Source organism: Alishewanella aestuarii B11, assembly GCF_000280055.1.
Classification (GTDB): domain Bacteria; phylum Pseudomonadota; class Gammaproteobacteria; order Enterobacterales; family Alteromonadaceae; genus Alishewanella; species Alishewanella aestuarii.
Genome location: NZ_ALAB01000001.1, coordinates 1 through 57671, shown reverse-complemented (window position 1 = coordinate 57671; position 57671 = coordinate 1). Strand labels below are relative to the sequence as shown.

At 49.4% G+C, this 57671-nt stretch carries 51 protein-coding genes and 1 pseudogene (1 of these 52 running past the window's edge); 27 read left to right on the top strand and 25 right to left on the bottom strand.

Going from position 1 to position 57671, the window contains the following annotated elements:
• The 3 genes from trxC to AEST_RS00255 form a co-directional block, all read left to right on the top strand.
• Positions 1 to 183: the final stretch of a thioredoxin TrxC gene (gene trxC / locus AEST_RS00265; RefSeq protein WP_008606204.1), read on the top strand. Its footprint begins 240 nt before the window's first position; only the last 183 of its 423 coding nucleotides appear in the window; the start codon falls outside the window, past its left edge; the stop codon is at positions 181 to 183.
• Between the two features lie 98 nt (positions 184 to 281).
• Complete coding sequence (locus tag AEST_RS00260; protein WP_008606203.1) at positions 282 to 773, top strand: YbhB/YbcL family Raf kinase inhibitor-like protein; 492 nt, start codon at positions 282 to 284, stop codon at positions 771 to 773.
• A 93-nt stretch (positions 774 to 866) separates the two neighbouring features.
• A complete protein-coding gene (locus tag AEST_RS00255) occupies positions 867 to 2042 on the top strand; it encodes a YbfB/YjiJ family MFS transporter (RefSeq protein ID WP_008606202.1) in 1176 nt (391 codons plus the stop codon).
• Positions 2043 to 2316: 274 nt separating this feature from the next.
• Here AEST_RS00255 and AEST_RS00250 read toward each other — a convergent pair whose 3' ends face one another.
• The 5 genes from AEST_RS00250 to AEST_RS00230 form a co-directional block, all read right to left on the bottom strand.
• A complete protein-coding gene (locus AEST_RS00250) occupies positions 2317 to 5019 on the bottom strand; it encodes an ATP-dependent DNA helicase (RefSeq protein WP_008606201.1) in 2703 nt (900 codons plus the stop codon).
• Between the two features lie 345 nt (positions 5020 to 5364).
• On the bottom strand, positions 5365 to 5694 hold the full coding sequence (locus AEST_RS00245; protein ID WP_008606200.1) for a helix-turn-helix transcriptional regulator: 330 nt from the start codon (positions 5692 to 5694) through the stop codon (positions 5365 to 5367).
• 52 nt (positions 5695 to 5746) lie between these two features.
• The gene (locus tag AEST_RS00240; protein ID WP_008606199.1) at positions 5747 to 7438 is read right to left on the bottom strand and encodes a DUF927 domain-containing protein; all 1692 of its coding nucleotides are present in this window, start codon (positions 7436 to 7438) and stop codon (positions 5747 to 5749) included.
• A gap of 214 nt (positions 7439 to 7652) precedes the next feature.
• Positions 7653 to 8030, bottom strand: coding sequence for a hypothetical protein (locus AEST_RS00235; RefSeq protein WP_008606198.1), 378 nt, complete (start codon positions 8028 to 8030; stop codon positions 7653 to 7655).
• A gap of 60 nt (positions 8031 to 8090) precedes the next feature.
• On the bottom strand, positions 8091 to 8297 hold the full coding sequence (locus AEST_RS00230) for a hypothetical protein (RefSeq protein WP_008606197.1): 207 nt from the start codon (positions 8295 to 8297) through the stop codon (positions 8091 to 8093).
• A gap of 216 nt (positions 8298 to 8513) precedes the next feature.
• On the opposite strand from AEST_RS00230, the gene AEST_RS17545 reads away from it, so the two are divergent.
• On the top strand, positions 8514 to 8687 hold the full coding sequence (locus tag AEST_RS17545; RefSeq protein ID WP_008606196.1) for a helix-turn-helix domain-containing protein: 174 nt from the start codon (positions 8514 to 8516) through the stop codon (positions 8685 to 8687).
• Between the two features lie 49 nt (positions 8688 to 8736).
• Here the strand turns inward: AEST_RS17545 and AEST_RS00220 are convergent, their stop codons facing one another.
• Positions 8737 to 9600: a phage integrase N-terminal domain-containing protein gene (locus tag AEST_RS00220; protein ID WP_008606195.1), complete on the bottom strand. Its 864-nt coding sequence runs from the start codon at positions 9598 to 9600 to the stop codon at positions 8737 to 8739.
• An 833-nt stretch (positions 9601 to 10433) separates the two neighbouring features.
• On the opposite strand from AEST_RS00220, the gene AEST_RS00205 reads away from it, so the two are divergent.
• Both AEST_RS00205 and AEST_RS00200 read left to right on the top strand, forming a co-directional pair.
• Positions 10434 to 11579: a DNA cytosine methyltransferase gene (locus AEST_RS00205; RefSeq protein WP_008606194.1), complete on the top strand. Its 1146-nt coding sequence runs from the start codon at positions 10434 to 10436 to the stop codon at positions 11577 to 11579.
• A gap of 4 nt (positions 11580 to 11583) precedes the next feature.
• Positions 11584 to 12513: a DUF4928 family protein gene (locus AEST_RS00200; RefSeq protein WP_008606193.1), complete on the top strand. Its 930-nt coding sequence runs from the start codon at positions 11584 to 11586 to the stop codon at positions 12511 to 12513.
• A gap of 571 nt (positions 12514 to 13084) precedes the next feature.
• Here the strand turns inward: AEST_RS00200 and AEST_RS00195 are convergent.
• From AEST_RS00195 to rpmH, 6 genes are all read right to left on the bottom strand, one after another.
• Positions 13085 to 14224: a tyrosine-type recombinase/integrase gene (locus tag AEST_RS00195; RefSeq protein ID WP_008606192.1), complete on the bottom strand. Its 1140-nt coding sequence runs from the start codon at positions 14222 to 14224 to the stop codon at positions 13085 to 13087.
• A 176-nt stretch (positions 14225 to 14400) separates the two neighbouring features.
• Positions 14401 to 15765: a tRNA uridine-5-carboxymethylaminomethyl(34) synthesis GTPase MnmE gene (mnmE, locus tag AEST_RS00190; protein WP_039924753.1), complete on the bottom strand. Its 1365-nt coding sequence runs from the start codon at positions 15763 to 15765 to the stop codon at positions 14401 to 14403.
• Positions 15766 to 15860: 95 nt separating this feature from the next.
• On the bottom strand, positions 15861 to 17498 hold the full coding sequence (yidC, locus tag AEST_RS00185) for a membrane protein insertase YidC (RefSeq protein ID WP_008606190.1): 1638 nt from the start codon (positions 17496 to 17498) through the stop codon (positions 15861 to 15863).
• Between the two features lie 3 nt (positions 17499 to 17501).
• Complete coding sequence (gene yidD / locus AEST_RS00180) at positions 17502 to 17765, bottom strand: membrane protein insertion efficiency factor YidD (protein ID WP_008606189.1); 264 nt, start codon at positions 17763 to 17765, stop codon at positions 17502 to 17504.
• A complete protein-coding gene (gene rnpA, locus AEST_RS00175; protein ID WP_008606188.1) occupies positions 17720 to 18088 on the bottom strand; it encodes a ribonuclease P protein component in 369 nt (122 codons plus the stop codon). Before rnpA ends, yidD begins: the two co-directional genes overlap by 46 nt.
• A 19-nt stretch (positions 18089 to 18107) precedes the next feature.
• Positions 18108 to 18245 (bottom strand): 50S ribosomal protein L34, encoded by a 138-nt coding sequence (gene rpmH, locus AEST_RS00170; protein WP_008222343.1) that lies wholly within the window; start codon positions 18243 to 18245, stop codon positions 18108 to 18110.
• 440 nt (positions 18246 to 18685) lie between these two features.
• Between rpmH and dnaA the strand changes: the two genes are divergently transcribed.
• From dnaA to cobA, 9 genes are all read left to right on the top strand, one after another.
• The gene (gene dnaA, locus AEST_RS00165) at positions 18686 to 20056 is read left to right on the top strand and encodes a chromosomal replication initiator protein DnaA (protein WP_008606186.1); all 1371 of its coding nucleotides are present in this window, start codon (positions 18686 to 18688) and stop codon (positions 20054 to 20056) included.
• Positions 20057 to 20068: 12 nt separating this feature from the next.
• The gene (gene dnaN / locus AEST_RS00160) at positions 20069 to 21172 is read left to right on the top strand and encodes a DNA polymerase III subunit beta (RefSeq protein WP_008606185.1); all 1104 of its coding nucleotides are present in this window, start codon (positions 20069 to 20071) and stop codon (positions 21170 to 21172) included.
• A 12-nt stretch (positions 21173 to 21184) separates the two neighbouring features.
• Positions 21185 to 22285, top strand: coding sequence for a DNA replication/repair protein RecF (gene recF, locus AEST_RS00155; RefSeq protein ID WP_008606184.1), 1101 nt, complete (start codon positions 21185 to 21187; stop codon positions 22283 to 22285).
• 2 nt (positions 22286 to 22287) lie between these two features.
• Positions 22288 to 24705 (top strand): DNA topoisomerase (ATP-hydrolyzing) subunit B, encoded by a 2418-nt coding sequence (gyrB, locus tag AEST_RS00150; protein WP_008606183.1) that lies wholly within the window; start codon positions 22288 to 22290, stop codon positions 24703 to 24705.
• 59 nt (positions 24706 to 24764) lie between these two features.
• Positions 24765 to 25691: a glycine--tRNA ligase subunit alpha gene (glyQ, locus tag AEST_RS00145; protein ID WP_008606182.1), complete on the top strand. Its 927-nt coding sequence runs from the start codon at positions 24765 to 24767 to the stop codon at positions 25689 to 25691.
• The gene (gene glyS, locus AEST_RS00140; protein ID WP_008606180.1) at positions 25691 to 27748 is read left to right on the top strand and encodes a glycine--tRNA ligase subunit beta; all 2058 of its coding nucleotides are present in this window, start codon (positions 25691 to 25693) and stop codon (positions 27746 to 27748) included. The genes glyQ and glyS overlap by 1 nt, the downstream gene beginning before the upstream one ends.
• 384 nt (positions 27749 to 28132) lie before the next feature.
• A complete protein-coding gene (gene nirB, locus AEST_RS00135) occupies positions 28133 to 30709 on the top strand; it encodes a nitrite reductase large subunit NirB (protein WP_008606178.1) in 2577 nt (858 codons plus the stop codon).
• Position 30710: 1 nt separating this feature from the next.
• Positions 30711 to 31070, top strand: a complete 360-nt coding sequence (nirD, locus tag AEST_RS00130; protein ID WP_008606173.1) for a nitrite reductase small subunit NirD — start codon at positions 30711 to 30713, stop codon at positions 31068 to 31070.
• Between the two features lie 67 nt (positions 31071 to 31137).
• Positions 31138 to 32007, top strand: a complete 870-nt coding sequence (gene cobA / locus AEST_RS00125) for a uroporphyrinogen-III C-methyltransferase (protein ID WP_039924724.1) — start codon at positions 31138 to 31140, stop codon at positions 32005 to 32007.
• On the opposite strand, the gene AEST_RS00120 is transcribed toward cobA, so the two are convergent.
• The gene (locus AEST_RS00120) at positions 32004 to 33701 is read right to left on the bottom strand and encodes a bifunctional protein-serine/threonine kinase/phosphatase (protein ID WP_008606170.1); all 1698 of its coding nucleotides are present in this window, start codon (positions 33699 to 33701) and stop codon (positions 32004 to 32006) included. The genes cobA and AEST_RS00120 overlap by 4 nt on opposite strands.
• Positions 33702 to 33703: 2 nt before the next feature.
• Positions 33704 to 34558, bottom strand: coding sequence for a formate/nitrite transporter family protein (locus AEST_RS00115; RefSeq protein WP_008606169.1), 855 nt, complete (start codon positions 34556 to 34558; stop codon positions 33704 to 33706).
• Positions 34559 to 34996: 438 nt separating this feature from the next.
• Between AEST_RS00115 and AEST_RS00110 the strand changes: the two genes are divergently transcribed.
• On the top strand, positions 34997 to 36274 hold the full coding sequence (locus tag AEST_RS00110) for a nitrate regulatory protein (protein ID WP_008606168.1): 1278 nt from the start codon (positions 34997 to 34999) through the stop codon (positions 36272 to 36274).
• A gap of 87 nt (positions 36275 to 36361) precedes the next feature.
• Here AEST_RS00110 and tusA read toward each other — a convergent pair whose 3' ends face one another.
• The 3 genes from tusA to fadB all read right to left on the bottom strand — a co-directional run bounded on the left by tusA (position 36362) and on the right by fadB (position 40053).
• Positions 36362 to 36610 carry a sulfurtransferase TusA gene (tusA, locus tag AEST_RS00105; RefSeq protein WP_008606167.1) on the bottom strand — a complete coding sequence of 83 codons (249 nt, stop codon included), beginning with the start codon at positions 36608 to 36610 and terminating at the stop codon, positions 36362 to 36364.
• Positions 36611 to 36717: 107 nt separating this feature from the next.
• Positions 36718 to 37881: an acetyl-CoA C-acyltransferase FadA gene (gene fadA, locus AEST_RS00100; RefSeq protein WP_008606165.1), complete on the bottom strand. Its 1164-nt coding sequence runs from the start codon at positions 37879 to 37881 to the stop codon at positions 36718 to 36720.
• A gap of 18 nt (positions 37882 to 37899) precedes the next feature.
• Entirely contained in the window at positions 37900 to 40053 is a 2154-nt protein-coding gene (fadB, locus tag AEST_RS00095) for a fatty acid oxidation complex subunit alpha FadB (protein ID WP_008606164.1), read from the bottom strand.
• Between the two features lie 199 nt (positions 40054 to 40252).
• Between fadB and AEST_RS00090 the strand changes: the two genes are divergently transcribed.
• The 3 genes from AEST_RS00090 to AEST_RS00080 are packed head-to-tail and all read left to right on the top strand — an operon-like array spanning position 40253 to position 45021.
• On the top strand, positions 40253 to 42172 hold the full coding sequence (locus AEST_RS00090) for a transglycosylase SLT domain-containing protein (RefSeq protein WP_008606162.1): 1920 nt from the start codon (positions 40253 to 40255) through the stop codon (positions 42170 to 42172).
• A 43-nt stretch (positions 42173 to 42215) separates the two neighbouring features.
• On the top strand, positions 42216 to 43541 hold the full coding sequence (pepQ, locus tag AEST_RS00085) for a Xaa-Pro dipeptidase (protein WP_039924751.1): 1326 nt from the start codon (positions 42216 to 42218) through the stop codon (positions 43539 to 43541).
• Between the two features lie 28 nt (positions 43542 to 43569).
• Positions 43570 to 45021: a TrkH family potassium uptake protein gene (locus AEST_RS00080; protein ID WP_008606160.1), complete on the top strand. Its 1452-nt coding sequence runs from the start codon at positions 43570 to 43572 to the stop codon at positions 45019 to 45021.
• Positions 45022 to 45033: 12 nt separating this feature from the next.
• On the opposite strand, the gene trkA is transcribed toward AEST_RS00080, so the two are convergent.
• From trkA to def, 4 genes are read right to left on the bottom strand one after another with little or no spacing between them, the layout of a single operon-like run.
• Positions 45034 to 46410, bottom strand: a complete 1377-nt coding sequence (trkA, locus tag AEST_RS00075) for a Trk system potassium transporter TrkA (RefSeq protein WP_008606159.1) — start codon at positions 46408 to 46410, stop codon at positions 45034 to 45036.
• 12 nt (positions 46411 to 46422) lie between these two features.
• Positions 46423 to 47715 (bottom strand): 16S rRNA (cytosine(967)-C(5))-methyltransferase RsmB, encoded by a 1293-nt coding sequence (gene rsmB / locus AEST_RS00070; RefSeq protein WP_008606158.1) that lies wholly within the window; start codon positions 47713 to 47715, stop codon positions 46423 to 46425.
• On the bottom strand, positions 47712 to 48653 hold the full coding sequence (fmt, locus tag AEST_RS00065) for a methionyl-tRNA formyltransferase (RefSeq protein ID WP_008606157.1): 942 nt from the start codon (positions 48651 to 48653) through the stop codon (positions 47712 to 47714). Before fmt ends, rsmB begins: the two co-directional genes overlap by 4 nt.
• Positions 48654 to 48665: 12 nt before the next feature.
• Positions 48666 to 49181: a peptide deformylase gene (def, locus tag AEST_RS00060; RefSeq protein ID WP_008606155.1), complete on the bottom strand. Its 516-nt coding sequence runs from the start codon at positions 49179 to 49181 to the stop codon at positions 48666 to 48668.
• A 123-nt stretch (positions 49182 to 49304) separates the two neighbouring features.
• On the opposite strand from def, the gene AEST_RS00055 reads away from it, so the two are divergent.
• The 5 genes and pseudogenes from AEST_RS00055 to AEST_RS17560 all read left to right on the top strand — a co-directional run bounded on the left by AEST_RS00055 (position 49305) and on the right by AEST_RS17560 (position 52583).
• The gene (locus AEST_RS00055; protein WP_008606154.1) at positions 49305 to 50414 is read left to right on the top strand and encodes a LysM peptidoglycan-binding domain-containing protein; all 1110 of its coding nucleotides are present in this window, start codon (positions 49305 to 49307) and stop codon (positions 50412 to 50414) included.
• 27 nt (positions 50415 to 50441) lie between these two features.
• Positions 50442 to 51524 (top strand): DNA-processing protein DprA, encoded by a 1083-nt coding sequence (gene dprA, locus AEST_RS00050; RefSeq protein WP_008606153.1) that lies wholly within the window; start codon positions 50442 to 50444, stop codon positions 51522 to 51524.
• Between the two features lie 2 nt (positions 51525 to 51526).
• A complete protein-coding gene (locus AEST_RS00045; protein ID WP_008606152.1) occupies positions 51527 to 52000 on the top strand; it encodes a DUF494 family protein in 474 nt (157 codons plus the stop codon).
• 43 nt (positions 52001 to 52043) lie between these two features.
• Positions 52044 to 52322 (top strand): annotated as a pseudogene (locus tag AEST_RS17565) (DNA topoisomerase family protein); the annotation flags it as partial.
• A 75-nt stretch (positions 52323 to 52397) separates the two neighbouring features.
• On the top strand, positions 52398 to 52583 hold the full coding sequence (locus tag AEST_RS17560; RefSeq protein ID WP_420794936.1) for a hypothetical protein: 186 nt from the start codon (positions 52398 to 52400) through the stop codon (positions 52581 to 52583).
• Positions 52584 to 52604: 21 nt separating this feature from the next.
• On the opposite strand, the gene AEST_RS00035 is transcribed toward AEST_RS17560, so the two are convergent.
• Both AEST_RS00035 and purE read right to left on the bottom strand, forming a co-directional pair.
• On the bottom strand, positions 52605 to 53735 hold the full coding sequence (locus tag AEST_RS00035) for a 5-(carboxyamino)imidazole ribonucleotide synthase (protein WP_008606150.1): 1131 nt from the start codon (positions 53733 to 53735) through the stop codon (positions 52605 to 52607).
• Positions 53732 to 54223 carry a 5-(carboxyamino)imidazole ribonucleotide mutase gene (gene purE, locus AEST_RS00030; protein ID WP_008606148.1) on the bottom strand — a complete coding sequence of 164 codons (492 nt, stop codon included), beginning with the start codon at positions 54221 to 54223 and terminating at the stop codon, positions 53732 to 53734. The genes AEST_RS00035 and purE overlap by 4 nt, the downstream gene beginning before the upstream one ends.
• A gap of 134 nt (positions 54224 to 54357) precedes the next feature.
• On the opposite strand from purE, the gene hemF reads away from it, so the two are divergent.
• Positions 54358 to 55287: an oxygen-dependent coproporphyrinogen oxidase gene (gene hemF, locus AEST_RS00025; protein ID WP_008606147.1), complete on the top strand. Its 930-nt coding sequence runs from the start codon at positions 54358 to 54360 to the stop codon at positions 55285 to 55287.
• Here hemF and AEST_RS00020 read toward each other — a convergent pair.
• Complete coding sequence (locus AEST_RS00020) at positions 55284 to 55709, bottom strand: group II truncated hemoglobin (protein ID WP_008606146.1); 426 nt, start codon at positions 55707 to 55709, stop codon at positions 55284 to 55286. The genes hemF and AEST_RS00020 overlap by 4 nt on opposite strands.
• A gap of 31 nt (positions 55710 to 55740) precedes the next feature.
• On the opposite strand from AEST_RS00020, the gene aroE reads away from it, so the two are divergent.
• Both aroE and AEST_RS00010 read left to right on the top strand, forming a co-directional pair.
• Positions 55741 to 56556, top strand: coding sequence for a shikimate dehydrogenase (gene aroE, locus AEST_RS00015; RefSeq protein WP_083840354.1), 816 nt, complete (start codon positions 55741 to 55743; stop codon positions 56554 to 56556).
• Complete coding sequence (locus AEST_RS00010; protein ID WP_008606144.1) at positions 56553 to 56801, top strand: DUF1488 family protein; 249 nt, start codon at positions 56553 to 56555, stop codon at positions 56799 to 56801. The genes aroE and AEST_RS00010 overlap by 4 nt, the downstream gene beginning before the upstream one ends.
• A 12-nt stretch (positions 56802 to 56813) precedes the next feature.
• Here AEST_RS00010 and AEST_RS00005 read toward each other — a convergent pair whose 3' ends face one another.
• The gene (locus tag AEST_RS00005; RefSeq protein WP_008606142.1) at positions 56814 to 57344 is read right to left on the bottom strand and encodes a gamma carbonic anhydrase family protein; all 531 of its coding nucleotides are present in this window, start codon (positions 57342 to 57344) and stop codon (positions 56814 to 56816) included.
• Between the last annotated feature and the right edge of the window lie 327 nt (positions 57345 to 57671).

The window sequence follows — 57671 nt, the reverse complement described above, 5'->3', positions numbered from 1 at the left end:
GAGTTGGAGCCGCGCTTTCGTTTCGGCAAGGTCGATACCGAACAACAGCAAAGTCTGGCGGCGCGCTTTGCTATTCGTTCGATCCCGACCATTATGCTGCTCCACCAGGGGAAGGTGCTGGCACAGCAAGCCGGTGCTTTACCTAAGGCGCAATTCTATCAATGGCTACAGCGTTATAGTTGAAAGTAAGCGGCCACTTACTACCGGCGTTGGCCCGATCACTTGATCTGCGTCTTGTCGCGGCGTAAGGTAAGGCCAGCCTCTAAACCTGGGAGAGAATAATGAGTAACACCCGTTTTAGTCTGAGTAGTCCGGATCTGCAAGAAGGCCATTTTATGGCAAAAGATCAGGAATTTGATGGTTTTGGTTGTAGCGGCGCCAATATTTCGCCGGCATTGAACTGGCAGAATGCACCTGCAGGTACCAAGAGTTTTGCGGTAACGGTGTTTGATCCGGATGCGCCGACCTGTTCGGGTTTTTGGCATTGGCTGGTTACCGATATTCCGGCGGCCGCTACCGGTTTGCCGCGTGGTGCCGGTAAAGGCAGCTTACCGCCGGGTAGCCGCAGTTTTACCAACGATTATGGTAGCAAAGACTTTGGTGGCGCCTGCCCACCGGAAGGTCATGGTATGCATCGCTATCAATTTACGGTCTGGGCCTTACCGGAAGAAACCTTACCCGCACCGGATGGCGCCAGTGCAGCGGTGGTCGGCTTTATGCTAAATGCGATGGCATTGGCGAAAGCGACCCTTACCGCGACTTATGCCCGTTAATTCGATTCCGCATTAAGACTATCGCCGCATAGCCAGCGGATCTTGGATCGCCTAAGCTAAGATCCTGTTTACCAGGATCTTAGCGACTTCCTCTTGCTGTCATTACGCCTGAAAGTTCTGCTGGCCGGCTTTTTCAGTCAGTTACTCTGTCTCGGAGTGGCGCGTTTCGCCTATACCCCTTTACTGCCATTGATGCAGCAACAAAGTATGCTGGATGATGCCAGTGGTGGTTATCTGGCCGCGGTAAATTACCTTGGTTATATGAGCGGTGCCTTACTGGCGGCTAGCTTGAACTCGCTGGCACTAAAAGACCGCCTGTATCGCTTTGGTTTGCTGTTAGCGATTATCAGCACCCTTGGTATGGCGCTGACCGAAAATATCTTGCTCTGGGCATTCTGGCGCTATCTGGCCGGGCTTAGCAGTGCCGGCTCGATGCTGATCGCTTCCGGGTTAATCCTGCACTGGTTACTGCAGCACAAGCTAAGGGCCGAGCTTGGGGTTCATTTTGCCGGGCTGGGGCTGGGGATTGCTCTTGCTGCACTGGCGGTTGAGCTGATGCTCAAGCTGGATTTTGACTGGCGGCAGCAGTGGTATTTATTCGCCTTACTCGGCGTTGCGCTGGCGGTACCGGCCTGGCGCTGGTTACCACTGCCGGTTATAACCAGTACCAGCCAGCAACAGACCGCTATGCAGCCTGAGCCGGGCAGTCGTTTTATCCGACTAATGTTATTCAGTTATTTTGGTGCCGGCTACGGCTATGTCGTCACTGCAACCTTTATTGTTACTATCGTTGAACGGCTGCCGGGACTCACGGGCAGCGGCAATCTGGCTTTTGTGCTGCTGGGCTTGGCGGCGGCGCCGGCGGTATTAATATGGGATTTGCTGGCCAGAGGTCTCGGTTTTTTGAATGCAATTATTCTGGCGCTGCTATTACAAACCCTTGCTATCGCTTTGCCGCTGACCGTGCCCGGACTTTGGCTAGTACTGTTGAGTACTGCGCTCTTTGGTGCGACCTTTATCGGGGTCGTCAGCTTAGTACTGACCATGGCCGGGCGTTTATACCCGACCAAGCCCGCGCGGTTAATGGGAAAATTAACGCTGGCCTATGGCTTAGCCCAGGTGATTGCACCGGCCATTACCGGCGTTCTGGCCAAAGCCACCGGTTCCTATCAACCCGGCTTGCTGCTGGCGGCCGGCTTTGTTGCACTGGCCGCACTCTTGCTTTACTGGTTAAAACGCACCGATCAGACCTTAGCGCAGCTGCAGTAGTGGCTTAATGCTATTGACCGCGCTATTTCCCGATGCAGAAAGTGAAAAATAAAATAAAAACAATGGTTTGAAGCGTTCTTGGTGGTTTATTCGTGGGCCGTTTTCGCATTAAAATATATCATGCAAGTCAAATAAAGGAAAATAGGGTTATTCATCTCGCTCGAATTGTAGTTTAGTTAAGCGGTGGAGCGGAACGTTAAAGGAAGGTTCTGTTCACGCGCTTTGCTTTTCAATTGTTTTGTAATTCTGTAAGTCAGTTTTTTTCAACTCACTGTTAACTAACCGGAATAAGGTTTCGGCGATTTTTAATTAGGTAAACATCCTTTGTATTTGCGTTGCGAGATAGCTTTTTAAGGACGTTTTGTTGGGTTTCAGGCGTCCAGAATATTTTTAACCGCTCTCTCGTACGAGTCACAGCTGTGTAGAAAATACTGTGTGATATATCATCTTCATTTGCGTCTGTGATGACAATTTTTACCGAGTCATACTCAAGACCCTGGGCTTTATGTATAGACACTGCATACGCTACTTGAAATGGAACTGTGGTGTTCAAAGAGTCGTCATCTTCATCACTACTTCCGGGCAGGTCATATACAGTAAACTGTACTGTGGATTCAGCTATCCACTTTAGCTCATCGTTTCCAAAAACATCGAATTCACTTAACGGTCGATCAAGTAGTACGTCAAATTGAATCCAACCAGGAGCTTGAGCGATGCCCGTAATCCACCCTTTAAGGTTATTATAGATAACAGGCCTAAACCGTTCGGTATCGGAAAACAGTATTGGGTCGCCTACTTTATATGTAGACTCGCGCCATGTACTCGCTTTGCCTGGATTACTGCTTTGTAGAAAACGGTTGATGTTATTTATTCCATAGAGACCATCATAATTGAGGCATAGTATTATCTCGTCCTGTGCTTGCATTTCAAAAAGTGAATTATTTAGTAACGTCGAGTACCCGTTTCTAACTATGAACTCTGCGATATCATCTTCTGTATTCCTAACTTTGCTCCAAAAATCTAAAAGAGCTTTATTTTGAGTTCTAAAGGGGGTCATCAATTCAAACACAGAGTCTTTTTTAATAAATGAACGAATGACTCCAAACCAGTTACCAAATTGAATGGACTCAATTTGGTAAACATCACCTACGAGAACAAGTAGTTTAAACGAAGTGTTTTCTAAGACTTTTAGCAGGTCAGCATTACTTACCGTACTACATTCGTCAATTATGAGTAGATCGTACTGTTTAGGGTTTGCTTTTCTGGACGTATGGCTACGAATTGTACGAAACTCTGAGCTTTGTGCAGTTATTTTGCGTTGTAAATTGTCGATTGCAGGATTTGTATGCGCAAGGAATAATTTTTCTTTATCATTAAAGTGGCGCGCTATGTGATCTAACATCGTCGACTTTCCTGTTCCCGCAGCACCATAAATAAGCGCCACACAAGACTGAACAAATAGCTGTTTAAGCGCTTCTGCTTTCACATTATCATCAATACCGCGAGGAGCCTCACTTAGCCAACGTTCGACAGCTTGTTTATAACCTGCTATTCCTGAACCAGCGCTTTTTTGAAGCGATTCAATGATCGATACTGTCTCATTTTCATATCCGGTGACGAAGACATGTCCCTTATCAAGCATGAGGTGACGATGAGCGTGCTTGTAATATATTTTGTTGTTGTATATTAGAACTAGGTTTTTAACATCTCCAAAGTCTTTAAGATCTTCAACTGGTGTATAAAGTATGCCATCACGTTCTACGTTATTCTTGACAAACCGAGCAAGAAGTTCGTGCTTCCGTTCTGTGGCATCTAAGCTTTCAACTAGATCCCAGAATCGTGGATTGTGCCCCGGAAGTGATGTGCAAAAAGGCATATCGTCAAAAGGCACGCATCCATACTTCAGTTTCAGGTTGGATAGTCGCTTACAATTATCACTCCAATATTGGGATTTGAGGATTTGGTTATTCATATTAAGCATTAGATAACGAAGGACATTGTGGCCAGGGCAACGTGATCTAATTATTCGACGAGCCTCATCCAAAACTTTGAAAATCTGTGGGCTTGAAAGATTAAAAGTCGCAGCCGCTCTTACTGCTTGGTAACCTTTATCAGACATAGTAACAACATCAAGAAGGCTATCCACTCCATTTGTTAGGCAGTGCATTAAGTGGTGATACTCTGTTGAGTTTGTCCTGGTTTTCAGAGAAACACCCAAAAGGCGTGCAAAATTGTCAAATTCACAAGGTCGAATAGAAACTTCCCAAGACCGGATGATGGTTATCGGCATTGTTTGACCAATTACTTGAATCGAGTCCCGTTGCAACTCCAACATAGCTGCGTGGTTATCAATGATATCAATACTGGTGAAGGCTATAATTCGGTCAAACTTATTCACTTTGTTTATAGCGCGATAGAAGGTTACTTCATAAAAAATTTGACCATTGCAAAAAAAAGGGCGAGTTTTGTGTATGTAGTAACGTTCTGGAGAGATTTTACCCTCATTTTTAAATTGATACGTTCCAATTCTCTCAGCTATTTTTTCATGGTATTCCCTTAATGATGGATCAAGATCTAAGGGGAAGGCTTCTAGGTTTGTAAGAACATCAAGACCAATTTCATCACTTAGTAGACTGCGGACACGGTGCAAATACTCATAGTATTTAAGCATAAGTCGTTCTGAGTTATCTCCGTCATAGGTATAGTGAGAAGCGCTTTTCTGAATTAATTTGTGAAATCTACTGAGAAAGTTTAATTTTCCTCTGCCTCTTATGAATTCTAGAGCAGGCCCGATGACTTCATAATTAAATTCAGTGTCTGATGAACCCGTGTGAAGATGGACTGCTATTCCCTCAACTAGATTTCGTAGTTGAGAAAGCACGTTTTGCGAGAGTAGTTTTCGTTGGTCAACAAGAAGTGCTATGTTTTGGCAGATCGCTTGGTTAGCGCTAAGTATCTGATTATTGACCGTTGTCATTATTTGCTATGCTCCCATATTAATGACGTCTTAAAACATCCCTGTCTCTCTCGCGGATAGAAAATATTCATCAAATTCATGTGCTTTTATTACCACACTACTATGTGTAGAGAAAAAAACAATGATTTAATTACCCAAAACAAGTATTTTTCACATACGAAGTCTATTCAGATATTTTATGAATTGTGTTTTGGTAACGTTTAATAATTAGATATTGAGGCGCTACAGTTCATACCTGTTCATTACTAACCAATGACGACTAAGGTAAAATTGTAGATTTTAGATACCAAATTGCTGACCGGGCAGATTTATTTGAAGCAATCTAATAATCTGCCCGGGATGCCATCATGTTCTTAGCTTTAACGAATTGACTTTCTGTGCGACGAAATGAGTTCTGTCAGCTTCAGTTTCAACAGGGTTACTAAGTAGCCATTCTTCAACTTTTTTCCGGTCAAAAAATACCAGCTTACCGTTTGGCTTAGAGTGCGGAATTTTACCGGTATGCGTAAGCTTGTAGATATAGCTAACGCTCAGCCCTGTGAAAGCTGAACATTCAGCCACATTTAAAACTGCTTTGTTATTTAAATTACCGTACATCATTACCTCCGCAGCAGCGTTTGGTTTATTTCGTTGGGTGTTATCACGTAAAGCAGAATGTTCATTTTTTTCTGTCATTGTCGGGTTCCTTTTAATCTCGTGGGAAACTGGGAATAAGGGAAACCCCTTATTAATCATGCTCATAATTTGGGAATATTGGTTGGGAAAGCATCTCGTCAAGAGCTAAGTCTCTGACTATTTTATTGGGCAGTATTTTGAAATATCGGCCTCCTGCTGGGCCACCGGAAATAACTCGCTTGAAGGTGCCACGACCTTCACTAGTTTCCATCCAACCCTGATTAACCATGTATTGTACGGATTGCGAAAAGTGGTCTTTGAATTCGAGATTAAGCCCTGCCTTATAAGCATCTCGTGTCAGGTACCAAGCCTGAGTATTCCTCTCTTTTATGATGTAGCCATAGTTATCTTGCAGAGGTTTGCCTTCAGGTAGCAGTTTTCTGCGCCAAAGTTTTAATGCTAATGGCAGATTTTTTTTGAGCTTCTCATCTTCTGAATCTACATTGCTGCCCCTAGTATCCAACCATGATTCAAAAGCAATTTTTGCGGCATTCTCTGCGGTGCCTGTTGGCCAAGGAAGTAAACCTGCAGAGATTGCCAGTTCGCCCGCTACAGCATGTAAGGCAAATCTTTTCGCTGCTTCTGTGACTTGGTTACCGTCTCCGGCTTGTCGCCAATGATTTAGCATTTCGGTTATCTCGTTGCTCAAAATTGATGGCAGATTTTCTGTCATGCTGAGATATTCGATCCAAGCTTTGAATACGGAACCGTGATTAAGGTTGATACCATTCCAAATGGCCTGGGAGAACTCATGGATAGAGCCGCAACCATGAAGATCGTCATAGATGCCAAACTTTCTGGTTGCCGGCACTTCCAAAAAGCGTATCTCTTGTCCAGCTTTAACATTTTTCTGAATAGTTGAAAGTTTTTCCTCCAAGCCAACTTCACCAGTACTGAGATACAAAAGTCGCCACTTGCGCTTTTCACCAAGTGAACCGTCCTGGTTACTGCGGATTTTCGACATACCATTTGCAAGCATATAGATTGATTGATCGACATCTTCAGCATTCACCTGATGCAGTTCATCAAGGCAAAGCAGCATATCATTGTGAGTTGACGCAATTATCTCTAAGCCATTAGCTGTAGATCTCCAGCTGTAAACGTAGTCTTGATTGGAATACAGACTGGCCGCCAGATTAAGCACAGTAGTTTTTGCTATTTTTGATTTGCCAAAAAGGTGAACACCGCAGCTTGGCCAATTCAGCCAGTAAAGCAGTGGAGCCGCTAAACCGGAACAAATGCTAAAAATTAGCATTGGATTGTTCAAACACAGTGGAGCAACAGAGGTTTGCCAGCTCTCAAGTGAGCCTTTCGATGACATCAACTCCGTGCGGCTGCCAGAATAAATAACGGGTTCATGTTCTTTGCTAATACACCAATCTGGCGTGATAAAACTATGATTAAGCCAACCAGTCTGCGATGAACTAATCAGACGAGCTTTCGGGGTGGATTGGTTAAGGAAAGTAATTATATGCTCCCACGTACGAGCCCGGTTTGAGACTGCGAGACCTGTATCTACAAGCACTTCTTTCAGCTGTCTGCCGTTTTCATTGATTATTTGCTTGCGTGGAAAAACCTGACGAATAGTTTTGTTATCCAGATTTATCCACTCAATAAGTAGACCATAGTTTCTGCGATTATCAGAATCGCGAGTAATTCCCAGTACCCGGATCGGACCACAGAGAAATTTCGATTCACCGTCTTGTTGACTGATAAATAACCCGTTGCTTAATATCTCGAACATGTTCCGATTGCTTCCTTTATTTCATCAAACTACATAATTTTCATCAAACTACATGACTAAGAAAATAAATGCAGTGAAAAGGTAGGTGAGATTTCGGGAGGGTTTTAAAGCTAGTAAAAACGCGGATTTTTTGATTTTTAAAGCGAATTTTAGTTTGTTTTTTAATCAAGAATTTGGCATGCCAAATTTTTTCGTTATCAATTAAGGAAAATGGTCAGTGTTTAGTGGTATTTACAATGCCAGTCTGATTCCAATCACAGAGAAGAAGTAGCCAGCGGCTAATAGCTTGTAAGCGCTGGGGGCTATTACATTTGGCGGCGAAAGCCAGGTTTGCACTGCGCGCCGCAAACTGACTGAATGTTTCAATCAGAATATCCCAACACTCATCCCGCTCATTGCTAACTTGGAAGGCAAAGGCTTTTTGTCTGAACAAATCTTGAAACAGTTGCTCTTCGGTTTCATAAGATTCTGCCAGCTCAAAGCCAAGTGGTTCACAGTATTTTTCGATGCCAGAAATGCGGTTTTGTAACTCGATAATGGCCGGTATAAATGGTCTTAACTCTGCTATCTGATGAAGATCGTCAGTGTTCATGTATTCTCCAGAATTACCAATAGTAATTTTTACCTAAAAAAGGAATTTAGCATGCCAAATTTAATAGTAGGTATCGTACAGCTCACCAAGCGCTTGTTTGTCTTCAGCCTCTTGCCGGGTCATACTTTCACCATCGGCATTAATATTACCCATACCATCGTCAAGCATATCAAGCTGGTCTTGATCGTCACTATCATCACTCGATAGCATAATATCAAGGACTCCAACGGCTACTAAGCCTGTTACTTTTAGAACTTTACCCCACATTCCCGTCTCCTATTCATCAAAAAATTTGGCATGCCAAATTTGCTAAGGATTCCTTAGTATCCAGCTTCTATTAAAGCTAAGACAATCTTAGTTTTCAATAGCCAATGTCTCACACTAAGATTGAATACTAACGATGGTTCGCCGCTCCCCAAGCGGTTAAAGCAGGCAAGAAAACGAAAAGGGCTATCTCAGAAGTAACTGGGTATTTTGGCCGGTATGGATCGTTTTGCTGCTTCAGCCAGAATGAACCAGTATGAGCGTGGTGTTCACTCCCCTGATTTCAAAACCGTTATTGCATTGAGCCAGGTGCTGGGCGTTCCAACCGCCTATTTTTATTGTATTGAGGAAGAACTGGCGAGTGTTATTATGGACTGGAAGGCAAGTTGCTAAAAATTTGGCATGCCAAATTCTCAGGTCGATAAAACTAATTGGTAATTGCTCAACTGCCCAAGTATGTATAGGTGATGGATAGTCGCTCATGTCCCAGGTCTTTGCTAATCTGTAATCTGGCTGCTGTGTCAATCGCATGCTGTTCGGCACTCAACGTCTTACGTTTAGGTCCATCATTTGCTGGACACTGCCAGCCAGTCAGCTCCAAGTAACGTTGCCGAGCATAATGATGGCGTAAACCATGATTCTTGTTTAGACCGACACGGGCGGTTTCGCGTTCATATAAGCCGAGTTGTTGGACATAATTGGAAGTAGCTGGTATTAAAGCGGATTTGGTTATGGCAGTGATCTCTTTTAGCAGACTCAGTTGTGACTGAGTCGTTATGTTAACCTCGCGGTACTTACCTCCTTTAGCCCACGAACCTTTAATCCGGATATGATTATTTTGCCAAGCGTAGGAAACATTGAATTTAATAGCTTCTTCCCGACGCAAACCAAACTCCTGCTGCAAACGCAATGAAAGCTTAATAAATTCACATTTGATTTTGCTATGCTTGTCATTATCTAGCTGCTTAGACTTGCCAACAGGGTTGTTGCGAATCGTGGCAATGCCATAATCATCATTATCTCGGGCAACAATATTACGTTTGCCTATCTTATCTGCCAGCCAGCGAATTGCCGCCAGCCTGTTTTTCATTGTTTTGTCGGCAATACCGTCTTGTTGCCATTTTGATACTAGGTAATCAACGTGCTTTGTTTTTAAGCCGCTTGGATCTCGCAATTTAAAGCCACCTTCCAAAAGTTGTTTGGCTGCCAAATTCAAAATGTTACCTCGGCTATTTCGGGTGCTGTAACTGCTTTCTTTATGATGAATATTGACCATCTGATTTAAACGATAACCTAATTGGCTCATGCTTCTTCCTCTATTTGGTGGATTTGAAAGTGCTTTTCAGCAAGAGAGAAAATCAAAACCAAAGATCAGGGGGCATCTGCCAAATAAGGTGAGTTTTAAAGCCACATACGCGGTCGCAACCGGGTATGTTGTCGAATTGACACAAGGGCTGACTGATCTAAAGCAACACAAGCTGAGCTGGTTGGCTTCTGTTGAAGGCAATACCAGACTACGGTGGTTTTGATTACATTGGGGTTTGGTCTTTTAGACCCGTTGCTACGAACGTAGCGCCTCGGAAGCGTGTTGTGGGCAGCAGATAATGCGCCCTTTTTACTTTTGCTCTTAGCGAGCGGTTTACGAGCAAAAGATAACACATCGATCAGGTATTTCAACAAAAAATTTGTATCCCTGATATGGCCCCAGCATTTTTAACAGCAGATTCTGTTGCAAGGCATCATGAGCAATGGCCTTGCGTAGCGACTCTCCGAGTCGTCCCTACCTTGGCAGTAGGGACGACTCAGACCAGTGAACATATAAAAATCTCCTCAATTTTTTAACTTTCTATCAGTTATTGATATACTGTATATATGATCAGTATTAATGGTTTTTAAATTTGCTTTGTTAAAACGATGGGGGCATAATGGCGCCAAATTGGCGCCATTTATTGGGTGTTGTATGAATAAACTGTGTGAAGAAGGTCGAATTAGTTTGCGATTAGCTAAGGAACTTTTTGAGGCGATTGATCGATTGAGAGCTGTCAGGCCAGGGAAGATATCTAGGAACACTTGGATTGCAGAAGCAGTAATTGAGAAGTTGGAGCGTGAAAAGAATAGTCAAATTAGGAGTGAAGAATAATGCGCACTTTCTATGAGTTTTTTGCCGGAGGAGGAATGGCTAGGGCCGGATTTGGTGATAAATGGGACTGCCTTTTTGCCAATGATTTTGACCCCAAAAAAGCTAGTAGTTATGTATCAAACTGGGGAAGTGCCGATATGGTTTGTAGTGATGTGGCAAAATTGACTACTGAAGACTTACCGTCAAATGCGGACGTTGCTTGGGCTTCGTTTCCTTGTCAGGACCTTTCATTAGCTGGTGCCGGAGCTGGATTAAAGGGGGAGCGCTCAGGCACTTTCTGGCCATTTTGGAATCTTATGCTGTCTCTAAAAGATGAAGGAAGAGCACCGAAAGTAGTTGTATTAGAAAATGTTTGTGGAGCACTAACCTCTCATGATGGAAAAGATTTTTCTGAAATATGTAGCGCTCTGAGCAGCGCAGGCTACAAATTTGGTGCTTTAGTTATTGATGCTGTTCATTTTGTACCGCAGTCTAGGCCTAGGCTCTTCATTATAGGGGTAGAACAAAAAGTTAACATTGCTCCTGACCTAACCATGCAAAACCCCAACCCAGCTTGGCATTCTCCAGCCTTGATAAAGGCATATGAAAAAGTTCCTTCACCTATTAAATCTCAATGGATTTGGTGGAATTTACCAAATCCACCATTGAGAGAAATCAACTTCTCAGACTTGATCGAAGAAAATCCAAATAACGTTAGCTGGCACTCCCGAATAGAAACAGAAAAAATTCTCGGGATGATGAATAATTTGCATCGTGAAAAAGTACGAAGAGTTCAGGATTTGGGAGTACTTAAAGTAGGAACAATATACAAACGTACTAGACCTGATGGATACGGTGGTAGGGTTCAACGGGCAGAAGTTCGGTTTGATGAAATAGCTGGTTGCCTGAGAACGCCAAGTGGTGGATCAAGCCGGCAACTAATTATGGTAGTTGAAGGCGAAAACATAAGAACTAGATTGCTTTCACCAAGAGAAGCTGCAAGATTAATGGGGCTCAGTGATGATTATTGTCTTCCTGAAAAATATAATGACGCATATCATCTTGCTGGTGATGGAGTAGCGGTTCCAGTAGTAAGGTTTTTAGCTGAGCATATCGTTGAAAAATTAGTTCCATCTCGTTTGAGTACGACAGACAGAGCAGCATAAAGTTATGGATTTAAAAGAAAAACTATTTGATTTCTGTAAGAAAAAAAAGTTTAGGCAAAAAGGCCCTCTCAGCGTGGCGTTGGTTGTCACACAGCATGCAAAGAAGCTGGGGATACCTCTCAATCCAGACTCATTGCTTACAGAAAAAGGCGGCCAAGTTTTAGGGCTCGGAAAGTCTGCTGTCCAAAGTATTTTGAAAAGGCATGGAATCGAGCGTGTATTAGCTGCAGAGGGTGGGCGGACCAGCCGTGGTAGCATTGGTAATATGAGAGATTATATTGATTTTCTTAACTCACTCAATGGCTTGACGAATGAGGAACTACAATCTATTGAACTATTTTGGGTTGAGCGAGTTCATGAGTTTTTCGCGGGAAAGCCTTTTAAAATCAGACTTGATTCCTCTAGAAGCCTTCGGACTTTAGTACGAGATGTGATAGCACAAGCTGAAGAACGCCAGAAGAATAGCCCCGGGATGCAATATGCTGGTGCCGTACTTCAGCATTTTGTTGGCGCAAAATTAGATTGTGCACTTGGAGCTGGTATGTTTGAGCATAATAGTTTTTCAACTTCAGATGCTCAGTCGGGTAGAGTTGGTGATTTTTTAATTGGCGATGTTGCTATACATGTAACAACTGCTCCTGGTGAAGCTGTTATTAGGCGCTGTAAAGACAATCTAGATGATGGTTATAGACCAATCATAGTGACTAATCAACGGGGATTGTCAGCGGCTGAGGTTCTAGCTGAGAATGCTGGTTTAGGGGAGCGTATTGATGTGTTTGAAGTTGAGCAATTTGTAGCATTGAATCTTTACGAAATAGGAAAGTTTGCCTCTGAAGGACGAAGGGTCGCGGTAAACGACTTGGTGGATCGTTATAACCAGATTGTCGATGAAGTAGAGACTGATCCTAGTCTAAAGCTTGAAGTTAGACGTTAAAACAACCCTGCTTCGTCAAAATGCTACTCATTAGCTTTAGTATGTAAGTCAATAATCCCCAAACCACTTCGTTCAAATCCAGTAAAGCCATAAATCGGAACCCCACGTGGTGGGGCCCCCTTGCTGCGCAACCCTGCGGGCGATTTATAGCTTGACTGGCTTTTCTCTGCGTAGTGCATGTTGGCCATGTGGTATGGCGGGCCTGTAGGCGGCAAGCGCCTAAAGGCTCACCAACCACATATCCATAAGGGGCTAACATGACAAAATCTGAGTTTATTAAAAGAGCTAAAAAGACAAGTTTTGACCAAATAGTCAGGAGTGAAGAACCTGTTAGTCAGGTACTGTTAACTCAGGTACTAACCACAGACCGGTGTTACTTAGTTAAATCAGGTGAAAAGCATCAGTTCTGGATAACCCGCAACAACAAGCTGTGTCTGGTTACTTCAACGCTGAAATCAAATTTTTGTGTGGTAGCTTAAACCAAACAATGGGAAGGGGAGACAGATATAAATATCTTAAACAACTGATACTTAAAATCTTTCCCTGTTTCCCTATTTTCCCAATTTAATTGTTAAAGCCACAGGCTCGGTAACGATTCCATTGCCTCTTTGCGTTTGCTTTCAATAATGTCGGCATATATCTGAGTCGTTTTAAGCTCGGAATGGCCGAGGAGTTTTGATACGGTATAGATATCAGCGCCGTTAGTTAGTAGTCTTACTGCAAAGGTATGGCGGGCACAGTGAAAAGTAATATGCTTGGTGATTCCTGCACGAAGCATCCACTGCAGAATTGCGACGTTTGTATACGTTGAGTATTTAAGCCCCTTGAATACCCTTGTCTCAGGTGCTTCCGGTTCACCCATGAGTTTAATGGCGTCTTTCGGCAGATCCAAATATTGAAGTTTTCTGTTTTTCTTGTGGTTGAATGTGATCCTGTTCACGCCATCACTTATAAAGACATCCTGCCATTTTAGTTTGTGGATATCGCTCCAGCGAAGGCCTGTAGTACACCCAAAGAGAAAAGCGCGTTTTAGTACGTCGTAGCGGCAATCAGCCTGATAAGCGGCTCTCAGTTCATCCTCAAGTAAGTACTGCCGTTTATTTTGCTCTGGCTTAATAGTTTTAACTTCATTAACAGGGTTTCGGCGAATGATCCCCTCGTGAAATGCTTGGTTTAGCGCCGCTCTTACTTTGTTAAAGTACGTAGATGCTGTATTGGAAGATAGTTTTTTACCAGATTTAGTAACAGCTGTTGTTGTCAGGTAAATTCGGAAGTCTTGTAGCAATGTTGTATCAAAGTTGGCAAAGGACAATTGGTGGCCATCGGAAAAGCGCTGTAAATGAATCAGAACTGACTCCCAAATGGATACGTTGGATTTGCCATCAGTTTTCCTTTTTTCCTCGATAATTTGCTGCATATAGTCGATGAAGCTTTGTTGTTGTTTGGCTTCGTCTTCAAAGTGATACTTGTTATTAGCTAGGTCAACAATTGCCTGAGCCTGAATACGCTCTGCGAGTTCCAAAGTCTTTTTATTGTAATCTCGCTGAGCCTTATCTTTGGGTGTGGCATAGATGAACAGGTCTAAGGATTGGCGCTTGCGCTTTTTAATGCGCTTACCTGATTCGTCGGTATAGGAACCATAGTTACGGGTTAATAGCAGTTGTTGACGACCGGCACGATCTGCTGGTTTTTTCTCAATTGATAACTTCATATGTTACTCCTGTGTAGTGGGCCACTGGTGGCCCACACAAACACAAGTGGTGGGCCATCTAAGGCCCACTTTTAGCAACTATAGGAAAGTAAGGAAAGAGATTTTTAAGTTTAAATATATGAATATATTAGAAATATTTCCTTTTGTTGGATGATTCTTTCCTTTGTTTTACCTCACTATTTTCCGATACAAAAACTGGAAAAAATTCTACCCAGTAAATCATCTGAACTAAATTCGCCGGTAATTTCATTCAGGTGCTGTTGGCTTAGCCGCAGCTCTTCGGCCAGAATTTCGCCGGCGATAAAGCTATGCAGTTGCTCCTGGCCTATTGCCAGATGCTCAGCGGCGCGGTCCAGCGCATCTAAATGGCGACGGCGGGCCAGAAAGCTGCCTTCGGTACTGGCATCAAAGCCAATACAACGTTTCAGATGTTCACGCAGCGCATCAATACCGGCACCGGTTTTCGCGGATAGCGGATAGACAGGTACGGCGGCCAGTTCGTCCGGTTGCAGACTTTCGCCGGTCAGATCGGCCTTATTGCGGATCACGGTAATGCCTAAGCCTGGCGGCAGGCGATCGATAAACTCCGGCCAGATAGCATGGGGATCGGTATCAGCAGTGGTGGTGCTGTCGACCATAAACAGTACCCGATCTGCCTTGGCAATTTCCTGCCAGGCGCGGGCAATGCCGATTTGCTCTACCTGATCCTCGGTATCACGCAAGCCGGCGGTATCGATAATATGCAGTGGCATACCGTCGATATGAATATGTTCGCGCAGTACATCGCGGGTGGTACCGGCAATCTCAGTAACAATGGCAGCTTCGCGGCCGGCGAGGGCATTCAGTAAGCTGGATTTACCGGCATTCGGTCGCCCGGCGATGACCACCTTCATTCCTTCGCGCAGAATACTGCCCTGGGTGGCTTGTTTTCTGACCTGTGCCAAATCGTCGATAATCTCGGCCAGATCGGCGGCAACCTTGCCATCAGACAAGAAATCGATTTCTTCATCCGGGAAGTCAATGGCGGCTTCGACATACATCCGCAGGTGAATCACTTTCTCGACCAGCTGATGAATGCGCTTGGAAAACTCACCCTGTAACGATTGCATGGCGCTGCGTGCGGCCTGCTCGCTGCTGGCGTCAATCAGATCGGCTATGGCTTCGGCTTGTGCTAGGTCGAGTTTATCGTTTAAAAATGCGCGTTCTGAAAATTCACCGGGACGGGCAATACGCACATTCGGTTGGGCTAATACTTGCTTTAGCAGCATATCCAAGAGTACTGGCCCACCGTGGCCTTGTAGTTCAAGAACATCTTCGCCGGTAAAAGAGTTTGGGCCAGGAAAGTACAGGGCGATACCTTGATCCAAAATTTGCTTGTTAGCGGCATAAAAGGGCAGGTATTCGGCATAGCGCGATTTTGGTAGCTTGTGTAGTATGGCGTTTGCCACAGCCTTGGTGGCAGGGCCTGAGATACGAATAATTCCAACACCGGCGCGACCGGGGGCAGTAGCTAAAGCGGCGATGGTATCGGTATTAAACATACTAACCTCAATGTAATAAAAGCTGTTAAGCAAAAAGCCTGCTGCGCGAGGCAAACAGGCTTAGTGGTGGCTATTTATTGACAGTAAATAGCGTATTAGGCTTTACGGGTATGTATGCCTTTCTTTTCCATACCTTTATAGATATACAGCATCTGAGCCAGCGAAATCAGGTTACTGACTAACCAGTACAGTACCAGACCACTTGGGAACCAGAAGAAGAAGATTGAGAACGCTACCGGCATCCACATCATCAGCTTCTGTTGCAGCGGGTCTGTTACCTGCATCGGCGTCAGCTTTTGCATCAGGAACATACTGATACCAAAGAGTACCGGCAACACATACAGTGGGTCTTTTGCCGACAGGTCAGTGATCCACAGCATAAAGGGGGCGTGACGTAACTCGACACTCTCGACAAATACCCAGTATAACGCCAGGAAAATTGGCATCTGGATCAGCATCGGTAAGCAACCGCCCATCGGGTTTACTTTTTCTTTGCGATACAGTTCCATCATCGCCGGGCCCATCTTCTGGCGATCATCTTTGTAGCGCGCCTGCAGCTCTTCAATCTTCGGCTTCAGGTTGCGCATCTTGGCCATGGACTCGTATTGGATCTTGGTCAGCGGATACATCAGGCCCTTCACAATCAGGGTGATGATGATAATGGCGACACCCCAGTTGCCAACAAAGCCCTGAATAAAGGTCAGTAACCAGAACAGTGGTTGTGAAATAAACCACAGGAAACCGTAGTCGACGGTCAGATCCAGACCATTCGCCAGCTGTGCCAGATTATCCTGATCTTTCGGGCCGGCATAGAATACGGCGCTAAGGGTCAGAGTTTGACCCGGATCGATATCCACGGCTTCACCGCGGGCACCAATCACACCCTTGTTGCCACCATGCACCAGGCTGTATAGCTGGTTATTGCTATTGGCATCGGGGATCCAGGCAGAAACGAAATAGTGTTCCAGCATGGCAACCCAACCACCCTGGGTGCTAATTGCCAGGTTGGTCTTTTGCATATCGCTGAAATCATACTTTTTGTAGCGCTCGCTGCTGCTGCCATAGGCGGCGCCGCGGTATATCGGCATAAACATGCTGCTGCTTTCACCGTTATCGATGTTTTGCAGCAGGTGTTGGTAAGGTTGTACCGTTTTCACTTCATTGCTGTTGTTGACCAGCAAATATTCTACCCGGACATCATAACGGCCAGCGGTAAAAATAAAGCGTTTTTCAATTTGCAGGCCATTGTGGTCCAGATATAAAGGCACCACCAGGGTATCACCGCTTAAGGTAAACTCAGTGGCATCAGTACGGTACAGGGCGCGGCTACCGCTACGATCCGGACCATCACGGGCGGTTAAACCAGATTGGGCCACATATTCAAAGCCACCAAGCTGGCGCATTAACACGTAAGGTTCTGCGCTGCCTTTAGTCAGGGCATATTGTGGTAAAGTCAGGCCCACAATATCGCCGCCACGGGTGTCGATTTCCAGCTCCAGCACGTCGGTACGCACTTTCACCCGACGGGCAGTGGCTTCCGGTTGCACGGTCTGGCGTGGTCCTTCGTTGCTATCAACAAATAACGACGCAGAACTGCTGTCAGCGGCGGCTTGTTGCTGCTGTTGTACCTGCGGGACAGCCGGTTTAGGGCCATAATCTTTTTGCCATTCCTGCCAGAGGAAAAAACTGACGATTGCCAGGGCAATTATTAGAAAACTGCGTTGTGAATCCATGTGTTAGCTTTTCTCATTATGCTTATCAGGAACGGGATCTTCACCGCCCGGGTGAAGCGGATGGCATTTTAATATGCGTTTACCGGCTAACCAAGCCCCTTTCACGGCACCAAAGCGTTGAATCGCCTCGATCGCATAGTGCGAACAGGTGGGGTGAAAACGACAGCGTGGCCCCAGTAACGGGCTGATCACTAACTGATAGCCACGCACTAAACCCAGCATTAACCAGATGACAAAGCGGTGTATTGGCGAGCGATCTTCTGCCATAGCCGTTCCAGTTGTTTTAGTAATTCATCATTCGGGGTGTTACTGATATCCCCCTTTACCATGAGTACCAGATCAACAGCAGGAAGCTGGTGCTGATGCAAACGAAAGCTATTCCGCACACAACGTTTGATACGGTTGCGCTGTACGGCTAATTTAACACGTTTTTTAGCGATAGTAAGGCCAATTCGCGGCTGCGTTAACTGATTTGGCTTAGCAAGGATGGTAAACAGGGGAGAAGCAACCCGAAATGGGTTCTGGAAGACATTATCAAACTGACTGGGAGTTAACAGTCTTAACTCCCGGCCGAATTTGTAGCTGACCACGCAGCGTTTAACCGCCAGCTTAGGCAGTTAAACGTTTGCGGCCTTTAGCACGACGACGTGCTAATACCTGACGACCATTTTTAGTGGCCATACGGGCACGGAAACCGTGGTTGCGCTTGCGTTTTAACACGCTTGGTTGAAACGTTCTTTTACTCATAATTTCATCCGTCCGGTCGAAATATTTACTAAGGTTACCTGTGTTTTAGCAAATACACCAAAACGCAGCTGACAAAAATGAGCGCGAATTTTAAGTAGTTCGGTGGTGAAAGTCAATGCGATCCTCAGTTAAATATCCGATCTTCGGCTGATAGATCCTTGGCGATCCAAAGTTTTCCACAGGCTGCTGTCGTTAAATAGAACAAATTGTGAGTTACTTTTGTTTTTAACCAGAAATCACAGCTGTCTATGCGATCTATTCTGAAATAGAATAAGGCTAATAAATTTATAAAATACAGTTGTTTAAGTTTGTTTTCTTTTTCTCGCGGCTTTTTTTAAAAAGTCAATATTGCAGTTGTGGATAAGATAGTACGATAATGCGGTTTTGGCGTTTTACACCAGCCTATATCATTAATCATAATTCAGGCTTCAGGAGAGACGGTGTACCAGTCCGTTTGGCAAAATTGTTTGCAGGCATTGCAGGCAGAGCTACCCGCGCAGCACTTTAGTATGTGGATCCGCCCACTACAGGCCGACAGTTCAGCTGATGCGCTGACCCTTTACGCACCTAACCGTTTTGTGCTGGATTGGGTTCGGGAAAAGTACCTGAACCGGATCCTGGAGCTGATCCGCGATTATTGCGGTGATAATGCACCGCGGCTACGCTTCGATGTTGGCAGCAGCAATCAACAGCATAAAGTCACCGCGCCTGGCCCGGCTCTACAGAAAGTAGTAGCCGAAACGCCGGTTGCTGAGCCAGAGGTGCCTGAACCCGCCCCGAAAAGCATAGTGCGCTCTAATGTGCGCACTAACTATACTTTTGCCAACTTCGTTGAAGGTAAGTCGAACCAGCTGGCACGGGCCGCTGCGTCGCAGGTGGCAGATAATCCCGGTACAGCCTATAACCCGCTGTTTATTTATGGCGGTACTGGTTTGGGTAAGACCCACTTATTACATGCGGTAGGTAACGGTATTCTGGCGAAAAAGCCTGATGCCAAGGTGATCTATATGCATTCTGAGCGCTTTGTGCAGGATATGGTGAAAGCGCTGCAGAATAACGCTATCGAAGAATTTAAGCGTTACTATCGCTCGGTTGATGCCTTACTGATTGACGATATCCAGTTTTTTGCCAATAAAGAGCGCTCGCAGGAAGAATTCTTCCATACCTTTAATGCCCTGCTAGAAGGTAATCAGCAGATCATTCTGACCAGCGATCGTTATCCAAAAGAGATCGACGGGGTGGAAGATCGGCTGAAATCCCGTTTTGGCTGGGGTTTGACGATTGCGATCGAGCCGCCAGAGCTGGAAACCCGGGTCGCGATCCTGATGCGAAAAGCGCAGGAAAACCAGATCCGCTTGCCGGAAGAAGTGGCGTTCTTTGTCGCGAAACGGCTTCGTTCCAATGTTAGGGAATTGGAAGGCGCCTTAAACCGGGTGATAGCCAATGCCAACTTTACCGGCCGGCCCATTACCATTGATTTTGTGCGCGAAGCGCTGCGTGATTTGCTGGCATTGCAGGACAAACTGGTCACCATTGAAAATATTCAGAAAACGGTAGCCGAGTATTATAAAATCCGGGTGGCGGATTTATTATCCAAGCGCCGTTCCCGCTCGGTTGCTCGGCCGCGGCAAATGGCGATGGCGTTGGCGAAAGAGCTGACTAACCATAGCTTACCGGAAATTGGCGATGCCTTTGGTGGCCGTGACCATACTACGGTATTACATGCTTGCCGCAAGATTGAGTCTTTGAAAGAAGAAACTCATGAAATTAAAGAAGATTTCCAAAATTTAATTCGTACTTTGTCCTCTTAACAGGGTGTTGTTATGCAATTTCTGATCAACCGTGACGCTTTACTTAAACCATTACAAATGGTCTCTGGTGCCATTGAGCGGCGGCATAACCTGCCGATCTTATCCAATGTGCTGCTGGACGTTACGGCTGATACTTTGTCGCTGACCGGAACCGATCTGGAAGTCGAGCTGGTGGCCAGCACCGAGCAGCTACAGATCCAAAGTCCGGGCCGGATTACCGTGCCGGCAAAAAAACTGCTGGATATTTGTCGCAGCTTGCCGGAGCAAAGTGATATTCAGGTCGCGGTACAAGGCGAGAATTGTGTTCTGACCAGTGGTAAAAGTAAGTTTACCTTGTCGACCCTGAGTGCTGCCGAGTACCCGAATTTAGAGAGTTGGCAAGGCGAAGTTGAGATTAACCTCAGCCGGCAGCAACTGCGTAAGTTATTAGAAGACACCGCGTTCTCGATGGCGAATCAGGACGTGCGTTATTATTTAAATGGTTTGTTGTTTGAAGTCGACAACGGCACCTTAACGGCAGTGGCCACTGATGGTCACCGACTGGCGATGAGCACGCTGGCGTTACCTGCTGTTAGCGGGCAACAGAAGCAAATTATTATTCCACGCAAAGGTGTGTTGGAGATTATGCGCTTGCTGGCCAATGACGAGCAGCAAGTCAGCCTTAGTTTAGGGCAGAATCATATCCGTTTAACCGACAGCAGCTTTAGTTTTAGCAGTAAGCTGATTGATGGCCGCTTCCCGGACTACCGCCGCGTCTTGCCACGTAACAGCACTAAGCTGGTGACTGCGCATCGTGCGGTGTTAAAGGATGCCTGTATCCGGGCGTCCATTTTATCGAATGAAAAGTATCGTGGCGTGCGTTTTACGCTCAGTAATCACGAAGTCCAGATCGTTGCTAATAACCCTGAGCATGAGCAAGCGGAAGAAGTGATTGAAGTTGAGTATCAGGGCGACACTCTCGAGATAGGCTTTAACGTCGGCTATTTGCTGGATGTATTAAATACTCTGGCGACCGATTTGGTGATCTTGCATCTGAATGATGCGAATTCCAGCGCCCTGATCGAAGGGGTCGGCAACAATGGCGCGGCCTATGTTGTGATGCCGATGCGTCTCTGATTTTATTCCGTTATGTCGCTGCTATTGCTGCAGGCGCAACAATTTCGCAATTTTGCGGAACTCAGTTTGCAGCCACATCCACAATTTAACCTGTTGGTTGGTGAAAACGGCAGCGGTAAAACCAGCTTGCTGGAAGCGATTTATTATCTGGCACATGGCCGCTCTTTTCGCACCAGCCGCCATCAGCGCTTAATTCAGCATGATGAGCCGGCCTTTGTATTGCATGCCAAAGTCAGTAGTGCGGAGCAAGTACATAGTATTGGCATTCAGCGAGAACGGACTGCCGATTTACAGCTGCGCTTAAATGGCTCTGCCCAGTGTCGTCTGGCGGATATTGCTGAGTTGTTGCCGGTGCAGTTGTTAACGCCGGACAGTTTTAAGTTGTTTTTTGGCGGACCTAAGGAGCGGCGGCAGTTTTTTGATATGGGTGTGTTCCACGTGGAACAACATTTTTTTGCCGTCTGGCTGCAGTTTAGTCGGGTGCTTAAACAACGTAATGCGCTATTAAAGCAAAGCCGCCAGTATAACCAGCAATTTGAATACTGGGATGCGCAGTTTGTGCAACTGGCCTGGCAACTGCAGGCGCTGCGGCAACACTATATTAGTTTGTTGCAAAATGCTTTTGCGGCACTAACCGATCAGGATAGCTTGCTGTCGACAGTGAGCTTACAGCTTTATGCCGGCTGGCCGGAGAAGCTGCAGACTAGTGCTGAATTGCAGGAGTTGTTAAGCCAAAGTTTTCAGCAAGATTTGCGGTTGGGTTTTACCCAGTATGGGCCGCAGAAAGCCGATCTGCGACTGCGTAGCGCCGGCCACTCAGTTGAAGAAGTATTATCCCGCGGCCAGCTAAAAGTGTTATTATTTGCGCTTAAAGTTGCCCAAAATAACCTGATCGCAGGGAGTGGGCTAAAGCAGCCGATACTATTGATTGATGATCTGGCGTCGGAACTCGACCCCGGTTCAACAAAAAAGATTTTTGATTTTTTAACTAATATTAATTCACAGGTTTTTATAACTGCAATTAATGCTGACCAGGTGACACCCTTTATTGCTGCCGATTGCCGGCAAGTGTTTCACGTGGAACATGGTCAGATAACCAGCACGGACAGATAACGATGGCCGAAGAGCATAACTACGATTCCTCCAGTATTAAAGTATTAAAAGGTCTGGACGCCGTCCGGAAAAGACCAGGGATGTACATCGGTGACACCGACGATGGTACCGGTTTACACCATATGGTGTTCGAGGTAGTGGATAACTCTATCGACGAAGCCCTGGCTGGCTACTGCACCGATATCTGGGTTACCATCCACAGTGATAACTCGGTCTCGGTACGTGATAACGGCCGTGGCATTCCTACTGATATGCACGAAGAAGGCGTGTCTGCGGCCGAAGTTATTATGACGGTACTGCATGCTGGCGGTAAGTTTGATGACAACTCCTATAAAGTGTCTGGCGGCTTACACGGTGTCGGTGTTTCAGTGGTTAACGCCCTATCGGATGTGTTGGAACTGACTATCCGTCGTAAAGGGCAGGTACACAGCCAGATCTATCATCTGGGTGTACCGCAAGCACCATTAGCCGTAATTGGCGAAACGGAGGGCAGTGGCACGGCAATTCGCTTCTGGCCAAGCCCGACCATCTTTTCTGATATCAATTTCCACTATGACATTCTGGCGAAGCGGTTACGGGAGCTGTCATTCCTGAATTCCGGCGTCAGCATTATTCTGACCGACGAGCGCACGGATAAGACAGACCACTTTAAGTACGATGGCGGTATTGAAGCCTTTGTGCAGTACTTAAACCGCAGTAAGACCAGTATTCACCCTAAGGCGTTCTATTTTACTGATCAGCGCGAAGACGGCATTGCGGTTGAAGTGGCAATGCAGTGGAACGATAGCTATCAGGAAAATGTATTCTGTTTTACTAACAATATTCCACAGCGTGACGGTGGTACTCACTTAGCCGGTTTCCGCGGTGCTTTGACGCGGGTACTGAATACCTATATCGATCAGGAAGGCTACGCCAAGAAAATGAAGGTACAAGCCTCGGGCGACGATGCCCGTGAAGGCTTAACCGCAGTGATTAGCGTTAAGGTACCGGATCCAAAATTCAGCTCACAAACTAAAGATAAACTGGTTTCCAGCGAAGTACGCTCGGCAGTAGAAAGCGTTATGGCGGAAAAGCTGAACGAATATCTACTGGAAAACCCGGGTGATGCCAAGATTATCGTGGGTAAAATAGTGGATGCCGCCCGTGCCCGTGAAGCGGCCCGTAAGGCCCGCGAAATGACGCGTCGTAAAGGCGCGCTGGATATTGCTGGCTTACCCGGCAAATTGGCGGACTGTCAGGAAAAAGACCCTGCCTTATCTGAACTCTATATCGTCGAGGGTGACTCTGCGGGTGGTTCTGCCAAGCAGGGCCGCAACCGGAAAAACCAAGCCATCCTGCCACTGAAAGGTAAGATCCTGAACGTGGAAAAGGCGCGCTTCGATAAGATGCTATCGTCGCAGGAAGTCGGCACCTTGATTACAGCCTTAGGCTGTGGCATCGGCCGCGAAGAATATAACCCGGATAAAACCCGTTATCACAGTATCGTACTGATGACCGACGCCGACGTCGACGGTTCACACATCCGTACCTTGTTACTGACCTTCTTCTATCGCCAAATGCCCGAACTGATTGAGCGTGGCTATATCTATATTGCGCAGCCACCACTGTATAAAGTTAAAAAAGGCAAGCAAGAGCAATATATCAAAGACGAACCGGCGCTGGTGCAGTATCTGACCGCGCTGGCACTGGATGAAGCCTCATTACATGTGAACGAGAATGCGCCGGGGATCAGTGGTGAAGCGCTGGAAAAACTGGTGCAGCAGTATCATAAGGTGATGGCGGTCATCGATCGCTTAAGCCGCAAGATCCCGGTTAACCTGTTAACCGAGCTGATCTACGTTACCGGTTTAACTGCCGAACTGATGAAAGACCAAACCGCTGTTGAAGCCTGGGTAAAAACTCTGGCCAAGCGTCTGGATGATAAAGAAGGTGACGGTTCAATCTACAAGTACGCTGTGATTGAAGACCGTGAGCGCCACCTATTCCAGCCGAAGGTGATTATCCGTCAGCATGGTATCGATAATGAATATCTGCTGCATCACGACTTTATTAGCTCTCGGGATTACCTGAGTCTAGTTGCACTGGGTGATGAAATTCGTGACCTGATTGAAGAGGGTGGCTATATCCGCCGTGGTGAAAAGGTGAAGCCGGTAGAAACCTTTAAAGACGCCCTGGATTGGTTAATGACCGAGTCCAAGCGTGGTCTCTACATTCAACGCTATAAAGGGCTGGGTGAAATGAACCCGGAACAACTGTGGGAAACCACCATGGATCCGCAAAACCGCCGCATGTTGCAGGTAACCATTGAAGATGCCATTGGCGCCGATCAATTGTTTGCCACCCTGATGGGGGATCATGTTGAACCAAGGCGCGCCTTTATCGAAGAGAATGCGCTGTACGTCGCTAACCTCGACGTCTGATAAAAATTTAACGGGGGCAGCTTTGCCCCCTTAGTCATTTAAAGTGAGTCTGTTGCGCCATGCATAAGTACGATATTAAAACCTTTCAGGGGCTAATTTTAGCCCTGCAGGATTACTGGGCACGCCAGGGCTGCGTTATCGTGCAGCCGCTGGATTTAGAAGTTGGCGCCGGTACTTTCCATCCGATGACCTTTTTACGTTCTCTGGGGCCAGAGCCGACTAACGTCGCTTACGTGCAGCCATGTCGCCGGCCAACTGATGGCCGTTATGGCGAAAATCCCAACCGGCTGCAGCATTACTACCAGTTTCAGGTGATCTTAAAGCCGTCACCAGACAATATTCAGGAGCTGTATCTGGGCTCGCTGCGCGAACTGGGGATCGATACCCTGGTACACGATATCCGCTTTGTGGAAGATAACTGGGAATCACCGACACTGGGTGCTTGGGGCCTGGGTTGGGAAGTGTGGTTAAATGGCATGGAAGTAACGCAGTTTACCTACTTCCAGCAAGTGGGTGGCCTGGAGTGCCGTCCGGTAACCGGCGAAATTACCTATGGCTTAGAGCGCCTGGCGATGTATATCCAAGGTGTGGATTCGATCTATGATCTGGTATGGACCGACGGCCCCTTGGGGCGGGTAACCTATGGCGATGTGTTCCATCAGAATGAGGTCGAGCAATCGACCTACAATTTTGAGCATGCCGATGTAGCCGCCTTGTTTGCCTACTTCGACCAGTGTGAAAAGGAAAGCCAGTATCTGATTGAACAAGGCCTGGCGTTGCCAGCCTATGAAAAAGTGATGAAAGCCTCACATGCTTTTAACTTGCTGGATGCTCGTCATGCCATCTCGGTAACTGAGCGTCAGCGCTATATTCTGCGGGTTCGCACCCTGGCCAAGGCCTGTGCGCAGGCTTACTATGATGCCCGCGAAAAACTGGGTTTCCCGCTTTGCAAGAATCAGAGCGCCAAGCAGTCGGAGGCGAACTAATGCGTTCACAAGATTTTCTGGTTGAAATTGGTACCGAAGAGTTACCACCAAAATCGCTAACCACTTTGGCACAAGCCTTTGCCAACAATCTGCAAGCCGAACTAGCCAAGCAGGAGCTCAGCCATGCTGAAATCAGCTGGTATGCGGCACCACGCCGCTTAGCAGTGCGGATTAATCAGTTAGCCGCAGCCCAGGCCGATAAAGTGGTAGAAAAGCGCGGGCCAGCACTTAGTGCGGCCTTTGATGCCAATGGCAATCCGACTAAGGCTGCCGAGGGTTGGGCCGCTGGCTGTGGCATTACGGTGGCGCAGGCTGAGCGTTTAGAAACCGATAAGGGCGCCTGGCTATTATGCCGGCAACAGCAACAGGGGCAGGCGACGGTCAGCTTGCTGCCGGAAATGGTCAGCACAGCATTAGCCAAACTACCTATTGCCAAGCCGATGCGCTGGGGTAGCTCAGATGCCGAATTTATCCGGCCGGTACATACCATTATTATGCTGTATGGCGAGCAGGTAGTGCCTGCCACCATTCTTGGCCGGCAGAGTAGTAATCAGACCTATGGCCATCGCTTTCATGCGCCGGCGCTGGTTAGTATCAAAGATGCCGATGCCTACCTGCCGACACTGGAACACGCCTATGTAGTGGCTGATTTCGCTAAGCGCAAAGCCTATATCGCGGAGCAGGTGCAAGCGACCGCTCAGCAGTTACAAGCACAGCCGCAATGGGATGACGCCCTGCTGGAAGAAGTCGCGGCGCTGGTCGAATGGCCGGTAATACTGGTAGGTAGCTTTGAAGAAAGCTTCCTGCAGGTGCCGGCTGAGCCGCTGATCTCGACGATGAAGGATAATCAGAAGTACTTCCCGCTGCGGGATAGTCAGGGCAAGTTACTGAACAAGTTTATCTTTGTGGCCAATATCAGCAGCAAGGATCCACAGCAAATTATCTCTGGTAACGAGAAGGTGGTACGGCCACGCTTATCGGATGCGCAGTTCTTCTTTAATACAGACCGCAAGGTCAAACTCGCTGAGCGGTTAGACAGTTTAAAGACGGTACTGTTTCAGCAGCAGCTGGGTACGTTGTTTGAAAAATCGGAACGAATCAGCCAGGTAGCCGGCTTTATTGCCGCTAAAATTGGTGCCGATCAGGCCGCCGCTGCCCGTGCCGGCTTATTATCCAAAACCGATCTGATGACCAATATGGTCGGCGAATTCCCGGAAGTGCAAGGCATTATGGGTATGCACTATGCCCGGCTGGATGGCGAAGCGGAAGCAGTAGCCTTGGCGCTGAACGAGCAATATATGCCGCGTTTTGCCGGTGACCAGTTACCCAGCCGTCTGGAAGGGGCGGCGGTGGCTATCGCGGACAAACTGGACTCACTGGTCGGTATTTTCGGCATTGGTCAGATCCCGAAAGGTGATAAGGACCCGTTTGCGCTGCGTCGCGCTGCTATCGGTGCCTTACGCATTATGGTGGAGCAACAGCTACCCTTGGATTTAACCGACCTGATTGCCGTTAGTCAGCAAAGCTTTGGCAGCAAACTGACCAACCCGCAGGTAGCCAGCGAAGTATTGGACTTTATGCTGGGCCGCTTCCGCGCCTGGTATCAGGACGAAGGCTATAGCGTCGATGTGATTCAGGCGGTACTGGCGCGCCGGCCAACTAATCCGGCAGACTTTGATCGCCGGGTTAAAGCGGTAGCACAGTTCCGTAAGCTGGATGCAGCAGCAGCCTTAGCGGCTGCCAATAAACGGGTGGCTAATATCCTGGCCAAAGTAGACGGTGATATTGCCACCACGGTAAATACCGCTTTACTGCAGGAAGAGGCCGAACAGGCACTGCATAGCGCAATAACGGCTGAGCAGGCTTATCAGGCCGGTCAGCATAGCTATGCCGAAGCCCTGGCGCACTTGGCCTCAATGCGTGAGGTTATTGACCAGTTCTTTGACAAGGTAATGGTAAACGCCGATGACGCTGCCGTACGGGCTAACCGCCAGGCGCTGTTAAAGCAACTGCGGGAGTTGTTTTTGCAGGTCGCGGATATTTCACTGTTACAGTAATATTTTGATAAATAATAAAAAAGCCAGCTGTAATGCTGGCTTTTTTATTATGTTACCCAACATAACACAAATAACGTGGTTGCCTCAATCCGGTGCCGGCTTGCACCGATTTAAAGCAAAGCTTTGCTTGGCTGTGGTACGAAGTATGATATTTATATAATAAAATCAATCAGATAATAATATGGCATTGTTTGTGCTTTTATTTTGTCAACAACACCAGCGCAGACTGGTGCTGAACCTAATTTGAATTGAGGTGTAAAGCTCTGCTTTGCACGGGCAACGAGGCCCACGACAAAACTGCCTGCTGGCAGCTTAGTCGTGGGCTTTTTTTATCGGCAAAATTTGTTGTTCGCTTCGGCTAACAAGGGCTTTAAGGACTTAGACATGCAGCAGACAAAACACATTCTGGTGATTGGCAATGGTATGGTGGGGCACCATTTTGTTGAGCAACTGCGCGCCAAAGACCCACAGGCAAACATTACCGTGTTGTGTGGTGAGGCGCGGCTGGCTTACGACCGGGTGCATTTATCCGGCTACTTCAGCGGCACCAGTGCAGAGCAACTTGCTTTAACGACAGAAGAGGCTTATCAGGCGGCCAATATTCAATACCGCCTAAATTGCTGGGTGGAGCAAATCGACCGTGACCAGCAGTTGGTCATAACCCGTCAGGGCGGGCAGTTTTACTATGACAAGCTGGTGCTGGCAACCGGTTCCTATGCTTTTGTACCACCAATTCCCGGTAATGAGCAGCCGCATTGTCTGGTGTACCGTACGCTGCAGGATTTAGATGCGATAGCGCAAAGTGCGGCCCAAAGTAAAGTCGGTGTAGTAATAGGCGGTGGTTTGCTCGGGCTGGAAGCAGCAAATGCGCTAAAACAACTCGGCTTACAAACTCATGTGGTGGAATTTGCACCACAGCTAATGGCTGTGCAGCTGGATCAGGCTGGCGGCCAGATGTTAAGCCAGAAAATTACCGAGCTGGGTGTGCAGGTACATACCGGCAAAGCCACTCAGGCGATAGTTGCTGGCGCAGAGTGCCGTTATCAGTTGCAGTTTGCCGATGGTGAAAGTTTAGAGACAGATTTAGTGCTGTTTTCCGCTGGCATCCGGCCTTATGACCAGTTGGCGCGCAGCTGTGGTTTAGCTGTGGGGGATCGGGGCGGAATAGTCGTTAACGATCAGTGCCAGACGTCTGACCCACATATTTATGCCATAGGTGAATGTGCCTTATGGCAGCAAAAGATTTTTGGTCTGGTAGCACCTGGCTATCAGATGGCGCGTGTGGTGGTAAGCCAACTGACAGCTGGCGGGCTGAGTTTTACCGGCGCTGATATGAGCACCAAGCTAAAACTGCTGGGTGTGGAAGTGGGTTCTATTGGCGATGCCCATGCCAGAACGCCTGGCGCGTTAAGTTATGTGTTTACCGATCCGCGTGCTCAGGTCTACAAAAAAATGGTGGTAAGCAAAGACGGCAAACGCCTGCTGGGTGCTGTGCTGGTCGGCGATACCAGCAACTACGACAGTCTGCTGCAATACGCTTTAAACGATATGTTGCTGCCAAAACAGCCGGAGCAACTGATTTTACCAGCAGCGTCCGGCGCAGCTGTGGCCGCTTTAACTTTACCCAACAGCGCCACCATTTGTTCCTGCCATAACGTGGCTAAAGGCGACATAGTGGCGGCTATGGACAGTGGTTGCTGCGATTTAGCCAGTATCAAAAGCTGCACTAAGGCCAGTACAGGTTGTGGTGGTTGCACTGCTTTGCTCAAATCCGTAGTGGATGACGAGTTAAAAAGCCGTGGGGTTGAGGTGAAAAATCACCTCTGTGAACACTTTGCTTATTCCCGTCAGGAATTGCTGCATTTAGTTCAGGTGGGCGGTATTAAAACCTTTGCCGAACTGTTAAGCCGCCACGGTCAGGGTTTGGGCTGTGATATCTGTAAGCCGACTGTGGGCTCTATTCTGGCGTCGAGCTGGAATGATTATGTGCTGAAAAAACCTCATGTGGGTTTGCAGGACACCAACGATACCTTTCTCGCCAATATGCAAAAAGACGGTTCTTATTCAGTGGTGCCGCGTATTGCCGGTGGCGAAATTACCGCAGAAAAACTGCTGGTGATAGGTCAGGTCGCTTTGGATTTTAATCTCTATACCAAAATTACTGGTGGGCAGCGTATCGACTTATTTGGCGCCCGTTTAGAGCAGTTGCCTGCCATTTGGCAGCGTTTGGTTGATGCGGGTTTTGAGACCGGCCATGCCTATGGCAAGTCGCTGCGTACAGTCAAATCTTGTGTCGGCAGCACCTGGTGTCGTTATGGTGTGCAGGACAGTGTGACACAGGCTATCGCTATCGAAAACCGTTACAAAGGCTTGCGTGCGCCGCACAAAATTAAAATGGCGGTGTCGGGTTGTACCCGTGAATGTGCTGAGGCGCAAAGCAAAGACATCGGCATTATTGCCACCGAAAACGGCTGGAACCTGTATGTTTGTGGTAACGGCGGTATGAGGCCACGCCACGCCGACTTATTTGCCACTGACCTCGATACCGACACTTTAATCCGCTATATAGACCGTATTCTGATGTTTTACATCAAAACTGCCGACCGTTTGCAGCGCACCTCGGTCTGGCTGGAAAAGCTGGACGGCGGGCTGGAGTATCTGCGCAAAGTGATTATTGACGATCAACTGGGTATAGCGCAGGAGTTGGAAAACCAGATGGCTGCGCTGGTGAATACCTATGCCTGCGAATGGCAGGCCACGCTGGACGACCCGCAGGCGCTGAAACGTTTCCGCCAGTTTGTTAACAGCCCGCAGCCGGATCCCAATATCGTTTTTGTCGAAGAACGGGCGCAGATCCGCCCGGCGACAGCAGAAGAAAAACGCCGGTGGCAGCAACAAATTCCTGTTACCCAGCTTTCTACGTCAGAGCTGCCTGCCACAGCTTTAGCAGAGGAGAAATAATATGGCCTGGACTGATATTTGTGCTTATGAAGATTTAGTTGAAAACAGCGGTATTTGCGCTTTGTTCAATGGCTGCCAGGTGGCGGTGTTTTTGCTGCAACAGCAGGGCAGGCAGGAACTGTATGCTATTGGCAATTACGATCCTGTCGGCGGCGCTAATGTTTTGTCGCGGGGCATTGTTGGCTCTGTCGGTGAGCAGATAGTAGTGGCTTCACCTTTGTATAAACAGCACTTTAACCTGAGCACAGGCCAGTGCTTAGAACAACCTGAAGTGGTGCTGCCTGTCTATGCGGTGAAACTGCAGCATGGCAGGGTATGGCTGCATGCCCAACAACAAAAGCAACAGGCATCAGCTGCCTGATTAACAACCAGACAGCAAGGGCTGGTTAAAAAGGTAAAGGACAAGGCTAAACATAAGGGTAAGTATGATGAGTGTTATAAGCTACTTTCTGCGTTCACCACTGGGCCGCTCAGTTATATCAGGCTGGAACTGGCGTGACGCTGACACCGGCCAGTTAAAACCCGCAGGCAAAGGCCGGGTGGTACTAATTGGTGCCGGGCCTGGTGATCCTGAGCTGTTAACGGTTAAAGCGCAGCGTTTATTGCAGCAGGCCGATGTGCTGTTGTTTGATAGTTTGGTTCCGGCTGAGCTGTTGGCGATAGCGCCACGGCGTTGCAAAAAAGTATTTGTTGGTAAAAGAGCGGGCCGCCATGCTATGTCGCAGCAAGACATAAACCAGTTGCTGGTAAAGTATGGCCAGCAAGGTGGTTTGGTGGTGCGGTTAAAAGGTGGCGACCCGGCGATTTTTGGCCGGGTATCAGAAGAAGCTGCAGCGTTGCAACAAGCCGGTATTGCCTTTGCCATAGTGCCGGGCGTGACCAGTGCCTGCGCGGCTTCGGCCTATTGTGGTATTCCGCTTACCGCCCGCGGCAGTGCCACGTCAGTGCAGTTTTTAACCGCGCAGTTTGCCGACCCTGCCAAACAGCCGGACTGGTCTGGTTATCAGTACAGAGCCAATGGCTCTAACCCGACGCTGGTGGTCTATATGGGCTTAAACCGTTTGCAGCAATTGTGTGCTGGTTTAGTGTCAGTTGGCTGGCCGGACAATACCGCTATAGCGCTGCTGGATCAGGTCAGTACTGCCCAGCAACAGCAACTGCAGGGCACGCTGGCTGATATTGACCAGCGTTTAGCGGCCAATCCGCTATGCGGGCCGACATTGATTGTGATTGGCGAGGTACTACACCAGCGTATGACGGTAGATTTGAGCTTACTGCAGACCACGGCTGTCGCCTAGTTTGCTAGCAACCATAATATAATCAGGCATTGCAGCAGGCAGCAACTTTGCCAGAACCACAGCGGATGAAGTTCTATCAGGCTTTGCGGTGCCTGAAACTTCGCATTGGGATGGCGTAAATCATATAAAAACTCAGACAGGGCCTGATAACGCAGGCTGGGGTCGGGCTGCAAGGCTTTTTCCAGTGTCCGGTCCAGCCAGGCGGGTAGCTCGCTATTGGCAGATAACACAGACTGATACTGTAGTTTTTTCTGCGCTTTTAAACTTCTGCGCCGGGCAACCTCAGGCCCGTAAGGAAAGCGCCCCGACAGCAACTGATAGGTTAATACAGCCAGTGAGTACAGATCTGAGCGCTCACTGCCTGGTGCACCTAAAAAATACTCGGGTGCGCAATATAAGGCAGTGCCGGGAATATCGCCGGCCACTTCGTCATCTGGCTGTAAACCGGCCAGCCGTGCTGCACCAAAGTCGATAATTTTAACGCTGCCCTGTGGCGTAACCATGATATTTTCCGGTCGTAAATCCTGATGCAATATTTCGCTGCGGTGCAAAGCCTGTAAGCCTTTGCCAATTTGTTCTGTCAGCGTGCGTATTTGTTCCAGAGTGGCTTTGGGGTGGTCGAGTTGCCATTGGCGCAGGGTTTGGCCATCAATATATTCAAATAGCGTATACAGCGCTGTGCGTGGCCTGTTGATGCTGGCCGGGCGCAATACATAAGCACTGTTAACCCGTTTTGCTATCCATTCTTCGCGCAACAGCCGCTCCAGATAATCGGGCTGTTCGGCCAAATCAATCGACGGTGCTTTTAGCACCAGCAGTTTTGCTGTTTCGCTGTCCTGCACCAGATACACATGGCTGCGGCTGCTTTGTTGCAGTGGCCGTATTATCTGCAGGCCGTCAAGGGTATCGCCTTGTTGCAATAGCGGTGGCAATGGCAGTTGCTGATCGATACAAGCCGGTAAACTGCTGTCTGCCGGCAGGGCGTTAATACGCACCAGTTGCAGCGTAATATTATCTTTGCTGCCAGCGGTTAAAGCGGCGTCGGCCAGTTGCTGTGCCAGCGTTGATAAATCTGCTTGTTCTGGTCCAAGTAACGCCATTAGCTGCGGCTGTGGTAACACTTCAAATAAGCCATCTGTCGCCAGCAGAAATACATCCCCTGCCAGCAATGGCAGGCTGTGGTAATCGGGTTCCAGCACTGCGCCGGCTCCAAGCGCCTGGCTTAAAAAACTGCTGCTGCCACGCCATACCCGGTGATCCCGCGTCAGTTGTTCCAGTTGCCGGTTACGCCACAGATAAATCCGGCTGTCACCAACATGCAGCAAATGTGCATGGCGTTGCTTTAGTATCAGCGCACTAAAAGTGCAGACATAACCTTTATCCGGATCGGCAGCAAAAGGGCCATTGCGGTTTTGTGCATATAACCAGTTATGGCTGGCCTTTAACACCTGCAAGGCGGCATGCGGCACCGACCAGGCATCGCTGGTACAGTAGTAGTCGCTGAGAAAGCTTTTCACTGCGGTTTCGCTGGCAATCTGGCTAACGGTACTGGTGCTGATACCATCGGCCACCGCCAGCACTATGCCTTTGTTACTCAGCTGTGGTTCTGTGGGCAGACAGGCGCCATACCAGTCCTGATTCAGCGCTTTGCGGCCAGCACTGCTGTACTGGCCGATGGATACTTGCAATGACATGGTCAGACTTTGGCCAGATCTGCAGTGTTGCGGCTTGCTGCGGTCGTCACCAGATTACGTTTAGGCGCAGTTTTATAGTGCGTGCTGTACAGCGTCAGGCCGGTAAAAGCCAAACCGCCAACCAGATTGCCAAGCGCCGTAGGTATTTCGTTCCAGATCATATAATCCATAATGGAGAAATCACCGCCCATCATCATGGCGAAAGGAAATAAAAACATATTCACCACCGAGTGCTCAAAACCCATAAAAAAGAACAACATAATTGGCATCCACATGGCAATGGCTTTGCCGCTGACATGGGTGGAGATCATCGCGCCAACCACCCCCATCGACACCATCCAGTTACATAACATGCCACCCAGAAAAATGGTCAGCCAGCCCGCAGTGCCATGTTCGGCATAACCTAAGGTGCGCGCCTCACCGACATCTGCCAGTTTGTCAGCCACAGCCCCCGGCTCGGTATTAAAGCCCATCGTTAGCACAAACGCCATCATAGCGGCCACCGTTAAAGCGCCGGCAAAGTTACCGCTAAATACCAGGCCCCAGTTGCGTAACACCCCTTTTACCGTGACACCGGGGCGGCGGTCCAGTAAGGCCAGTGGTGTCAGCACAAAAACACCTGTCAGCAAGTCAAAACCCATCAGATACAACATAATAAAACCGACCGGGAACAACATAGAGCCAACTAAAAATGACCCCGTTTGCACGGCAACAGTTATCGCAAATACCGCCGCCAATGCCAGAATCGCGCCCGCCATATAAGCGCGGATCAGGGTATCGCGGGTAGACATAAAAATTTTTGCTTCGCCGGCATCGACCATTTTGGTCACAAACTCGGCTGGAACTAAATAAGCCATGGGTTCACCTTTTTCCGTTATGTTTAGTTATTCAGCTGCTGTTTTTTGCACAACAAAAAAGGCGTCCGGATCATGCTGTGTTATCAGCTGATCACGGGACGCCTTTGTCCTGAAACTGTTTTTTGTCCGGAGGTGCTTAACACCTCCGCCGCATTTAACTAGGCAACTTTGATGCCAGCCTGAAATTTTCGCTTAATCGTCTAATTTGTCTTGGTTTTTAATAATATGCCTTTGCCGTGGCGGCAGTGCTAAGGGCCATAGTTGTGCATAGTAGCGCATTTTTTGCACTGATTTGGGGCGCTTGCCGGTATTGGTGTTGTTATTAGCTGGCGCTTATGCAGGCTGAAACGCAAGGCTGGCAGTAGCTGACACAGGCAAAAAGCGGGTATGGAACAGGCATTGCTAGAACTTAGCACTGACCATTCTATTGTGTAATGTATGAACCCTTCGACCGCACAGTTTTTGCTGGCTGCAAAACAGGCAGAAATAAAAGCCCTGTTACAGCTTTCGGCTAACTGTCAGCTGGTAACCAGCATTAGCGAACTGGTGCATCAGCTGCAGCGCGAGCGGGGCATCAGCAATATTTTTCTCGCTTCAGGCTGTGAGCTGTTTGCCCGCCAACGCCAGCAGCAATTGCAGCACAGCACCAGCGCAGAGCTGCAATTACGCACAGCACTTGAGCAGCAGTATTTACACGCACCGCAGCCGTGTAACAGCAGCCGTTTACTCAGCGGTATTGCACTGGCATTGCAGGGCATGGATCATCTGGCGGAACTGCGCGAACAAATACACCAGCAAAAAATAACCCCCTTACAAGCCACCGAAGCCTATAGCCGCTTGATTGCCGCCTGGCTGGCGGTGGTGTTGGAGTCGGCTGATCTGGCCTGTGACGCCAGCATTACCCGCGTACTGGTTGCCTTGTTTAACCTACTGCAAACCAAAGAATATGCCGGCCAGGAAAGGGCATGGGGTGCTATGGGGTTTGCCTCCGGTAAGGTAAGTACAGAGCTGGCTGAGCGTTTATTATTACTGCAACAGGCCCAGCAACACAGCGCTGCTGTTTTTCTGGAATTTGCCAGCAGCGCACAACAGCAGCAGTGGCAACAGCTGGAGCAAAGCGCCGCAGCTAAACAGCTGCAACAACTGAGAACTATGCTGCAGCAGCTACCGGGCACGACAATGCTGGTGCCGGCAGTCAGTGATCTTTGGTATCAGTTTGCTACCGATCGTATGGACGCGATGCACCAGTTAATGGCATTGCTGACAGCTGATTTGCAGCAACTCACCGCTGCTACTGTAACTGCCGCTCAACAGCAGTTGCAGCAGCACCGGCATAAGCTAACCGAGCTGACTGCCTTGCCAGCCGGTTCAGGTTTAACTTTATTAATCGATCCCAGCATGCCGGGTTTATATGGCGCCTCGGTTGTACCGCAAACGACCAACGAGCACGGCATCACGGCACCCGGCCGCTCGTTTTATCAGCTGTTGTCGGAGCAGGCGCAGCATATCCGCCAGATCCAGGCGGAGTTATGTGACGCCCGCCGCGCTATTACCGAGCAAAAACGGATCGACCGCGCCAAGCTGCTGCTGATGCAGTATAAAAAACTCAGCGAAGAACAAGCCTATCGCCAGTTACAGCAAAGTGCAATGCAGCAGCAATGCCGTATTGCGGATGTAGCGGAAGCCGTGGTGAAAGCTTTGCTGCAGGGGGACTAGATTAGCAAAAGAACGTGTTAATAAATCCGCTCCGGTTTAAACCGAAGCGGCTATTGTCATGGCGTTTTACAGGCAGTCCGGAGTTTGTTAGGCACTCACTTTCTTTACCAGATACCGATACGGCAGTTCAGTGGTATCGCTGCCCACTAACTCATGATCCATAAAACGGCAAAAGGCAGGAATATCACGGGTGGTGGCCGGATCGTCGGCAATAATTAATAAGGTTTCACCCAACTGCATTTTACGGATTTGCAGCCGTATCATCATTACCGGCTCGGGGCAGCGCATACCTAAGGCATCAAGGGTGTGATTTGCGCTGCTAAATAACTGTCTCATCTCTGCTCCGCAAAAATGGGGTCAGAGTACTCTGACCCCATATATTTAGTAAATAAGGGCCGTAAAAACGGCCCCTATTTTACGCGATTCGCAGCTTTGCTGCCAGCTTATGGCCGTTCAAACACCGTAGCGATACCCTGGCCCAAGCCGATACACATGGTCGCCAGGCCAAACTTACCGCCCTTAGCTTCCATCACATTAATCAGTGTGGTGCTGATGCGTGAGCCGGAGCAGCCCAATGGGTGGCCTAAAGCAATGGCGCCACCGTTCAGGTTCACTTTCTGCTCAGCCACTTCCAACAGACCCAGGTCTTTCATCACCGGCAAGGCTTGTGCTGCGAAGGCTTCGTTCAGCTCGGCATAATCGATATCGGCAATGCTGATACCGGCGGCTTTTAATGCTTTCTTCGAGGCTGGCACCGGGCCATAACCCATAATAGACGGATCACAACCAGCCACACCCATACCACGGACATAAGCGCGGACCGGCAAACCGAGCGCCTTCGCTTTGTCTTCGCTCATCACCAGCATACCTGAGGCGCCATCGGATAAGGCGGATGAGGTGCCGGCAGTCACAGTACCGTTAGCCGGGTCAAATACCGGCCGCAGCTGGCTTAGCGCTTCAACCGTGGTTTCCGGGCGGATCACTTCGTCGTAATCGAACAGGCGCAGTACGCCATCGGCGTCATGGCCTTCAGTCGGAATAATTTCATTTTTAAAGCGGCCCTGCAGGGTCGCTTCGTGCGCCAGACGATGCGAACGGGCACCAAATTCATCCTGCTGCTGCCGGCTTATACCATGCAGCTTACCCAGTAATTCGGCAGTCAGGCCCATCATACCGGCGGCTTTGGCCACTGAGGTGGCTAAGCCCGGGTGGAAGTCGACGCCATGGCTCATTGGCACATGACCCATATGCTCAACACCACCAATCAGATAGACCTCACCCATACCGGTTTGGATGGCGCGCACGGCATCATGCAATGCTTGCATTGAAGAGCCGCAGAGGCGGTTTACCGTAACACCCGGTACTGAGTGCGGGATACCCGCCAGTAAAGAAGCATTGCGGGCGATATTAAAGCCTTGTTCCAGCGTTTGCTGCACACAGCCCCAGATCACATCATCAATATCTGCCGGGTTTAAAGCCGGGTTGCGCTCCAGCAGGCTGGCCATCACATGGGCTGACAGCTGTTCAGCGCGAACATTGCGGTACATGCCACCCTTAGAGCGGCCCATCGGGGTACGGATACAATCTACAATAACGGCGTTTTTCATATTCTGCTGCTCCTGCGCTTAAACCGGGAAGAAACGCTGGCCATTAGCGGCCATGGCGCGGGTTTGTTCGGTTACCTGGTAAATCTCGCCCAGGTGGGAGTACTTGTCGGCCAGTGCGACAAAGTTAGCCAGACCCAGGGTATCGACATAACGCAGTGGACCACCACGGAACGGAGGGAAGCCCAGGCCATAAACCAGACCCATATCCGCTTCAGCTGCACTGGCAACGATACCTTCTTCCAGACAACGGATCGTTTCGTTAATCATGGGTACCATCAGACGGGCAATAATCTCTTCGGCACTGAAGTCTTGTTTTGTGGCTGCAATGCCAGACAGTAAGCTTAGGCTGGCAGCATCAATATCTTTTTTCGGTTTGCCTTTGGCATCTTTGCTGTAAGCATAGAAACCGAAGCCATTTTTCTGACCGTAACGGTTAGCCTGATACATGGCAGCAACAGGGTCATTGTCCAGTTTGGCCATCCGGGTTGGGAAACCCGCTGCCATCACGTCAGTACAGTGGTAGGCGGTATCTAAACCGACGACGTCGAGCAGATACGCCGGGCCCATCGGCCAGCCAAATTGCTTTTCCATCACCTTATCAACCTGAGCGAAGTCGGCGCCGTCTAACACCAGTTTGCTAAAACCGGCGAAGTAGGGGAACAGTACCCGGTTGACAAAGAAGCCCGGACAGTCGTTAACGACGATCGGTGACTTGCCCATTTTCGCCGCGTAAGCAACTACCGCAGCTACGGTTTCTTCACTGGTGTCTTTACCGCGGATGACCTCAACCAGTGGCATCTTTGGTACCGGGTTAAAGAAATGCATCCCACAGAAATTCTGCGGCCGGCTCAGGTTTGCTGCCAACTGATTGATTGATATGGTTGAAGTATTCGAGGTCAGAATAGCATCATCGGCCAGCAAGGCTTCAACCTCTTTTAATACTGCGCCCTTGATTTTCGGGTTTTCGACTACGGCTTCCACCACGATATCCACGCCTTTCACTTGCTCGTTACTGAGTGTTGGCGTGATAGAGGAAATGACTTTCGCCATACCTACCGCATCCAGCTTGTTGCGCTCAACTTGTTTCGCCAGCAGCTTAGTGGCTTCACTCATACCCAGTTCCAGCGCTTTGTCGGCAATGTCTTTCATCACAACTGGCACGCCTTTTAATGCAGACTGATAGGCAATACCACCGCCCATAATGCCTGCCCCTAAAACGGCTGCTTTTTTCACCGACTTGGTGGCAACTTTGGCGGCTTTTTTGGCTTTTCCCTTAATCACCTGATCATTCAGGAACAGACCAATTTGCGCTGTTGCGGCATCGGTTTTTGCCAGTTTGGCAAAGCCGCTGTTTTCCAGTGCGACGGCGCCGTCACGGCCTAAAGTCGCAGCAGCTTCAATAGTCTGCACGGCTACCATAGGTGCCGGGTAGTGTTTGCCGGCGGTGGCGAATACCATACCTTTGGCGGTACTGAAGCTCATGGTGGCTTCGGTTTTATTCAGTTTCAGCGGTTGCAGTTTCACCGCACGTTTTTTCTGCCAGTTCAGCTTACCGGCGATGGCATCTTCCAGCATGCTCAGGGCTGCCGCTTCCAGTTTTTCCGGTGCCACCACCGCATCAATTAAGCCTTCTTTCTGTGCTTGCTCTGCGCTGCGCTCTTTGCCGGTGGTGATCCACTCCATCGCATTGTCGGCACCGATAATGCGTGGTAAACGCACAGTACCGCCAAAACCTGGCATTAAGCCCAGTTTTACTTCCGGTAAACCGATACGGGTTGTGGTATCTGCCACCCGATAATCACAGGCCAGGGTCCACTCACAACCACCGCCCAGTGCAAAACCTTTAATCGCAACCACCGAAGGCACAGGTAAATCTTCACAGTAATCAAATACATCAGAAGCGGTTTTAATCCAGGGAACCAGTTCGGCTTCCGGACGCTCGAATACAGGTAAGAACTCAGTGATATCGGCGCCGACAATAAAGTTGTCTTTGCCACTAACGAAGAGGACGCCCTTTAATGCCGGATCTGCGTGCAGCTTGGCCAGCGCTGCCTTACAATCAGCCAGCGTCTGTTGATCAAATTTGTTGACCGAACCTTGGGCGTTAAACGTAAACCTGGCAATACCAGGTTTCAGATACTCCACCTGGATGCTGTTACTTTGGTAAATCATAAATATGCTCCTTGGTCGCGTTTGCTATATAGGGTTATTCGCAACTGGTACGATGAGGTTATCCCATCCAGTGTGTCGTGCTTTAATGAAAATATCAATAGTTATTTAAACAGGTGTTTGAATTCCGGATAGGTGCAAAGTCTGAAGGACCCTACCTATTTTCTCATCCGATCGTTAGTTAGCATTTTGGAGCCTTGTTGTGAAACGCCTGCTTGTTTTATGTTGTACCCTGCTACCGGGCTGGTTATTGGCCAGCACCGCGGATCTTGCTGTGCTGCAACAGCAGCGCCAGCTGTTTTTACAGGCCGAGCGGCAGCTGGGATCGGCGCCGGCACCCCAGATTGAAAGCTGGCTGACCGAATTAAGCGATTATCCGTTACGTCCCTACCTGCAACAGCGCTGGTTGCAGCGACGCCTTAGTGCCCACGATGAGATAGCTGGTTTTTTGCAACAGCATCAGGGTTCGCCGCTGGATTGGCCGTTACGCCGACCCTGGTTGATGAGTTTAGCAAATAGCCAGCAGGCCGAGCGTTTTTTACAGCATTTTCCCGGCTCGAATGATGCAGAACTGAGCTGCATTGCCCTGTTACAACGCCTGAAAGCCGAGCCTGCCGCCAAGACCGCCATCTGGCAGGAAACGACGTCACTCTGGACTGTAGGTAAGTCACAACCTAAAGCCTGCGACCCTTTATTCAGCCAATGGCGTCAGGCCGGGCAATTAAAGCCGGAAATTGTGCTGCGCCGCATCCAGCTAGCCGCAGATGGTGGCGACGTTGGCCTGATCCGCTATCTGAAAACCCTGTTACCGGCCGACCGGCAATATCTGGCTGATCTGTGGCAGCAGGTACGCCAGGACCCGCAGGTGATCAGCCGGCCACGTTTTTTCCCCGGCCGTCACGTAGTGGAGCGCGATATTCTGACCTACGGTTTAAAACGTCTGGTATGGCGATCGCCTGATTTAGCATTACAAACCTGGCAGCGTTTTACCAGTGACCCTTATTTCACTGCAGCGCAGCGGTTGGACGTGCAGCGCCAGTTTGCGATTGCCCTGGCGCACCGCGGCGATAGTCGGGCAACGGACTGGATGCGCAAACTCGCACCGGAGCAATTGGATAGCACCCTGGCGCAGTGGCAGGTTGGGCATGCCCTGCGTGAGCTGGATTGGCCTCGGGTACAGCAGGTAATTGAGAATTTTCCAGCGGAGCTGGCCGCGGATATTAACTGGCGTTACTGGCGGGCCCGGGCGCTGGAAGAGCAGGGTAAGCAGGCTGAAGCCGACAGTATCTTCCGTGATCTAGCGCAACGGCGGCATTTTTATGGTTTTATGGCCGCAGCCAAGCTGGGGTTGCCGCCCAGTCTGGCGCATAACCCGGTACCTGTGAGTACAGAAGACTTAACTTTGATCCAACAGCATCCGGCGGTACAACGGGCCAAGGAATGGCTGGCGCTGGGCCGTTTAACCGAAGCGCGGCGGGAGTGGAATTTTCTGCAGCGCTCTGCCAATGGTCAGCAGAAACTGGCGGCGGCCAAGTTAGCCAATGACATAGAGTGGCATGAAAGGGCTATTTTTACACTGGCCGATGCCGGTTACTGGGATGATGTGGAGCTGCGGTTCCCTCTGGCCTTTAAAGAAGAAATTCAACGCTTTGCCAAAAGTGCGCAGGTGGACTCCGGCTGGGCTATGGCCATTGCCCGCCGCGAGAGTTCCTTTATGCCGGATGCGAACTCACCGGTTGGTGCCCGTGGTCTTATGCAAATTATGCCGGATACCGCCAATTATATTGCCAAAAAGAAAGTACAGGTGAGCCAGCTGTATAACCCGGTCACCAATATTGATTTTGGTACTGACTATCTGAACTACCTGATGCGCCGTAACGACGGCAACCTGATTATGGCCACGGCAGCTTATAATGCCGGCTACAGCCGGGTCAGACAGTGGATCCCGCGTGACCGGGCCGTGCCGGTCGATGTCTGGGTAGAAACCATTCCGTTTCGCGAAACCCGCGAGTATGTGAAGGCGGTAATGGCGTATTATCAGATCTATAATATTCGTTTAAATGAACCGAACGATGTGTTCCTGCCGTTAGTCGCCATGCAGATTGGGAGCACAGCTAAATGATGCTATTATCGGTTTTCCCTTTACAGCAATGCATAAGGTATTTATGAACCCGAATTATCCTCAACTGTATCAGGCGCATGTGCAGGAACTGCAGCAACGGACCCGAAATGTGCTGGCGCGCGAAAATCTGGATGCGCTGGTTATTCATTCTGGCCAGGCCAAGCGTAAGTTTCTGGACGATATGGACTATCCGTTTCAGGTCAATCCGCATTTTAAAGCCTGGTTGCCGGTGGTTGATAATCCGCATTGCTGGTTGTTAGTTGATGGTGTCAATAAACCCAAGTTGATTTTCTACCGGCCAAAAGATTTCTGGCATAAGGTACCGCTGGTGCCAACCGATTTCTGGGCGGAGCATTTTGACATTCAACTGCTGGAAAAAGCCAATATGGTCGAGAATCTGCTTCCATATGACAAAGCCAGATTGGCCTATGTTGGTGAGTATCTGGAAGTGGCCAGAGCACTCGGTTTTACTGAAATTAACCCGGAGCCGGTGCTTAACTATCTGCATTACCACCGTGCTTATAAAACGGAGTACGAGCTGGCGTGTATGCGTGAAGCTAACCGGCTGGCGGTAACCGGCCATCGTGCTGCGGCAGCTGCGTTTTATGCCGGCGGCAGTGAGTTTGAGATTCAGCTGGCTTATCTGGCGGCCGTTGGGCAGGGCGAAAACGAAGTGCCGTACGGCAATATTATTGCGCTTAACGAGCATGCTGCTATTTTGCACTACACGGTGTTAGAGCGGTTAAAACCTGAGCAGCCTAAATCCTTTTTAATCGACGCTGGCGCCTCCTGCCATGGCTATGCCGCCGACATTACCCGTACTTATAGTTTTAATCCGAAAGATGAATTTGCTGAGCTGATTAAGGCAGTAAACCGGGTGCATTTGCAGGTAGTCGATGCGATTAAGCCGGGTATTAAATATACTGAACTACAGCTGTTGACCCATCGTTTGTTGGCGCAGGTGCTGGTCGACTTTGACTTTGTGCGCGGTAGCGCAGACAGCGTTGTCGAAACCGGCGTGAGCCGTACTTTCTTCCCGCATGGTGTTGGCCATCATCTGGGCTTGCAAGTGCATGATGTGGGTGGTTTTATGGCTGATGAGCGCGGTACTCATGTTGCAGCGCCGGCAGAGCATCCGTTTTTACGCTGTACCCGACTGATTGAGCCGGGAATGGTATTTACCATTGAGCCAGGGCTGTATTTTATCGAGTCTTTATTAGCTGATTTGCAGGCAATGCCAGCAGCCAAGCAGCTAAACTGGCAAAAGATTGATCAGTTCCGTAGTTATGGCGGTATCCGGATTGAGGACAATATCATTGTCCATCGCGAACGTAATGAAAATATGACTCGCGAGCTGCAACTACCATAAGCAGCGGCAAGGGCGCATTAAGGACGCTATGCAATATCGTTCGATAATCCGGATCCTGGGGATGCTGATTGCCATCTTCAGCATCACTATGGTGCCGCCGGCCTTGGTGGCATATTGGTACCAGGATGGTGCCGGTGTGCCTTTTATCCTGTCGTTTCTGTTATGTTTGTTAAGTGGTTTCCTGATTTGGTACCCCAACCGCCAGTATCGGGCTGAATTAAAAGTCCGTGATGGCTTTTTAATTGTGGTGTTGTTCTGGATTGTATTGGGGGCTGTCGGGGCTATTCCGCTGGTGTTGGCAGAAAGGCCCAATATGAATTTGGCCTCAGCGATGTTTGAGGCGTTTTCCGGCCTGACCACAACCGGCGCTACCGTACTCACCGGCATTGAGTTACTCCCTAAAGCAATTTTGTATTACCGGCAGCAGCTGCAATGGCTGGGCGGTATGGGTATTATCGTCTTAGCTGTAGCTATTCTGCCGCTATTGGGTGTTGGTGGTATGCAACTATACCGGGCGGAAACACCGGGGCCGGTGAAAGATAACAAGATGACACCACGGATTGCCGATACCGCCAAACATCTGTGGTATATCTATCTGGCGCTAACGCTGGCCTGTGCACTGGCGTTTTATCTGGCCGGAATGTCATGGTTTGATGCGATTTGTCACGCGTTTTCGACGGTGGCTATTGGCGGCTTTTCAACCTACGACGCCAGCATCGGTCATTTTGATAGTGGCTTGATTAATACCATCTGCATTGTGTTTCTGCTGATCAGTGCGGTGAACTTTCCGCTGCATTTTGCTGCTATCCGCGGTAAGAGTGTGGCAACCTACTTTCGTGATCCGGAGTTTAAAACCTTTCTTGGCATTCAGGCGGCGCTGATTTTGATCTGCTTTTTGGTACTGTTGCATACCAGCGTGTATCCGGATGGTTTGACAGCACTAAATCATGCGGCCTTTCAGGCAGTTTCCACTTCTACGACTGCCGGCTTTTCAACACAAAGCTTTGCTGCCTGGCCACTATTTCTACCAATATTATTGATCTTCTCCAGCTTTATTGGTGGTTGTGCCGGCTCTACCGGGGGCGGCATGAAGGTGGTACGGGTATTGTTGCTATTTAAGCAAGGGGTGCGAGAACTTAACCGCTTGATTCATCCACGGGCGATGTATGCCATTAAACTCGGCCGGCGGCCGGTTGAAGATCGCATTGTGCAGGCGGTTTGGGGCTTTTTTGCCGCCTATGCGCTGGTGTTTGTAGTGATTATGCTGGCGCTGATTTTTACCGGCCTGGATAATATTACTGCTTTTTCAGCAACCGCGGCTTGCCTGAATAACCTCGGGCCGGGCCTGGGCGAAGTGGCCGCCCATTTTGGCAATATTCCGGATGCCAGCAAGTGGATCCTGATTATTGCCATGGTGTTTGGCCGACTGGAGATCTTTACTTTACTGGTGCTCTTTACGCCGGCATTCTGGCGTAACTGATCTTGACCGGGTTCAGATAAAAATAGCGCTGACCTGAAACAGCTTTTCTACTTCAACGATGTACTTTTTATCGGCCATAAAGAGTATGACGTGGTCGTCCGTTTCTATTCGGGTATGATTATGGGCGATCAGGACTTCTTCACCTCGTGCTATCGCGCCAATCGTCGTACCGGGTGGCAATTTTATTTCAGCTATTGTTTTACCAACTACTTTGCTGGTATTGCTGTCTCCGTGGGCGATAGCCTCGATCGCTTCGGCAACTCCACGCCGCAGTGAGTATACATTGACGATATCGCCACGACGGATATGAGTCAGCAGAGATGAGATGGTGATTTGCTGGGGAGCAATTACGATATCAACTTCTCCGCCCTGCAATAAATCAACGTAGGCGCCGCGCTTAATTAATACCACGGTTTTGCGCGCTCCCATCCGTTTTGCCAGCATTGCTGACATAATGTTCGCCTCGTCACTGTTGGTCACCGCAATAAACACATCCATCTGCGCAATATTCTCTTCGGTCAGTAATTCTGGATCTGAGCTGTCGCCGTTATAAACTACCGTTGAATCCAGCTCACTGGCCAGCCAGGCTGCGCGGACCGGATCGCGCTCAATCAGTTTTACCGAATAGGTTTTTTCCAGAGCTTGTGCCAGGCCAAAACCAATATTACCTCCACCTGCAATCATAATTTTGCGGTAATTGCGCTCCAGCTTTTGCAATTCACTCATCACTGCCCGGATATGTTTACTGGCGGCGATAAAAAACACTTCATCATCGGCCTCAATGATGGTGGTGCCGAGTGGTTTAATCGCCTGCCCACGCCTGTAGATCGCAGCAACCCGCGTTTCGGCATGGGGAATATGTTCTTTCAGAGTGGATAGCGCATGACCAACCAGCAGCCCGCCATAATAGGCTTTAACGGCGACCAGGCTGATTTTGCCACTGGCAAATTTAACTACTTGTAAGGCGCCTGGGTATTCCAGCAAGCGATTGATATAGTTGGTAACCAGCGCTTCAGGTGCGATAAAGTGATCAACGGGCATATCGTCCTTATGGAACAGCTGCTCGCGATACTTCAGGTACTGATTACTGCGGATCCGGGCGATTTTTAGTGGTGTGTTAAAAATACTGTATGCCACCTGACAGGCCACAATATTTACTTCGTCGCTGCTGGTCACAGCGACTACCATATCGGCATCTTCGGCTCCGGCCTGTTTTAACACATCCGGATGAGAACCATGGCCGTGAATAATGCGTAAATCAAAGCGATCCTGTAAGGCGCGTAACTTATCCAGATTGGTGTCGACAATGGTAATGTCGTTCTGTTCACCGACCAGATTTTCAGCCAGTGTCGCGCCGACTTGTCCGGCTCCCAGGATAATGATCTTCATAGTGGCACTCTGTCAGGGGATTTTTTGCAGCAAGGCATAGAAGAACCCATCCATATCCTGCTCTCCGGGTAAAATTTGCCAGCTTGTAACACCCAGCTCCGGTAATAACACCTGCTGCGCATCAGCTTGTTGCGCCAAAAATTGCGTTAGTTGCGCACTATTCTCTGCTGGCAACACACTGCAGGTTGCATAGAGCAGGGTACCGCCCGGTTTCAGTAACTGCCAGGCGCATTGCAGGATCTGCTGCTGTAACACCGTTAGCGGCGCGATATCGGCTTTTTTTCGTAACCAACGAATATCCGGATGGCGACGGATCACCCCGGTTGCGGAGCAGGGCACATCCAATAAAATCCGATCGAATAATTCGCCTTGCCACCAACTGGCGGTATCCAGCACATCAGCGGCAACAACGCGCGCACTCAGCTTTAAGCGCGCCAAGTTTTCAGTAACCCGTTGTAAACGGGTTGCGTCACGATCTAACGCGGTTAACTGAAGTGCCGGCGCCAGCTCCAGTAAATGGCAGGTTTTGCCCCCGGGGGCACTGCAAGCATCCAATACCCGCTCGCTCGCTTGCGGTGCCAGGAAGAAGGCGGCATGTTGCGCTGCGGCATCCTGCACTGAAAACCAACCCTCAGCATAACCAGGCAAGGTAGTGATATCGCAGGCTTGTTCCAGCTTAATGGCAACCGGCAAATAAGCAAAAGGCTGGCTGGCGGCAATACCTGCCTCATCTAAGGCTTTCAGATACGCATCGGGACTGATTTGCTGCTGGTTAACTCTAAGCCACAGTGGCGCCTTTTGCTGGTTTGCCGTTAACACCGCCTGCCACTGCTGTGGGTAGGCTTGTTGCAGCTCGCTGATCAGCCAGCCCGGATGGTTAAACTGCACCGCGCTGCTGGCCTGGCTAAAATCAAACAGCGCCGGCTTGCGCTGCACATTACGCAGCACGGCATTAATCAGCTTGGTCAGGTTCTGACCCTTTAATAATCTGGCCGCCTCTACAGTTTCGCTGATGGCGGCATGGTCCGGGATGCGTAAAAATTTGAGCTGATAGATGCCGACATAGATCAGAAACTGTAGCGGCCTTAACTGTTTAATCAGTGGCTTATCCATCAGTTGTTGACAGACGGTTTCAAGTTGAGGTAGCTGGCGCATCACGCCAAAACAAATTTCCTGCAGCAGGGCTTTGTCCGGCGCAAACGGCAGTTTTTGCTGGCCTTTCGGCAGGGCATCGGATAACGACTTGCCCTGATCAATCACCTGATAACAGATCTCTGCTGCCAGGGCGCGTAACTGAGCACTCATAATTGCTGGCCCACGGTCAGCCACTCGGCCCGGCCATTCAGAAAATCAGCCGAACTCATCGGTTTTTTACCCGGTGGCTGTAACTGGGTGATTTGTAGCACCTGTTGCTGACAGCCAATATAGATGCCGGTTTTATCGGCTCTTAAAATGTTACCAACTGGTCCTGACAGGCTGCTGGCTACCTGAGCCTGCCAGACCTTTACCGTGCCTTGTGGCAGCTCCAGGTAACTGACGGGCCAGGGATTAAAGGCGCGTATTTCACGCTCCAATGCGGCGGCGTCTTTGTTAAAGTCGAGCCGGGCTTCGTCTTTGCTGAGCTTTTCGGCATAGCTCGCCAGTTGCTCATTTTGTGCCTCGGCCTGCTGTTGCAGTGCCGGTAAATCCGCCACGGCGGCTAACAGCGCTTGCGGCCCCAGCTGCGCCAACTTTTGATACAGGCTGGCGCTGGTGTCGGTGGCTAGAATCGGACAACTGACTTTGCTGAGCATAGCGCCGGTATCCAGACCTTCATCCATCTGCATAATGGTGATACCGGTTTCACTGTCGCCAGCCCAGAGTGCGCGCTGAATTGGCGCTGCGCCCCGCCAGCGCGGTAATAACGAGCCGTGCACATTAATACAGCCCAGCCTTGGCATATCTAACACCGCTTTAGGCAGGATCAGGCCGTAGGCAACGACAACCATCAAATCAGCGTCTAATGCTGCCAGCTGTTGTTGCGCTGCGGCTTTTTTCAGCGATTTAGGTTGATAAACCGGAATATCATGTTGTAAGGCAAGTTGTTTGACCGGGCTTGGCTGCAGCTTTTGGCCACGTCCCGCCGGGCGATCAGGTTGGGTATAAACCGCCACCACCTGGTGTGGGCCAGTTAATAAAGCCTGTAAATGACAGGCAGCAAAATCCGGCGTACCGGCAAAGATAATACGTAAAGGCGTGGTCACATTAAATCCTGTTTACAGCGCGTGGCGCTCAGCCAGTTTGGCTTCTTTTTCCAGTTTCTTCCGGATCCGATCGCGTTTTAGCGGTGACAGATAATCGATAAACAGCTTACCAATTAAATGATCCAGTTCATGCTGCAAGCAGATCGCCAATAAGCCGTCGGCTTGTAACTCAAACCAGTTACCATCGATATCCTGCGCCTTTACCGTGACATTTTTCGCCCGCGATACCGAAGCATAGTTCTGCGGTACTGATAAACAGCCCTCTTCGTAGCTGGTCTCGCCATCATGGGCGATGATTTCCGGGTTGATAAAGACCTGCGGTTGATTGCGCTCTTCCGACAAATCGATCACCACCACCCGCAGGTGGACGTTAACCTGAGTTGCGGCCAGACCAATGCCATTTTCGTCATACATGGTCTCCAGCATGTCTTTGACCAGCTGACGAATTTCGGCGTTAACTTCCGCCACTGGCTTAGCAATGGTGCGTAAACGCTCATCGGGAAAATGTAATACTTTTAAAACTGCCATAACACCTACAAAATATGCTTTAATTAGTTCGCTGTGGTATGTTTTAATTTTAGCCATTATTGCGCTTTAATAACAGCTTAGCGTGTAATTAATAAAAATGAGTATAGGGTTAAGGATGCGGGCATGCTGAAAAAAATAACACTGACACTGGCGGCCTTGTTATGCTGGTTTTCTGCGGCGGTAACAGCGGATGTATTGCAAGTGCGCCCAGATGCGCCTGCAACCTATGTGGTAAAACCGGGAGATACCCTTTGGGATATCTCGGGTTTATATCTGAATCAACCCTGGCGTTGGCCAGAACTCTGGCAAATGAATCCGCAGGTGGATAATCCACACCTGATCTATCCCGGCGATGTGTTGTCTCTCACCTTTGACAGTGAAGGGCGCCCGCGTTTGGGACTCAGCAACAAAAGAGCTATGCGGTTGACTCCTCAGGGGCGGACAATTCACAAAAACCCTGATGCTATTGCTACCTTACCTTTGGGTATTATCCGGCCATTTCTCAGTTACGATCAGGCGATGTCACAACAGCAAATCGATGCCTTGCCTTATATTCTTGGCAGCAACTCGGCAGCTAAGAGTGCCAATGAGACCAATACACTTTATGTTAAAGGTGAACTGGTAGAGGGTGCGGCCTACGCAGTTTACCGGCCGGGCCGTGCTTATGTCGACCCGGATAGTGGCGAAGTACTGGGCTATGAGACACGTTTAATTGCGACTACCCGTGCTTTCCGACCAGGTCAGGCGGGCAGCGAGGGCTCAAGTTTTGAACCGGCTGCCATGCGGGTGTTGTCGGTGACCCGCGAAATCCGGCAGGGTGATAAGGTGATCCCGGCTTATGATCAGCAGGCCTTACCGGCTCAGTTTGTGATGACGAAACCCGAGCAGGCGGTCAGCGGTAAGATTATTGCCAGCTCGTCAGATCTGCGGGAGTTTGCGCGCATGGATGTGGTGGTATTAAATCTGGGCCAGAGCGCGCTACGTGCCGGCCATATGCTGGGTATTTACCGGCAATCGCCGACTGTGGTTGACGGTAGTGGTAAGCCGGTATATCTGGAAGATGCTTCCAGACTACAAAAAGTGATGCGCGACTTTGGCGGTGAAGTGCTAGAGATGCCAAAAGAAAAAGTGGGCGAGCTGATGGTATTTAAAACATCAGATAACGTCAGTTTCGCTGTGGTGACGCAAACCGATAAACCGATCCGGGTTGGAGACATTATTACCAACCTGTAAACGGTAGTTCAGGGATGATGCGACAAAATGGAACTGCTACAACACTGGCTGGCCGCAGCCGTTGTACATGGCTTAGATGGCCATCGCATCCGACAGCTGTGCCAACATCTGGAACTGGCAGCCTTAGTCAGGCTGCCGGCCAGCACCCTGCAACAACTGGGCTTAACAGCGAAACAAGCCCAGCTGCTTTGTTATCAAAGCCAACCCTGGGTCGAACAAGCGCTGCAGTGGCAAGCTGAAAGCCCACAGCATCACTTACTTTGCTTCGATGATCCCCGTTATCCTCTGCTGTTAAAAGAAACGCCGCATCCACCGGCTGTGCTCTTTGTGAAAGGCGATGCTGAGCTGTTACAACAGGCACAAATTGCGATGGTCGGTAGTCGCTCACCGACACCGGGTGGCCGGCAAATTGCCCGCCAGTTTGCGGCTGAACTCAGTACGCAGGGGATGGTGATTACCAGCGGCATGGCACAGGGAATTGATAGTGAGAGTCATCTGGGGGCACTGGAGGCGGGTGGCAAGACCATAGCGGTACTGGGTCATGGCCTGCGACAAATCTATCCGGTAGGCAATCGGGCGCTGGCCGGCAGAATAGTGCAGCACGGAGCCTTAGTCAGTGAGTATTTTCCGGATGTACGCGCCCGGGCAGAGTTTTTTCCGCAGCGTAACCGCATTGTCGTCGGGCTAAGTACTGGTACCCTGGTGGTGGAGGCGGCACTGCGCAGCGGTTCCTTAATCAGTGCCCATCTGGCGGTGCAGTACAACCGCGAAGTCTTTGCCGTGCCGGGCGCTTTGTTTAATACTCAGGCTGCTGGTTGCCATTATCTGATCCAACAGGGTGCTAAACTTGTCACCTCCGTGGCCGATATCCTGGAAGAGCGGGCGCTGTTTGCCGATAACGGTTTAGCCAAAACGGAAAAAAATCCTGAAATCAGCTTGTCTGAACAGCAGTTGTTAGCTAACGTAGGAGATGAGCCTATTGCCACTGATCAGTTGGCAGAACGCTCCGGCATGTCAGTAACAGACGTATCCATTGCCTTGCTGCAACTAGAACTTGCAGGCAGGGTAGCAGTAGTCCCCGGTGGTTACATAAGAGTGAGGAGTGCCTGAAGATGTTTGATATCCTCGTTTATCTGTTCGAAAATTACATCCATAACGAAGCCGATGTTTATGTGAACCATGCGGATCTGACTAAAGAGCTCAGTAAAGCCGGTTTTCACGATGATGATATTTTCCGTGCTCTGAAGTGGCTAGACCGCCTGTCAGCGTTGCAGGAAAATCATATCAAGCCTTATCTGACCAAGGCGGTCAGTACTGCCACCCGGATTTATACGGCAGAAGAATATCGGAAAATCGATACTGCCGGTCAGGGTTTCCTGATGTTTCTGGAGCAAATCAATGTGCTGGATGCGACCACCCGGGAAATGGTGATCGATCGGGTCATGGATTTGGATGCTGCCAGTATCAGTCTGGAAGATTTAAAGTGGGTGGTGCTGATGGTGCTGTTCAATGTACCAGGTAAAGAAACTGCCTACGCCCAGATGGAAGATTTAATCTTTGACGAAGTGGACGGCCCGCTGCATTAAGCTAAGGCACCACTGTAAGCTTATCTAGAGATCATATAGACGGATGTCTGATCATAACCCGCTGTTTCAGTTACCACAGCACCCCGAACCCTGCCCGCAATGCGGGCAGCCTTTAGTTATTCGCTCCGGTAAAAGTGGCCCCTTTCTGGGCTGTAGCAGTTATCCGGTCTGCGACTATCTGAAGCCACTACATCCGCATGATAATACGGTGGTCAAGATCCTAGAGGATGAACCCTGCCCGGAATGTGCCGCACCGCTGGCGGTGAAGCATGGCCGTTATGGCATGTTTATCGGGTGCACCCGTTACCCGGATTGCCATTTTGTGGTACACGAAGAAGCGTCAGCCAGTAGCAGCATTGCCTGTCCGCAGTGCCAGCAAGGTCAGTTAACAGAGCGGCTGAGCAAGTTTGGTAAGACCTTCTGGGGCTGTAACCGTTATCCGGATTGCCGCTTTCTGGTCAATGATGCGCCGCAGCTTGGAACTTGTCAGTTCTGTCAGTTTCCACTGTTACTGCAAAAGAAAAGCGGCCTGTATTGTGCCGCTAAAGCTTGTCAGAAAAAGCAGCCGGCAAAGGCTGGCTAGAGCACCAGATGGTGCCCTCAGTTATAGCTGCTGTAACATCTGTTCCAGTTCGGGGAAGGTGGCGGCGGGTAACAGGTCAATCAGCTGGGCAAAGCGAGCCTTTAACTCTGCGGTGCTGTTGGCAGATAAATTTATATGTCCCATTTTACGCCCGGCGCGCTTGGTTTTACCGTACCAGTGTAAGCCCAGCGCCGGTAGTTCGAGGATACTGTCCGGGACCTGGTCTTCGCCAAGGATATTAACCATCAGCGTAGGCCGGATCAAAGCCGTACTGCCCAATGGCAAACCACACACGGCCCGTAAATGATTCGCGAACTGGCAACAGTCAGCGCCTTGCTGTGTCCAGTGGCCGGAGTTATGCACCCGCGGTGCCAGCTCATTGACCAGCAGCTTACCCTGTACATCGAAGAACTCGATAGCCAACACCCCAACATAGTCCAGCTGCTCGGCGACGGCGGTAAACATTTGTTCCGCTTGCTGTTGTAGTGCGGTGTCTACCGGGCGAGCCAGCGACACACTGAGTACGCCATTAACATGGTGGTTCTCTGTCAACGGATAAACCTTGATCTCTCCATGGCGGTTACGGGCACCGACCAGTGAGACTTCACGGTCAAAACGAATAAACTGCTCGGCAACTATAGCCTGCTGGGGATCCGCTGCTAAGAAAGCCGCCAATTCTTGCCATAATGCCGGCGCGGCTGCCGCGTCTTTTAACCGCCACTGTCCCTTGCCATCGTAGCCAGCCAGCGCACTTTTAAACACCAGTGGCAAACCCAATTGCGCGATAGCGGCGTTAAAGTCCGTTTCGTTATTGATCACAGTAAAGGCACTGGTTGCGACACCCGCGGTTTGTAACAGGCTTTTTTCCAGCCGGCGATCACCGCCAACCTGAATGGCCTGCGCACCGGGTAAAAACTTACCGCTTTGCTGGCATTGTGCTAACACCGGCAGTGGAATATGCTCAAATTCAGCCGTTACGATATCGGCATCGGCCAGCGCTTGCGCCAAACCGTTACCCAGTAATTGCTGGGTTAATGGATGCACGATATTATCGCTGTTCACATCATAAGCACTGATGCTGATATTCAGCGGCGCACCGGCCAGCGCCATCATCCGGGCCAGCTGCCCGGCGCCTAAAACTAATACTTTCATAGTGCAACCTGTGCTGGATCCGGTTGGCTTAATACGCTTTCGGTTTGGGCGGCGCGGAAGGCATCAATTTGCTGCATTAAGGCCGCGTCTGAGGTGGCAAGAATTTGCGCCGCTAGCAAGCCTGCATTGGCAGCACCAGCTTCGCCGATGGCCAGGGTGCCGACTGCAACACCTTTGGGCATCTGGACTATTGATAGCAGCGAATCAATGCCTTTTAAGGCTTTCGATTGTACCGGCACACCCAGTACCGGCAGGCTGGTAAAAGCAGCGGCCATACCCGGCAGGTGTGCCGCGCCGCCGGCACCGGCAATAATCACTTTTAAACCACGGCTGGCGGCTGAGCTGGCATACTCGGCCAGCAGTTGTGGTGTACGGTGTGCGGAAACCACCCGGGTTTCATAGGCAATACCAAACCGGTCCAGCATATCTGCTGCGAGTTTCATGGTAGGCCAATCAGACGTTGAACCCATGATAATACCAACCTGCATAGTGGTTTCCTTCTCTGTACGTAATGAACATCGGGCCGTAAAGCGGTATTATACCCGTCATCGGCAACTGAAGAAAATTTTTAGTACAGCAGCGCTGCCAGACAGCCCGCTGACTCAGACAGGCAGGAGTATTGATGCAACCCTATCAAACCCAGTTAGCGCAGGTGCAGGCATTCTTAATGGCGCTGCAGGATCAGATTTGCCAACAATTACAGCAGGCTGACGGTGGCGCGGCCTTTGTAGAAGATGCCTGGCAGCGGGCAGAGGGGGGCGGTGGTCGCAGCCGGGTCCTCACCGGAGGCAAGGTCTTTGAGCAGGCAGGGGTGAATTACTCGCACGTCTTTGGTGCGCAAATGCCCGCCTCGGCCACAGCGCACCGACCGGAGCTGACCGGGCGTAATTTCAATGCCTGCGGCGTATCCTTGGTGATCCACCCGCATAACCCTTATCTGCCAACCACGCATGCCAATGTCAGGTTTTTTATTGCCGAAAAGGAAGGCGCAGAGCCAGTGTGGTGGTTCGGCGGGGGCTTTGACCTGACACCGTATTATCCATTTGAAGAAGATGTGATCCATTGGCATCAAACGGCGAAACAGGCCGTGGATCCCTTTGGCGCTAATTACTACCCAGACTATAAGAAATGGTGTGATGACTATTTCTATCTCAAACACCGTGGCGAAACCCGTGGTGTCGGCGGTTTATTTTTCGATGATCTTAATGCACCGGGTTTTGAGCAAAGCTTTGCCTTAATGCGAGCGGTCGGCGAGGCGTTCTGCCAGGCTTACTTACCTATAGTGGCTAAGCGCAAAGACATCCCCTATGGCGAGCGCGAGCGGCAGTTCCAGCTATACCGGCGTGGCCGTTACGTCGAATTTAATCTGGTATATGACCGTGGCACCCTGTTTGGCTTACAAAGTGGTGGCCGTACCGAGTCGATTTTAATGTCGATGCCGCCACTGGTGCGTTGGCAATATGGTTATCAGCCGGAGCCGGGAAGCCCCGAAGCCTTACTCTACGAACGCTATTTAAAACCGCAGGATTGGTTGCAAATTCTGACTAACTAACAGTTGATCATATGACTCGCCAGTTGCCCAATCGACTGGCGAATACCATCACGCAGCATTTTGTTTTCTACCACCTCATCTAACGCCTGCTCCATACAGAACATCCACTGATCTCTGAGTTGCTGATTTACAGTAAAGGGTAGGTGGCGGGCACGCAGCCGCGGATGGCCATATTTCTGCTCGAACAGGGCCGGGCCGCCAAGCCAGCCGGATAAGAATTCAAAAAACTTTTGCCGGATACCATCCAGCGGCAGTGGGTGGATGGCGTACAACTCTTTGGCTTCCGGTGCGGTTGCCATAATATCGTAAAAGCGATTTGCCAGCGCCCGCACTGCCGTTTCCCCTCCCATTAGCTGGTAAGGGGTTTGCCCGAATGTCGGATGTGCCGTATTATCCTGATTGCTGGTTTTTTTACTGAACATTTGGACTAACTTTTTAAAAGGCATAAATAAAGTGGACCGTTACGCTGTGTTTGGAAATCCGATAGGGCATTCAAAATCACCCTTTATCCACCGCCTGTTCGCACAGCAAACGGCAGAGTCGATGCAATACGAGGCCATTCTAGCACCAGTCGACGGCTTTGCCGAACACTGGCATGCTTTTGTGGCAGCTGGCGGAAAGGGCGGCAATATCACTGTACCTTTTAAAGAACAAGCATTTCATCTGGCTGAACAGTTAACCGCAAGAGCCAGCGCAGCTGGCGCCGTCAATACCCTATACTTTGACTCAAGTGGCCAACTATGGGGCGACAATACCGATGGTATTGGTCTGGTGACGGATCTGCAGCGGCTTGGCATAACACTAAAAGCAAAGCGGGTGCTGTTACTGGGCGCCGGTGGGGCCAGTCGCGGTGTGATAGGTCCGCTATTGGCGGCTGGTGTCAGTGAGGTGATCCTCGCCAACCGTACAGTCGAAAAAGCGCAGGCTATCGCAGCGAGTTTCCCGGGAAAGGTCATAGCTTGTGCCTTAACGGCGATCCCAGACCTTGCGTATCAACTAATCATTAATGCCACCTCATCTGGGTTAACCGGTGCACGTCCTGAGTTAGCTGCGCAGCATCTGGCCGGCTGTGAGTTGGCTTATGATATGTTGTATGGTAAGACGCCGACCCCGTTCTTAGTTTGGTGTCAGCAGCAGGGCGTACCAAAGATTGCTGATGGCCTGGGTATGTTGGTCGGGCAAGCAGCGGAAGCGTTTCGGATCTGGCGTGGCAAGCTACCGGAGGTGGCGCCGGTACTGCAGGCGTTAAGCGCGGAACTCGGGCGATGAATCAACAGTTAATTTTCAACAATGACTTTTCGATTGCCGGCAACGCAGCGGCTATTAGCTTTAGTTGCCTGGTGGCGGGACTAAAAGTCCGCTGCTTTATTCCGATACCTTCGACACTGAGCGCCGCGGATTTTTTGCAGCAAGTGCAGGCCGATAGCTTTTATTGGGAAGATTTAGCAGAGGCCGCGATTGCTGCAGATACATATAATAGTGCCGGTGAGATCTGGCTAACCGGCAACGATTAATCTCGGTATGAGCTAGCCAGTCAGGTACTCGTTTTTCAGTTGCACATAATTGCTGGCAGATTCTTTTAAAAAGGCTTTCTCATTATCATTAAGCGGACGTGCCTGTTTCGCAGGGCTGCCAACATACAGATAACCACTTTGTAGTCTTTTACCTGGTGGTACTAAACTACCGGCACCGATAATGACATCATCTTCGACAATAACGTCATCCATCACGATAGCACCCATACCAATCAAAATGCGGTTACCCAGGGTACAGCCATGCAGCATCACCTTATGGCCTACAGTAACATCTTCACCAATAATAAGCGGCGAACCTTCCGGCTTGCCGTTGCTCGGCCTGGATAAATGTAATACTGAACCGTCCTGCACATTAGTGCGGGCGCCAATCCGGATATAGTTAACATCCCCCCGCGCAACAACTAATGGCCAGATACTGACATCTTTAGCCAACACGATATCGCCAACCAGTACGCTTGACTCATCCACATAAACGCCTTCTGCCAGGGTCGGCAATACACCTTTATAAGCTCTTATTGTCATCATTTCCTCCAGTGCTGCGTTATTATGCAGTAAATGTTCTAAAAAAGCGCTTTTCGCTGCATTTTTCTGCGAACGATCTAAAAACCCGAAGTTTTCTATAAACTCTGCTTGCAGCCTCGTTAAAACTCCCTATAATGCGCGCCATGCCACGGGTGCTGCGCTAAACGAGTTTAGCTGGCAAGCCGGGTGACAAAGCGAAGCGCTCAAAAATCTTGAAAAAGACGCTTGACAGTAACGTTTAAATCACTAAAATGGCCGCCTCGCTTCAGGGTGCTGATGAAAGCCCCGAAAAGCAGAGTGAAGCAGTAAGTGAAATAAAATTGAGTC

Bases quoted from the DNA above. Each gene is read 5' to 3' on its own strand.
- dprA (WP_008606153.1), top strand. From the start codon at position 50,442: ATGGAACTGCTACAACACTGGCTGGCCGCAGCCGTTGTACATGGCTTA.
- AEST_RS00080 (WP_008606160.1), top strand. From the start codon at position 43,570: ATGCAATATCGTTCGATAATCCGGATCCTGGGGATGCTGATTGCCATC.
- AEST_RS00120 (WP_008606170.1), bottom strand. From the start codon at position 33,701: ATGTCATTGCAAGTATCCATCGGCCAGTACAGCAGTGCTGGCCGCAAA.
- AEST_RS00230 (WP_008606197.1), bottom strand. From the start codon at position 8,297: ATGTGGGGTAAAGTTCTAAAAGTAACAGGCTTAGTAGCCGTTGGAGTC.
- glyS (WP_008606180.1), top strand. From the start codon at position 25,691: ATGCGTTCACAAGATTTTCTGGTTGAAATTGGTACCGAAGAGTTACCA.
- AEST_RS00045 (WP_008606152.1), top strand. From the start codon at position 51,527: ATGTTTGATATCCTCGTTTATCTGTTCGAAAATTACATCCATAACGAA.
- yidD (WP_008606189.1), bottom strand. From the start codon at position 17,765: ATGGCAGAAGATCGCTCGCCAATACACCGCTTTGTCATCTGGTTAATG.
- AEST_RS00205 (WP_008606194.1), top strand. From the start codon at position 10,434: ATGCGCACTTTCTATGAGTTTTTTGCCGGAGGAGGAATGGCTAGGGCC.
- def (WP_008606155.1), bottom strand. From the start codon at position 49,181: ATGGCAGTTTTAAAAGTATTACATTTTCCCGATGAGCGTTTACGCACC.
- fadB (WP_008606164.1), bottom strand. From the start codon at position 40,053: ATGATTTACCAAAGTAACAGCATCCAGGTGGAGTATCTGAAACCTGGT.
- AEST_RS00005 (WP_008606142.1), bottom strand. From the start codon at position 57,344: ATGACAATAAGAGCTTATAAAGGTGTATTGCCGACCCTGGCAGAAGGC.
- tusA (WP_008606167.1), bottom strand. From the start codon at position 36,610: ATGAGACAGTTATTTAGCAGCGCAAATCACACCCTTGATGCCTTAGGT.
- dnaN (WP_008606185.1), top strand. From the start codon at position 20,069: ATGCAATTTCTGATCAACCGTGACGCTTTACTTAAACCATTACAAATG.
- trkA (WP_008606159.1), bottom strand. From the start codon at position 46,410: ATGAAGATCATTATCCTGGGAGCCGGACAAGTCGGCGCGACACTGGCT.
- cobA (WP_039924724.1), top strand. From the start codon at position 31,138: ATGAGTGTTATAAGCTACTTTCTGCGTTCACCACTGGGCCGCTCAGTT.
- AEST_RS00245 (WP_008606200.1), bottom strand. From the start codon at position 5,694: ATGACAGAAAAAAATGAACATTCTGCTTTACGTGATAACACCCAACGA.
- nirB (WP_008606178.1), top strand. From the start codon at position 28,133: ATGCAGCAGACAAAACACATTCTGGTGATTGGCAATGGTATGGTGGGG.
- recF (WP_008606184.1), top strand. From the start codon at position 21,185: ATGTCGCTGCTATTGCTGCAGGCGCAACAATTTCGCAATTTTGCGGAA.
- pepQ (WP_039924751.1), top strand. From the start codon at position 42,216: ATGAACCCGAATTATCCTCAACTGTATCAGGCGCATGTGCAGGAACTG.
- AEST_RS00200 (WP_008606193.1), top strand. From the start codon at position 11,584: ATGGATTTAAAAGAAAAACTATTTGATTTCTGTAAGAAAAAAAAGTTT.
- AEST_RS00010 (WP_008606144.1), top strand. From the start codon at position 56,553: ATGAATCAACAGTTAATTTTCAACAATGACTTTTCGATTGCCGGCAAC.
- AEST_RS00240 (WP_008606199.1), bottom strand. From the start codon at position 7,438: ATGTTCGAGATATTAAGCAACGGGTTATTTATCAGTCAACAAGACGGT.
- AEST_RS00055 (WP_008606154.1), top strand. From the start codon at position 49,305: ATGCTGAAAAAAATAACACTGACACTGGCGGCCTTGTTATGCTGGTTT.
- gyrB (WP_008606183.1), top strand. From the start codon at position 22,288: ATGGCCGAAGAGCATAACTACGATTCCTCCAGTATTAAAGTATTAAAA.
- AEST_RS00035 (WP_008606150.1), bottom strand. From the start codon at position 53,735: ATGAAAGTATTAGTTTTAGGCGCCGGGCAGCTGGCCCGGATGATGGCG.
- AEST_RS00195 (WP_008606192.1), bottom strand. From the start codon at position 14,224: ATGAAGTTATCAATTGAGAAAAAACCAGCAGATCGTGCCGGTCGTCAA.
- hemF (WP_008606147.1), top strand. From the start codon at position 54,358: ATGCAACCCTATCAAACCCAGTTAGCGCAGGTGCAGGCATTCTTAATG.
- glyQ (WP_008606182.1), top strand. From the start codon at position 24,765: ATGCATAAGTACGATATTAAAACCTTTCAGGGGCTAATTTTAGCCCTG.
- fadA (WP_008606165.1), bottom strand. From the start codon at position 37,881: ATGAAAAACGCCGTTATTGTAGATTGTATCCGTACCCCGATGGGCCGC.
- AEST_RS17545 (WP_008606196.1), top strand. From the start codon at position 8,514: ATGGATCGTTTTGCTGCTTCAGCCAGAATGAACCAGTATGAGCGTGGT.
- rpmH (WP_008222343.1), bottom strand. From the start codon at position 18,245: ATGAGTAAAAGAACGTTTCAACCAAGCGTGTTAAAACGCAAGCGCAAC.
- AEST_RS00110 (WP_008606168.1), top strand. From the start codon at position 34,997: ATGAACCCTTCGACCGCACAGTTTTTGCTGGCTGCAAAACAGGCAGAA.
- AEST_RS00020 (WP_008606146.1), bottom strand. From the start codon at position 55,709: ATGTTCAGTAAAAAAACCAGCAATCAGGATAATACGGCACATCCGACA.
- AEST_RS00260 (WP_008606203.1), top strand. From the start codon at position 282: ATGAGTAACACCCGTTTTAGTCTGAGTAGTCCGGATCTGCAAGAAGGC.
- AEST_RS00235 (WP_008606198.1), bottom strand. From the start codon at position 8,030: ATGAACACTGACGATCTTCATCAGATAGCAGAGTTAAGACCATTTATA.
- yidC (WP_008606190.1), bottom strand. From the start codon at position 17,498: ATGGATTCACAACGCAGTTTTCTAATAATTGCCCTGGCAATCGTCAGT.
- rsmB (WP_008606158.1), bottom strand. From the start codon at position 47,715: ATGAGTGCTCAGTTACGCGCCCTGGCAGCAGAGATCTGTTATCAGGTG.
- purE (WP_008606148.1), bottom strand. From the start codon at position 54,223: ATGCAGGTTGGTATTATCATGGGTTCAACGTCTGATTGGCCTACCATG.
- AEST_RS00250 (WP_008606201.1), bottom strand. From the start codon at position 5,019: ATGACAACGGTCAATAATCAGATACTTAGCGCTAACCAAGCGATCTGC.
- nirD (WP_008606173.1), top strand. From the start codon at position 30,711: ATGGCCTGGACTGATATTTGTGCTTATGAAGATTTAGTTGAAAACAGC.
- AEST_RS00115 (WP_008606169.1), bottom strand. From the start codon at position 34,558: ATGGCTTATTTAGTTCCAGCCGAGTTTGTGACCAAAATGGTCGATGCC.
- mnmE (WP_039924753.1), bottom strand. From the start codon at position 15,765: ATGTTTAATACCGATACCATCGCCGCTTTAGCTACTGCCCCCGGTCGC.
- AEST_RS00220 (WP_008606195.1), bottom strand. From the start codon at position 9,600: ATGAGCCAATTAGGTTATCGTTTAAATCAGATGGTCAATATTCATCAT.